Source organism: Rhodovarius crocodyli (genome assembly GCF_004005855.1).
GTDB lineage: Bacteria > Pseudomonadota > Alphaproteobacteria > Acetobacterales > Acetobacteraceae > Rhodovarius > Rhodovarius crocodyli.
Genome location: NZ_SACL01000013.1, coordinates 1 through 56,569, shown reverse-complemented (window position 1 = coordinate 56,569; position 56,569 = coordinate 1). Strand labels below are relative to the sequence as shown.

At 69.6% G+C, this 56,569-nt stretch carries 50 protein-coding genes (1 of these 50 cut by a window edge); 28 read left to right on the top strand and 22 right to left on the bottom strand.

From position 1 onward, the window contains the following. A protein-coding gene (locus tag EOD42_RS23650; RefSeq protein ID WP_127790067.1) for a transporter substrate-binding domain-containing protein crosses the window boundary here: on the bottom strand, positions 1-276 show its start. The gene continues 579 nt to the left of window position 1, outside the view; 276 of the gene's 855 nt are visible here — the first part of the coding sequence; the start codon lies at positions 274-276; its stop codon lies off the left edge, out of view. A 147-nt stretch (positions 277-423) separates the two neighbouring features. Between EOD42_RS23650 and EOD42_RS23645 the strand changes: the two genes are divergently transcribed. Next, the gene (locus EOD42_RS23645) at positions 424-627 is read left to right on the top strand and encodes a hypothetical protein (RefSeq protein WP_127790066.1); all 204 of its coding nucleotides are present in this window, start codon (positions 424-426) and stop codon (positions 625-627) included. A gap of 7 nt (positions 628-634) precedes the next feature. Here the strand turns inward: EOD42_RS23645 and EOD42_RS23640 are convergent, their stop codons facing one another. From EOD42_RS23640 to EOD42_RS23630, 3 genes are all read right to left on the bottom strand, one after another. Then, on the bottom strand, positions 635-973 hold the full coding sequence (locus EOD42_RS23640) for a hypothetical protein (RefSeq protein WP_127790065.1): 339 nt from the start codon (positions 971-973) through the stop codon (positions 635-637). A gap of 52 nt (positions 974-1,025) precedes the next feature. Continuing rightward, complete coding sequence (locus EOD42_RS23635; RefSeq protein WP_127790064.1) at positions 1,026-1,976, bottom strand: LysR substrate-binding domain-containing protein; 951 nt, start codon at positions 1,974-1,976, stop codon at positions 1,026-1,028. A gap of 81 nt (positions 1,977-2,057) precedes the next feature. After that, complete coding sequence (locus EOD42_RS23630) at positions 2,058-3,041, bottom strand: lysine-2,3-aminomutase-like protein (protein ID WP_127790063.1); 984 nt, start codon at positions 3,039-3,041, stop codon at positions 2,058-2,060. A 37-nt stretch (positions 3,042-3,078) separates the two neighbouring features. On the opposite strand from EOD42_RS23630, the gene epmA reads away from it, so the two are divergent. The 5 genes from epmA to EOD42_RS23605 all read left to right on the top strand — a co-directional run bounded on the left by epmA (position 3,079) and on the right by EOD42_RS23605 (position 8,723). Beyond that, entirely contained in the window at positions 3,079-4,110 is a 1,032-nt protein-coding gene (gene epmA / locus EOD42_RS23625; RefSeq protein WP_127790062.1) for an EF-P lysine aminoacylase EpmA, read from the top strand. Between the two features lie 46 nt (positions 4,111-4,156). Then, positions 4,157-5,623 (top strand): ATP-binding protein, encoded by a 1,467-nt coding sequence (locus EOD42_RS23620; protein WP_127790061.1) that lies wholly within the window; start codon positions 4,157-4,159, stop codon positions 5,621-5,623. Between the two features lie 292 nt (positions 5,624-5,915). After that, positions 5,916-7,196 (top strand): aldehyde dehydrogenase family protein, encoded by a 1,281-nt coding sequence (locus tag EOD42_RS23615; RefSeq protein WP_127790060.1) that lies wholly within the window; start codon positions 5,916-5,918, stop codon positions 7,194-7,196. Between the two features lie 34 nt (positions 7,197-7,230). Further along, complete coding sequence (locus EOD42_RS23610) at positions 7,231-7,821, top strand: NUDIX hydrolase (protein ID WP_127790059.1); 591 nt, start codon at positions 7,231-7,233, stop codon at positions 7,819-7,821. After that, a complete protein-coding gene (locus tag EOD42_RS23605) occupies positions 7,818-8,723 on the top strand; it encodes a DMT family transporter (RefSeq protein ID WP_240655268.1) in 906 nt (301 codons plus the stop codon). The genes EOD42_RS23610 and EOD42_RS23605 overlap by 4 nt, the downstream gene beginning before the upstream one ends. On the opposite strand, the gene EOD42_RS23600 is transcribed toward EOD42_RS23605, so the two are convergent. The 5 genes from EOD42_RS23600 to EOD42_RS23580 are packed head-to-tail and all read right to left on the bottom strand — an operon-like array spanning position 8,683 to position 14,476. Further along, positions 8,683-9,930, bottom strand: a complete 1,248-nt coding sequence (locus tag EOD42_RS23600; protein WP_127790058.1) for a DUF6212 domain-containing protein — start codon at positions 9,928-9,930, stop codon at positions 8,683-8,685. The two genes, EOD42_RS23605 and EOD42_RS23600, sit on opposite strands and share 41 nt — an antisense overlap. Then, positions 9,927-12,395 (bottom strand): glycosyltransferase, encoded by a 2,469-nt coding sequence (locus EOD42_RS23595; RefSeq protein ID WP_164868097.1) that lies wholly within the window; start codon positions 12,393-12,395, stop codon positions 9,927-9,929. The genes EOD42_RS23600 and EOD42_RS23595 overlap by 4 nt, the downstream gene beginning before the upstream one ends. Next, positions 12,392-12,955, bottom strand: a complete 564-nt coding sequence (locus tag EOD42_RS23590; protein WP_127790056.1) for an RsmD family RNA methyltransferase — start codon at positions 12,953-12,955, stop codon at positions 12,392-12,394. The genes EOD42_RS23595 and EOD42_RS23590 overlap by 4 nt, the downstream gene beginning before the upstream one ends. Further along, complete coding sequence (locus EOD42_RS23585; protein ID WP_127790055.1) at positions 12,955-13,767, bottom strand: pseudouridine synthase; 813 nt, start codon at positions 13,765-13,767, stop codon at positions 12,955-12,957. Before EOD42_RS23585 ends, EOD42_RS23590 begins: the two co-directional genes overlap by 1 nt. Beyond that, on the bottom strand, positions 13,760-14,476 hold the full coding sequence (locus tag EOD42_RS23580) for a gamma-glutamyl-gamma-aminobutyrate hydrolase family protein (protein WP_127790054.1): 717 nt from the start codon (positions 14,474-14,476) through the stop codon (positions 13,760-13,762). Before EOD42_RS23580 ends, EOD42_RS23585 begins: the two co-directional genes overlap by 8 nt. 44 nt (positions 14,477-14,520) lie before the next feature. Between EOD42_RS23580 and EOD42_RS23575 the strand changes: the two genes are divergently transcribed. Next, on the top strand, positions 14,521-14,964 hold the full coding sequence (locus EOD42_RS23575; protein WP_240655267.1) for a nucleoside deaminase: 444 nt from the start codon (positions 14,521-14,523) through the stop codon (positions 14,962-14,964). On the opposite strand, the gene EOD42_RS23570 is transcribed toward EOD42_RS23575, so the two are convergent. The 5 genes from EOD42_RS23570 to EOD42_RS23550 all read right to left on the bottom strand — a co-directional run bounded on the left by EOD42_RS23570 (position 14,965) and on the right by EOD42_RS23550 (position 19,510). Then, complete coding sequence (locus EOD42_RS23570) at positions 14,965-15,699, bottom strand: glycosyltransferase family protein (protein WP_127790053.1); 735 nt, start codon at positions 15,697-15,699, stop codon at positions 14,965-14,967. Beyond that, positions 15,696-17,288 (bottom strand): capsular biosynthesis protein, encoded by a 1,593-nt coding sequence (locus tag EOD42_RS23565; RefSeq protein ID WP_127790052.1) that lies wholly within the window; start codon positions 17,286-17,288, stop codon positions 15,696-15,698. The genes EOD42_RS23570 and EOD42_RS23565 overlap by 4 nt, the downstream gene beginning before the upstream one ends. Continuing rightward, positions 17,285-17,668, bottom strand: coding sequence for an HAD family hydrolase (locus EOD42_RS23560; protein WP_127790051.1), 384 nt, complete (start codon positions 17,666-17,668; stop codon positions 17,285-17,287). Before EOD42_RS23560 ends, EOD42_RS23565 begins: the two co-directional genes overlap by 4 nt. Before the next feature lie 114 nt (positions 17,669-17,782). Further along, positions 17,783-18,772, bottom strand: a complete 990-nt coding sequence (gene rfaD, locus EOD42_RS23555) for an ADP-glyceromanno-heptose 6-epimerase (RefSeq protein WP_127790050.1) — start codon at positions 18,770-18,772, stop codon at positions 17,783-17,785. Positions 18,773-18,799: 27 nt separating this feature from the next. Continuing rightward, the gene (locus EOD42_RS23550; RefSeq protein WP_127790049.1) at positions 18,800-19,510 is read right to left on the bottom strand and encodes an IclR family transcriptional regulator; all 711 of its coding nucleotides are present in this window, start codon (positions 19,508-19,510) and stop codon (positions 18,800-18,802) included. An 83-nt stretch (positions 19,511-19,593) separates the two neighbouring features. On the opposite strand from EOD42_RS23550, the gene EOD42_RS23545 reads away from it, so the two are divergent. The 7 genes from EOD42_RS23545 to EOD42_RS23515 all read left to right on the top strand — a co-directional run bounded on the left by EOD42_RS23545 (position 19,594) and on the right by EOD42_RS23515 (position 26,860). Beyond that, positions 19,594-20,559 carry a Bug family tripartite tricarboxylate transporter substrate binding protein gene (locus EOD42_RS23545; protein ID WP_127790048.1) on the top strand — a complete coding sequence of 322 codons (966 nt, stop codon included), beginning with the start codon at positions 19,594-19,596 and terminating at the stop codon, positions 20,557-20,559. Between the two features lie 11 nt (positions 20,560-20,570). Next, positions 20,571-21,527, top strand: coding sequence for a hydroxymethylglutaryl-CoA lyase (locus EOD42_RS23540; RefSeq protein WP_127790047.1), 957 nt, complete (start codon positions 20,571-20,573; stop codon positions 21,525-21,527). Beyond that, positions 21,527-22,666 carry a CaiB/BaiF CoA transferase family protein gene (locus tag EOD42_RS23535; RefSeq protein WP_127790046.1) on the top strand — a complete coding sequence of 380 codons (1,140 nt, stop codon included), beginning with the start codon at positions 21,527-21,529 and terminating at the stop codon, positions 22,664-22,666. Before EOD42_RS23540 ends, EOD42_RS23535 begins: the two co-directional genes overlap by 1 nt. After that, complete coding sequence (locus EOD42_RS23530; RefSeq protein WP_127790045.1) at positions 22,663-23,625, top strand: Bug family tripartite tricarboxylate transporter substrate binding protein; 963 nt, start codon at positions 22,663-22,665, stop codon at positions 23,623-23,625. The genes EOD42_RS23535 and EOD42_RS23530 overlap by 4 nt, the downstream gene beginning before the upstream one ends. Continuing rightward, the gene (locus tag EOD42_RS23525; protein WP_127790044.1) at positions 23,625-24,149 is read left to right on the top strand and encodes a gamma carbonic anhydrase family protein; all 525 of its coding nucleotides are present in this window, start codon (positions 23,625-23,627) and stop codon (positions 24,147-24,149) included. Before EOD42_RS23530 ends, EOD42_RS23525 begins: the two co-directional genes overlap by 1 nt. Positions 24,150-24,441: 292 nt before the next feature. Continuing rightward, positions 24,442-26,166, top strand: a complete 1,725-nt coding sequence (locus EOD42_RS23520; RefSeq protein WP_240655266.1) for an ATP-binding protein — start codon at positions 24,442-24,444, stop codon at positions 26,164-26,166. Between the two features lie 130 nt (positions 26,167-26,296). Then, complete coding sequence (locus EOD42_RS23515) at positions 26,297-26,860, top strand: SIS domain-containing protein (protein ID WP_127790043.1); 564 nt, start codon at positions 26,297-26,299, stop codon at positions 26,858-26,860. 55 nt (positions 26,861-26,915) lie between these two features. On the opposite strand, the gene EOD42_RS23510 is transcribed toward EOD42_RS23515, so the two are convergent. The 4 genes from EOD42_RS23510 to EOD42_RS26100 form a co-directional block, all read right to left on the bottom strand. Further along, entirely contained in the window at positions 26,916-27,800 is an 885-nt protein-coding gene (locus EOD42_RS23510; protein WP_127790042.1) for an SMP-30/gluconolactonase/LRE family protein, read from the bottom strand. Further along, on the bottom strand, positions 27,797-29,272 hold the full coding sequence (locus EOD42_RS23505; protein WP_127790041.1) for a hypothetical protein: 1,476 nt from the start codon (positions 29,270-29,272) through the stop codon (positions 27,797-27,799). Before EOD42_RS23505 ends, EOD42_RS23510 begins: the two co-directional genes overlap by 4 nt. Before the next feature lie 65 nt (positions 29,273-29,337). Then, on the bottom strand, positions 29,338-30,381 hold the full coding sequence (locus EOD42_RS23500; RefSeq protein ID WP_127790040.1) for a Gfo/Idh/MocA family protein: 1,044 nt from the start codon (positions 30,379-30,381) through the stop codon (positions 29,338-29,340). A gap of 79 nt (positions 30,382-30,460) precedes the next feature. Continuing rightward, entirely contained in the window at positions 30,461-31,201 is a 741-nt protein-coding gene (locus tag EOD42_RS26100; RefSeq protein ID WP_164868096.1) for an inositol monophosphatase family protein, read from the bottom strand. Between the two features lie 93 nt (positions 31,202-31,294). On the opposite strand from EOD42_RS26100, the gene EOD42_RS26095 reads away from it, so the two are divergent. From EOD42_RS26095 to EOD42_RS23430, 13 genes are all read left to right on the top strand, one after another. Then, positions 31,295-32,077 (top strand): 2-keto-4-pentenoate hydratase, encoded by a 783-nt coding sequence (locus EOD42_RS26095; RefSeq protein WP_164868095.1) that lies wholly within the window; start codon positions 31,295-31,297, stop codon positions 32,075-32,077. Then, the gene (locus EOD42_RS23485; RefSeq protein WP_127790037.1) at positions 32,077-33,042 is read left to right on the top strand and encodes a phosphoglycerate dehydrogenase; all 966 of its coding nucleotides are present in this window, start codon (positions 32,077-32,079) and stop codon (positions 33,040-33,042) included. The genes EOD42_RS26095 and EOD42_RS23485 overlap by 1 nt, the downstream gene beginning before the upstream one ends. Positions 33,043-33,065: 23 nt before the next feature. Continuing rightward, the gene (locus EOD42_RS23480; protein ID WP_127790036.1) at positions 33,066-33,758 is read left to right on the top strand and encodes an acylneuraminate cytidylyltransferase family protein; all 693 of its coding nucleotides are present in this window, start codon (positions 33,066-33,068) and stop codon (positions 33,756-33,758) included. Between the two features lie 18 nt (positions 33,759-33,776). Further along, complete coding sequence (locus tag EOD42_RS23475; RefSeq protein ID WP_127790035.1) at positions 33,777-34,985, top strand: hypothetical protein; 1,209 nt, start codon at positions 33,777-33,779, stop codon at positions 34,983-34,985. Further along, positions 34,978-35,721 carry a hypothetical protein gene (locus EOD42_RS23470; RefSeq protein WP_127790034.1) on the top strand — a complete coding sequence of 248 codons (744 nt, stop codon included), beginning with the start codon at positions 34,978-34,980 and terminating at the stop codon, positions 35,719-35,721. Before EOD42_RS23475 ends, EOD42_RS23470 begins: the two co-directional genes overlap by 8 nt. 173 nt (positions 35,722-35,894) lie before the next feature. Further along, a complete protein-coding gene (locus EOD42_RS23465; protein WP_127790033.1) occupies positions 35,895-36,725 on the top strand; it encodes an FkbM family methyltransferase in 831 nt (276 codons plus the stop codon). Positions 36,726-36,774: 49 nt separating this feature from the next. Further along, on the top strand, positions 36,775-39,006 hold the full coding sequence (locus EOD42_RS23460) for a hypothetical protein (RefSeq protein WP_127790032.1): 2,232 nt from the start codon (positions 36,775-36,777) through the stop codon (positions 39,004-39,006). Continuing rightward, positions 39,006-42,293 (top strand): glycosyltransferase, encoded by a 3,288-nt coding sequence (locus EOD42_RS23455; protein ID WP_127790031.1) that lies wholly within the window; start codon positions 39,006-39,008, stop codon positions 42,291-42,293. The genes EOD42_RS23460 and EOD42_RS23455 overlap by 1 nt, the downstream gene beginning before the upstream one ends. 5 nt (positions 42,294-42,298) lie before the next feature. Continuing rightward, the gene (locus tag EOD42_RS23450; protein WP_127790030.1) at positions 42,299-42,820 is read left to right on the top strand and encodes a hypothetical protein; all 522 of its coding nucleotides are present in this window, start codon (positions 42,299-42,301) and stop codon (positions 42,818-42,820) included. A 4-nt stretch (positions 42,821-42,824) separates the two neighbouring features. Further along, on the top strand, positions 42,825-44,018 hold the full coding sequence (locus EOD42_RS23445; protein ID WP_127790029.1) for a motility associated factor glycosyltransferase family protein: 1,194 nt from the start codon (positions 42,825-42,827) through the stop codon (positions 44,016-44,018). Between the two features lie 15 nt (positions 44,019-44,033). Beyond that, positions 44,034-44,882: an acyltransferase gene (locus EOD42_RS23440; protein ID WP_127790028.1), complete on the top strand. Its 849-nt coding sequence runs from the start codon at positions 44,034-44,036 to the stop codon at positions 44,880-44,882. 4 nt (positions 44,883-44,886) lie between these two features. Further along, complete coding sequence (locus EOD42_RS23435) at positions 44,887-46,581, top strand: alpha-amylase family protein (protein WP_127790027.1); 1,695 nt, start codon at positions 44,887-44,889, stop codon at positions 46,579-46,581. Positions 46,582-46,678: 97 nt separating this feature from the next. Next, positions 46,679-47,809 (top strand): tetratricopeptide repeat protein, encoded by a 1,131-nt coding sequence (locus EOD42_RS23430; protein WP_127790026.1) that lies wholly within the window; start codon positions 46,679-46,681, stop codon positions 47,807-47,809. Between the two features lie 6 nt (positions 47,810-47,815). Here EOD42_RS23430 and EOD42_RS23425 read toward each other — a convergent pair whose 3' ends face one another. The 3 genes from EOD42_RS23425 to EOD42_RS23415 are packed head-to-tail and all read right to left on the bottom strand — an operon-like array spanning position 47,816 to position 54,144. After that, positions 47,816-50,545, bottom strand: a complete 2,730-nt coding sequence (locus EOD42_RS23425) for a glycosyltransferase (protein ID WP_127790025.1) — start codon at positions 50,543-50,545, stop codon at positions 47,816-47,818. Next, positions 50,542-52,173 (bottom strand): hypothetical protein, encoded by a 1,632-nt coding sequence (locus EOD42_RS23420; RefSeq protein ID WP_127790024.1) that lies wholly within the window; start codon positions 52,171-52,173, stop codon positions 50,542-50,544. Before EOD42_RS23420 ends, EOD42_RS23425 begins: the two co-directional genes overlap by 4 nt. 21 nt (positions 52,174-52,194) lie before the next feature. After that, positions 52,195-54,144: a hypothetical protein gene (locus tag EOD42_RS23415; RefSeq protein WP_127790023.1), complete on the bottom strand. Its 1,950-nt coding sequence runs from the start codon at positions 54,142-54,144 to the stop codon at positions 52,195-52,197. 340 nt (positions 54,145-54,484) lie between these two features. Between EOD42_RS23415 and EOD42_RS26215 the strand changes: the two genes are divergently transcribed. Next, a complete protein-coding gene (locus EOD42_RS26215; RefSeq protein ID WP_206020447.1) occupies positions 54,485-55,807 on the top strand; it encodes a glycosyltransferase family 29 protein in 1,323 nt (440 codons plus the stop codon). A 13-nt stretch (positions 55,808-55,820) separates the two neighbouring features. On the opposite strand, the gene EOD42_RS23405 is transcribed toward EOD42_RS26215, so the two are convergent. Next, positions 55,821-56,569: mannose-1-phosphate guanylyltransferase/mannose-6-phosphate isomerase (locus tag EOD42_RS23405; protein ID WP_127790022.1), on the bottom strand; the 749-nt coding region annotated here is incomplete at its 5' end.

Genomic DNA, 56,569 nt, shown 5'->3' with positions numbered 1-56,569 from the left:
GAGGAAATCATAGCGGCCGGCGTTCATGGCCGGGATCAGCCCGGCGAAGCTGGCGCTGTCGATCTGCAGCTCGCGACCCATGCGGCGGGCCACTTCGCGGAACAGGTCGATCTGGAAGCCCTGCACGCCGCCCGACAGGGCGGGGAAGGCATGGGGGGCGAAGGTGCCGTCGACCGCGCAGCGCAGCGGCGGCTGGGCCGGGGCGGACTGCGCCCGGGCATCGGGCGAGAGGAAAGGCAGGGCGGCAAAGGCCGCCGCCAGCAGCAGGCGCTTCATGTGTGGCATCCCCCGGTAACGAATTCCGTGAACTGAGTGTCATGATCGTGGAGGCGCTTGCAAGGCGCAATGCCATGAAATCGCCTTTTCCCGGGCGGCTTCCTGCCGCCTCGCCCCATCAAGGTGCAGGTCGAAAGGATGATTGCCATGTTGCAGCGCATCGGCCTGGCCCTGGTGGGCACCGGGCTTTCACTGATCCTGATGGTGGTGGCCGTGATGATGACGGACGGGCTGACGCCCGGGCGCATCTCACCGACCTATGCCGCCCTGACGGCGGCAGGCGCTGGTCTGGCTTTGGTGCTGGGCCTGCGGCTGCTTGAGCGCGGCCGCGACCAGCACGGGCTGTCCTAGGCCGCCGTTACTGCCGGGCCGCGCGATCGGGAACGGTCGGCGCGCCCTGGCGCATGCACTCGGTCATCAGCTGGTCGCGGCGATACTGGCGCCCCAGCTGGTCGAGGTTGCTGCGGATGCCGAAATTGCCCGCATCCGTGCCGCCGCGCAGCGTGCGCTCGTCCTCGCGCATCAGCTGCCCGCGGTCCTGGCGCTCCAGCACCCGATTCGCCTGGTCGCGGCAGCTGGCCTGATAGGCGGCGCGGTCGCGGTTGGTGCTGCCGACGTCCCCGGAGCCGCCTGAAGCGGCGAAATTCGGGCTGGCGCAGGCGGCGAGGAGCAGAAGCAGGGGCAGGGCGCGGATCATGCAACGATCATAGGTGCAGGCGCGGCCGCTGTCGAATGGGCGCGGGCGCCTGTTACACGCCGGTACGTGCCGGCAGCCGAACGAGCCCCGTGGGTTCTAGCGCGCTGCGGATCGCCTCCCGCAGCAGCCGCACGTCGCGGATCCGGCCGAAGCTCTGCCGGTGGAACAGCGACAGCGTGCGGCCCGGTTCCACATCGGCCTGCAGCCGCCGATACGCCACCATGTCGTCCAGCAGCGCCCCCACCGCGACAGAGAGGCGCGGCAGCAGGGAACAGCCGATTCCCGCCCCCACCATCTGGCGCAGCGTCTCAAGCCCCGAGGCCTGCAGCGGGTCTCCCGGCCTCACGCCGCGCTCGCGCGCCGGGCACACATGCAGCATCTGGTCGCGCAGGCAGTGGCCCTCGTTCAGCAGGATCAGCTCCTCCGCCTTGATATCGGCGGCCGAGACGCTCTCGACCGTCGCCAGCGCATGGTCGCGCGGTACGGCCAGGACGAATTCCTCGAAGAAGACGGGCAGTTCCGTCAGGTCCGATTCCTTGACCGCGCCCGAGGCCAGCACGGCATCCAGCTGCCCCTGTTCCAGCTGGGTCAGCAGCGGCCAGGTCAGCCCCTCCGTCAGCAGCAGCCGCAGCTTCGGATAGGCCTCGCGCAGCGGCTTCAGCAGCAGCGGCAGCAGATAGGGGCCGAGGGTGGAGATGACGCCGAGGCGGAAGGTGCCCGAGAGCGGTTCCCCGCCGGCCTGGGCCAGCTCCAGCAGGCGCCGGCTCTCCCCCAGGATGATCCGGGCCTGCGCCACCACATGCTGGCCGCGCTCCGTCACCAGCACCTGTCGGGGCGCGCGCTCGAAGATGTCGAAGCCCAGCCAATCCTCCAGCTTGCGGATCTGGGCCGAGAGGGTGGGCTGGCTGACCGAGCAGGACAGCGCGGCGCGGCCGAAATGCAGATTCTCGGCGACAGCCACGACGTATTCGAGGTCGCGAAGCGACAGGCCGGACACGTTCACGCTGACATCTCCCTCACATGATCGAGAGTGTACGCCAAGGCATGCAGTCGCGGTAGTGCACCGGTTGTGTGCGAAACGATTCTACCGGAAATCCTCGGAGCCGGGCTCCCAGCTGGGCCCCAGCGGCTTCTTGCCGGCGCCGCCCGTGCTCTCGCGCACGAAGTTGGGCCAAGCGAGGCCGGTGATGCGGCCGCGCAGTGCCCGCAGCATGGCCAGGGCCCGATCATCGGGCACCGCGAAATGGCTGGTCCCCTGGGCGGGGTCCAGCGCGTGCAGGTAATAGGGCTTGATCCGGTGGCGCAGCATTTCGCGGAACAGGGCTTCCAGCGCCTCCACGCTGTCATTCACCCCGGCCAGCAGTACCGACTGGCCGAGCAGGGTCACGCCGGCCTCCGTCAACCCGCGCAGCGCGCCATTCGCCTCCGGTCCGAATTCCTGGGCGTGGTTGGCATGGACGCAGAGGTAAAGCGGCTTTTCCCGCCGCAGCACCGCCAGCATGGCGGGGTTGATCCGCGCGGGGTCGGCCACCGGCACCCGGCTGTGGATGCGCAGCAGCTCGATATGGGGCAGGGCCTCCAGCCTATCGAGCATATGGCCCAGCCGGCGCGGCGAGAGCATCAGCGGGTCGCCGCCGGTCAGGATCGCCTCGCGGATGTCGGTATTGGCGGCGAACCAGCCCAGCGCCGCCTCCAGCTCCGCCTCGCTCAGCAACCCGCCATCGGGGCCCACATGTTCGCGCCGGAAGCAGAAGCGGCAGTAGACCGGGCAGGCCAGCAGCGGCTTCAGCAGCGCCCGATCGGGATAGCGCCGCACCACGCCCTTGATGGGCGTGAAGGGGGCGTCGGCGGTCGGGTCGTCCAGCTCATGCGGGGCGGTCAGCAATTCCGCGCCGTCGGGGATGTACTGGCGGGCGACCGGGTCCTGCGGCGCCTGGATGCGGGCCTGCACCGCGGGTGTCACCGAAATGGCATAGCGGCCGGACAAGGCGCGCAGATCCGCCATGGCATCGGGCGGGACGAGCCGCTCGGCCAGCAGGTCTTCCGGCGTGCGCAGGGTGCGGGACATGGTGCGGGGGCGTTACTCGCGCTAAGCCGTGCGCGCAATGGCGAACCCGCAAATCTCCCCTGTGTGGCACCCCGAGCGCCTGGCCGCGCGCATGCCCTTCCTGCGCGCCCGGGCAGCCCTGGCGGCCGCCACCCGTGCCTTCTTCACCGGCCATGGATATCTTGAGGTCGAGACCCCCGCCCTGGTGCCGAGCCCGGGGGCGGAGGTGCACCTGATGGCCTTCGAGAGCCGCTTCATGCCGCATCTGGGGCAGGGGGAGGAACGCCGGCTGTTCCTGCGCACCAGCCCGGAGCTGGCCATCAAGCGCCTGCTGGTAGGTGGCGCGGGGCCCGTGTTCGAGCTGGCGCGCGTGTGGCGCAACGGCGAGGCCAGCCACCGCCACGCCCCCGAATTCACCATGCTGGAATGGTATCGCCCCGGCGCCTCCATGGTGTCGCTGATGGATGAGACCGAGGCCTTCCTGCGCGCCGTATGGCCCGCATGCCCCGCCGCGCCCTTCACCCGCCTGACCATGGCCGAGGCCTTCGACCGCTATGTGGACGGTCTCGACATCCTGGCCACCATCCGCCCGGACGGCACGGGGGACGCGGCGGCGCTGATCGGGGCCGCGGCCGCGCGCGGCCTGACCGGCCCGGCCGACGAGGATTGGGAAAGCGCCTTCTTCCGCCTGTTGCTGGAGCGGATCGACCCGGCGCTGGGCGCCCACCCCACCTTCCTGACCCATTGGCCCACGCCCCAGGCGGCGCTCGCCCGGCGTGACGGCGCGGACCCCCGCGCGGCCCTGCGATTCGAGCTGTATGTGGACGGGCTGGAACTGGCCAATGCCTTCGAGGAACTGACCGACCCCGCCGAGCAGCGCGCGCGCCTCGTCTTCGACATGGCCGAGCGCGAGCGCCAGCACGGCGCCCTGTCCGCCTGGCCGGTGGACGAGGATTTCCTGGCCGCGCTGGAGCACGGCATGCCGCCGACCTCGGGCATCGCCATGGGGTTCGACCGCTTGGCCATGCTGGTCAGCGGGGCAAAGCGCATTTCCGACGTGCAATGGCTCCCTTGGGCGGGCCAGTCATGACGCGCCGGTTGATGCGCCCGCGCGCCCCCGCAGCTATGATGCGCCCATGACGGTGCATATTGATCTGGGAACCAGTTCGGGCGGGCGGCCCGCCGCGATGGACCTGGAGGAACTGCTGGCCACCCGCCTGCTGGTGCAGGGCAACAGCGGCTGCGGCAAATCCCACCTGCTGCGCCGCCTGCTGGAGAAATCCGCCGCCTGGGTGCAGCAGGCCATCATCGACCCCGAGGGCGACTATGTCTCGCTGTCGGAGAAGTTCGGCCATCTGGTGATCGACGCCGCCGAGCATTCCGAACAGGGGCTGCAACTGGCCGGCGACCGCGTGCGCCGCCATCGCGTGCCGGTCATCCTGAACCTGGAAGGCGTGGACATCGAGAACCAGATGCGCCGCGCCGCCGCCTTCCTGGGCGGGCTGTTCGACGCGGAGCGCGAATACTGGACCCCCATGCTCGTGGTGGTGGACGAGGCGCAGCTGTTCGCGCCTTCCGCCTCCGGCGAGGTCTCGGACGATGCGCGCAAGGTCTCGCTGGCGGCCATGACCAACCTGATGTGCCGCGGGCGTAAGCGCGGCCTCGCGGGCGTCATCGCCACCCAGCGCCTGGCCAAGCTCGCCAAGAACGTGGCGGCCGAGGCCAGCAACTTCCTGATGGGCCGCACCTTCCTCGACATCGACATGCAGCGCGCGGCCGACCTGCTGGGCATGGAACGCCGCCAGGCCGAGATGTTCCGCGACCTGCAGCGCGGCCATTTCATGGCCCTCGGCCCCGCCCTGTGCCGCCGCCCGCAGGAGGTGCTGGTGGGCGAGGTGGAAACCCGCAGCCTCGGTGTCTCGCCCAAGCTGATGCCGCTGCCGGAGGCGGACGCCCGCGACCTGATCCTGACCCCGCCCGAGCCCGACGAGCTGCCCGCCCGCGCCCGCCGCCTGCCGCCCCCGCCGCCGGCCGACATCCTGGCGCAGCTGGCCGCCGCCCGCCCCGCGCCCATCCTGCAGCCGCCCCCGCCCACCCCCGAGGAAACCCGCGCCCTGCGGCAGGAATGGGAGGACATCGCCCGCGTGGTGATGGCCGAGCCCGATGCGGCCTACCGCCCCGTCACGGCGCTGTATCAGGACATGCTGCTGCGCTGCCGCATCCAGGGGCTGGGCAGCAAGATCCCTGACCCCAGCGCCTTCCGCCAGATCCTGGCCATGCTGCGCGCGGGCTTCGGCCCCGGCGAGGAAGAACGCGAGGAATGGCCCGCCGTCCAGGCCCAGGCCGCGGCCCTGCCGGAGGAAACCCGCAGCGTCTACCTCCTCCTGGCCCGCGCCGCGCTCGACGGTGCGCCTTGCCCCTCAGACGAAGCCATCGCCGAGGCCTATGGCAGCCGCTCGCTCGGCCGCGCGCGGCGCGTGCTGGGCTTCATCGAGGAACAGGGCGCCATCGTCATCCGCCAGGACCTGACCGGACGCCGCATCGTGACCCTGATGGGCACCGGCCGCGAAACCGCACCCGCCGAGACGGCCAGCCTGGTATGAGAAGGGCGGTCGGGCGGCATGGCGGGGGCTTTGCCCCCGTGCCCCCAGCCAGGGGCTCTGCCCCCGGCACCCCCGCCAGGAGCCTGGGGCCCCTGGACCCCCCTGAGTTAATTGGAAGTTTGCCGAGGGGGCACCGAGCGGCTTTCCGGCCCGGCGCGTCTTCGTTGCCCCCTCGGCAAACTTCCCACTCCCGGTTTCCAAAGGCCTCCCGGCCTTTGGCGGGTTCCAAGGGCAGCGCCCTTGGTGGGGGCCGGGGGCAAGGCCCCCGCCGTGCCACCCGGGCGCCCTGCCCATGACCGTACAGGCCCGCCTTGCCGTGCTGCGGGTGCTCGACGCCGCGTTGGTGGCGCATGAGGGGGCGCTGATGGCGGCGCTGGCGGAGGATCTCGGGAAATCCGAGTTCGATGCCTATGTCAGTGAGGTGCTGACGGTGCGGCAGGAGGTCCGGCATGCGATCCGGCATCTGCCGCGCTGGGCGGCGCCGCGCCGGGTGGCGACGGGGTGGTTCCACTGGCCGGCGCGGGCGGCGGTGGCGTTCGAGCCGCTGGGGCGGGTGTTGATCCTGAGCCCCTGGAATTATCCGGTGCAGTTGTCGCTGTCGCCGCTGGTCGCGGCGTTGGCGGCGGGGAACCGGGTGGTGCTGAAGCCCTCGGAGCATGCGCCGGCCACGGCGGGGGCGCTGGCGGCCATGCTGGCCGGCATTCCCGGCGTCGAGGTGATGCAGGGCGATGCGGCGCTGGCGGCCGAGCTGGTGGCGCGGCCCTGGGACCACATCTTCTTCACGGGCTCTACCGGGATCGGGCGGGGTGTCGCGGAAGCGGCGGCGCGCAACCTGACGCCGTGCACGCTGGAGCTGGGCGGGGCCAACCCCTGCGTGGTGGACGCGACGGCCGATATCGACGTGGTGGCGAAGCGCATCGCCTGGGCGAAGTTCCTGAATGCCGGGCAGACCTGCATCGCGCCCAACCATGTGCTGGTGGAGGAAAGCCGTTTTGAGCCGCTGGTGGCGGCGCTGAAGCGGTATATCGCTGAGTTCTACGGCGCCGATGGTCAGGGGATGCAGCGCATCGCGTTCCGGCGGCATTATGAGCGCCTGCTGCCCTGGCTTGGGTGCGGCAGGTTGCTGCATGGCGGCGGTGCGGATGCGGCTGGGCTGCATATCCAGCCCACGCTGACGGCGAACGAGGCCGCACCCGCCGAGGAGATCTTCGGCCCCATCCTGCCCATCGTGCCCTGGCGCGACCGCGCCGCGTTGCTGGAAGGGCTGCAGGCGGCCCCGGCACCGCTCGCGGTCTACGCGCACAGCCGGGACCCGGGCCTGCTGGCGGCATTGCGGGAAAGCACGCGCTCCGGCGCCTTCGTGGAGAACGACCACATCGTGCAGGCGGCGGTCGCCGAGCTGCCCTTCGGCGGTGTGGGGGCCAGCGGCTGGGGGCGCTCGCATGGGCGGGCGGGTTTCGAGGGCTTCTCGAACCCGCGCGCGCATTACCGCAAGAGCCCGCGTCTGGACCTGCCGCTGCGCTATCCGCCGCATGAGAGCAAGCTCGCCTGGGTGAAGCGGCTGCTGGGGTAGTTGCGGCCCCCGCGCTCCGGGGCGATGGTGGGCCATGCCTTCAGACGACCCGCTGCGCGACCGCGACCTGCCCCCGCCCCCCGGAGGCTGGGAAACCCTCGCCCGGCGCGAGGTGATGAAGGAGCCCTACCTCCATATCTCCGCCGAGACGGTGCGGACCGGCCAGGGCAAGGTGCTGGATACCTGGTGGATCCTGCATTTCCCGGACTGGGTGATGGTCGTGCCGGTGACCGAGGCGGGTGAGCTGGTGCTGCTTCGGCAATGGCGCCAGGGCGTGCGCGCCGTTTCGCTGGAGGTGCCGGGCGGCACGCTGGAGGAAGGCGAGACCGACCCGCTTGCCACCGGCGCCCGCGAATTGCTGGAGGAGACGGGCTACGAGGCGGCCGAGCTGCGCTCCCTGGGCTTCCTGTGGCCTGACCCGTCGCGCAACGCCAACCGCTGCCACATGGTGCTGGCGCTGGGCTGCCGGAAGGTCGCGGAACCCGTGCTGGAACCCGGCGAGAGCATCGAGAGCTTCACTGTGCCGATGGCCGAGGCAAAGGCCATGCTGCTGCGGGGCGACATGATGTCGACCGTGCAGGCCACGACGCTGATGCGGGGCCTGGCCGAACTCGGCGAGCTGTGACCCCGCCGCCGATCTCCGCGCGCGCCTGGCTGCTGATGCTGCTGCTCTCCATCCTGTGGGGCAGCAGCTTCTTCTTCATCGCGGTGGCGGTGCGGGAATGGCCGCCCTTGTCCATCGTGCTGGCGCGGGTGTCGATCGCGGCGGTGCAGCTCTGGCTCATCATCCTGGCGGTGGGGCCGCGCCCCAGGCTGGACCGTTCGGCGCTGGTCGCCTCCTTCGGCATGGGGCTGCTGAACAATGTGCTGCCCTTCGTGCTGATCGTGCTGGCGCAGCAGAGCCTTCCTTCCGGTACCGCCTCCATCTTCAACGCGACCACGCCGCTGTTCGGCGTGCTGGTGGCGGGGGCGGCGGGGGTGGAGCGCATCACCCCGCCCCGGCTGATCGGCGTGCTGGCGGGGCTCGGCGGGGTGGTGGCGATGGCGGGGGCCGACCCGCTGGCCACGCCCTGGCCCGCCGCGCTGTGCATGCTGGGCGCCACCTTCCTCTATGCGCTCGCCGGCCTGTGGGGGCGGCGCTTCAAGGCGCTCGGCATGACGCCCGTCCAGGCGGCCGCGGGGCAGACCAGCGCCAGCACATTGATGCTGCTGCCGCTGGTGCTGTTGCTGGAGGTGCCGCCGCTGCCGAGCCTGGAGGTCGCGGGCGCGCTTCTGGGCCTGGCCACCCTGTGTACCACGGGCGGCTACTTCATGTACTTCCTGCTGCTGAACATGGTGGGGCCGGTGAACATGCTGCTGGTCACGCTGATCATTCCCGTGACCAGCTTCGTGCTGGGCGCGCTGTTCCTGAACGAGAGTCTGGCGCCCCGGCACCTGCTGGGCATGGCCGGGGTGGCGCTCGGCCTTGCGCTGATCGACGGGCGCCTTATGCGGCGTTTGCCCCGCTGGAGGAACGAGCGGCCCTGATCTCCCGCCATTCCACCACCGCGCCGCCGCTGCCCAGGGCACGCAGCGCCACACGCACGGGGGCGGCGGGCCAGGCCTCGGGCGAGATCGCAAGGCTGAGCGCGATATCGCCATCGAGCTGCGCATCGACCCAGCCCGTGCCGCGCCCGCCGCAACTCAGCGCCGCCTGCACATCGCTGCCGCCAGATACCCGCAGCACCGCGCGCATCAGGTCATAACCCGCAAGCGGCAGCGACGGGATGCCGAGCGAGGTCTCTCCATGGCCGTGCAGCAGCGCCGTCCGGGTCGCGCCCTGCCAGATATCGTCGGGAAAACTGCACCACACACCGGAGGGCGGCATGGGCCGGCCGGCCTCCTGCTCCAGCCACCAGGGGGAATGCTGGAAGCGCGCGCCACCGCGCGCGCGCAGCACCTGCAACGCCGGCAGCCCCTCGGTCACGGACAGCGCCAGCGTGTCACGCGGGGCGAGGGCGATGCTGACCTCCACCGCCGCCGTCTCCCGCCAGGGGGGCGCGGGCATGGGCAGGTCCAGCGTCATCCAGCCTTCGTGCAGCGCCTCTCCGGGCACGCGCCAGGCGCCGGCCAGGCGCCCGCTTTCCTCTGCGATCAGCCTAAGGCCGAGCACGCTGCCGGGCCCCGCCGCCACGGCCTTCAGATGCACCGCGAGCGCGGTGACGCCCGCGATCTCGCTGGGCAGGCTGCGCCGCCAGGTCGAGACGCCGCTCCAGAGCACCGGGCTCGCATCGGGCGTGTCGGCGTGGATCAGGGTGGGGGCCTGGGGGGGCGCCTGGCCGGCGCTGCGCAGCCAGCTCGCCATCGCGACCCGCGCTTCCTCCTGCTCCGCACGCAGCGCGACGAGGCTCGCGGACATGTCGCCCACCCGGGCCTCGGCAGCCAGCAGCCGGGCGGCGAGCAGGCCGGCCAGGGCCGTGCCGTCCGCCAGCAGGGCCGGTGCCTCACCCGGCCATTCGGTGAGCCAGGCCGGCGTCGTCGCCGCGATCACGCCCAGCAGCCCGCCCGGGGCGGCCGGCAGCGGAAGCGCCGGGCCGGGCGAGGCGCTGCCCTGCGCCATCATCAGCCAATGGCCGTCCCGCGCGGCGACGCGCCATTGGGGAATGGGTGCGGGAAGGGCGGGCGCGTCCTCGGCCAGCAGCAGGCTCAGCGGCGCGCTCATGAAGGCGGGCAGGTTTTCCACCAGCAGGGTCACGGCGTTTCAAGCCTTTCGAGGAAGGGGCGCATCATGGCCGCCCAGCCGCGACCGCGCAGCCGCTCGATCGCGGCGGCCGAGAGGGCGGAGAGCAGCGCCGGTTCCGCCGCCAGGCGGCGCAGCGCGGACAGGGCCTCGGCGGTGCAGGTGCCGTCATTGGGCAGCAGCCAGCCATCCTGGCCATGGGTCACGATTTCGGCCACCGCGCCCACATCGGTGGCCAGCGGCACGCAGCCCAGCCGCTGTGCCTCCAGGATGGTCAGGGGCACGCCCTCGAAATGGCTCGGCAGGAACAGGATGTCGGCCCAGGAGTACAGCGCGTCCAGATCCCCGGCGCTGTCGGCGGGCGGTTCGATCTCGATGCCGAGCTCGGGCGGCGCGCCGTCCAGCACGGGCTTTCCGGCGATGCGCCATTCGATGAAGTCCTGGCTGGCGCGGATGGTCTGGGAGAGCCTTTCCAGCCCCTTCTGCGCATCCAGCCGGCCAAGGAACAGGGCGCGCGGCCGGCGCCCCGCGACCCGGCGCGCGACGGCGGAGGCCTGGCTCTCATAGCCCGGCGCATTGGGCACCAGTATCAGCTTGCTGGCCGGCCAACCCTGGCCGATGCACCAGCGGCGCAGCTGTTCCGAGATGACCAGCGCGCCCTCATAGGCATGCTCATAGGCCAGCCCCGTGAAGGCCTGGCCCACCGGCTGGTTCCAGGCGCCGCGCTCGGCCAGGTGCAGGCCCATGAAGCAGCGCACGCCGAAGCGCCTGAGCCGCGCCGCCAGGGCGTGGCCCGCCAGCGAATGGGTGATCAGCGCCGCATCCATGCCGAACAGCAGGCCGAGCCCGTCCACGCTGTTCGGGTCATGGCCATAGGCGGCGGTGGGGGCGCCGAAATACTCGCGCTCCGGGTCGGGCGCGCCTTCGGGGCCGAAGCCGGGGAAGAAGTTGATGGTCTCATAGGCCTCACGCGTGCCGGGCAGCAGCTCCGCCTCGGCGCGCTCGGTCACGACCAGATGCGGCGTCCAGCCCGCGCCGCGCAGTACCTCCGCCTGGCGCAGCAGCACGCGTTCCACGCCGCCCCGCGCGTGCAGGGGCTGGATGATCGCGATGTCCCGGCCGGAGCGGCGGCGCGGCCAGGGCGCGCATACCCCCACCGAGGCATAGAGCTGGTCCGCCACCGTGCTGCGCGCCACGCGCCAGCTGCGCCGCCAGGGCGCGGCAGGGGCCTCGGCCGGCACGGCCAGCGCGGCCCGTGCCTCGGCCTCGGCGGCGCCGGTCGCTTCCGGCGCGCCGGGCATGAACAGGTTCATGCGCCATGTGTCGCCTTCGGCCAGGTCCGCGAGCAGCCGCTGCGGCTCGGACGCCATGTCCTGTCCGCGCAGGAAGATCAGCTGGGCGTCCTCCAGGGAGCCGCCCCGGTGCCGGAAGACGATGCGGTCCTGCCCGGCCTCATCCAGCACGATGCCCGCGACCCGGCGATGGCGCAGCAGCACGGAGGCGAACCAGAAGGCGTTGTGCAGCAGCCCCTGCCGGGCCAGCGCCTCCAGCGCCGCGGGCTCGGCGATGGCCACCACGGCGGGCACATGATGCGCCGCGGGGTCCGAGCGCGCCCGCCCCAGCATGGCGCCGAACGCATCGCGGGAAATCTCGCGGTCCGTTTCCGCGGGGTCCAGGAACAGGCGCACGGGCCCGCCGCCGGCCAGCAGCAGCGCGTGGCGCGGCAGTTCGCGCGCCTCCATCTCCAGGATGCGGCGGGGGTTCCACAGGTCGCGGTTGCGCCGGCGCAGTTCCTCCTGCAGCAGGGGGCGCATGCGCTCGCTGTCGGCCAGCATGCTCTCGGCGCGGCGGCGATAGCGGAAGCCGGAATGCGGGACATAGCGGCCCCTGAAGCCGGCACGCGCCGCGCGCAGCCAGAACTCCGCATCCTCGAAGCCCTGGCGCAGGCTGGTGTCGAAGCGCAGGCCGGTTTCGAGCAATTCCCGCGCGATCAGGCTGCCCGCCTCGCAGTAGTTGTCCTGCATGAGGCAGAGCAGGGAGAATTCGCCCGAGGTATCGGAGCAATCCTCCATCCCCAGGCTGTCGATATCCGGATAGGCCCAGCCGGTGCCGGGTCCGCCTTCCTCCAGCACCGTCAGGGCGCGGCGCAGGAAATGCGGCTCGATCCGGTTGTCGGCATCCAGCATGTAGGCCGCGCGCAGGGCGGGAAAGACCGCGAGCGCATAGTCGATGCCCGTGTTGCGCGCGGCCGAGAGCCCGCCATTGGGCTGGCGCAGCACATGCACCCGGCCCGGATGCCGGGCGCAGGCGGCGCGCGCCAGGGCCTGGGTCTCGGGGAAGGGGCAGCCGTCATCGACGATGACGGCGGCGACGCCGGGCAGGCTCTGCGCCATGGCGCTCTCGATCGCCTCGGGCAGCAGGCCGGGCTGGCCATAGGCGGGGATCACGCAGGCGATGGTGACGTCGCCCGCGTTCATCATGCCGCGTCCGACGGGGCCCGCAGCACCAGCATCCGCGCGGCGCCATGCGCGCGGTCGGCCAGCACGGGCCAGTCGGTCTCGAATTCCTCGTCGCGCGCCATCTCCAGGCAGCATACCGCGCCCGGCGCGATCCAGCCAGCACGGCCGAGCCCGGCCAGGGCGCGCGGCAGCAGCGCCTGCCGGTAGGGTGGGTCGAGGAAGATCAGCGAACAGGCGGCGGGGGGCTTGGGCGGGCGGGTGGCGTCGGCCGGCAGGATGGCGGCGCGCGCTTCCTCGCGGCAGGCCACGACATTGGCGCGGATGGCCGCCAGGGCGGGCCGGGCGGTCTCCATGAAGGTCGCATGGGCCGCCCCTCGCGACAGCGCCTCCAGCCCCAGCGCGCCGGAACCGGCGAAGGCATCCAGCACGCGTGCCTCGCGCACGGCATGGGTTTCGGCCCAGGGCGCGTGCATCAGCATGTCGAACAGGGCCTGGCGGGCGCGGTCGGCGGTGGGCCGCGTCTGCTCGCCCAGGGGTGCGGTCAGGTTCCGGCCGCGATGCGCGCCCGCGACGATGCGCATCAGTCCTCGGCGACGGGCGGCGGGGTTGCGGCGGCGGCCTTGCGGGCGGCGCGGCGCTTGTCCTGGTGCTTCTCCACGTCCACGCCCAGCTGCTCGCGCATGATCTTGCCGTTCACTTCCTCGGCCGCGCCCTTGGGCAGGATGCCGAGCTGGAACGGCCCATAGGCCAGCCGGATCAGCCGCGAGACCTGGAAGCCCAGATGCGCCAGCACGCGCCGCAGCTCCCGGTTCTTGCCTTCCTGCAGGGACATGGTCAGCCAGGAATTGTCGCCCTGCTTGGTGTCCAGCTCCGCCTCGATGGGGCCATAGCGCACGCCCTCCACCGTGATGCCGCGGTTGAGCAGCGACAGCTTGTACGGGTCCGGATGGCCGTTCACCCGCACCCGGTAGCGGCGCACCCAGCCCTGGCTCGGCAGTTCCAGCCGGCGGGCCAACTCGCCGTCATTGGTCAGCAGCAGCAGGCCCTCGCTGTTGAGGTCGAGCCGGCCCACGCTGATCAGGCGCGGCAGGCCGGGGGGCAGGTTGTCGAACACGGTGGGGCGGCCATCGGGGTCGCGGTGGGTCGTCACCAGGCCGCGCGGCTTGTGATAGCGGAACAGCCGGGTGCGCTCCGGGTTGGCCACCTGCTTGCCGTTCAGCTGCACGACGTCGCCGGGCTTCACGAAGGTGGCGGGGGTGCGCACCTTCTCGCCGCCGATGGCGACGCGGCCTTCTTCGATCAGGCGCTCCGCCTCCCGGCGGCTCGCGATGCCGGCACGGGCCAGCCACTTGGCGATGCGCTCGCCGCGCTCGGGGTTCTCGTCCTCAGCCACGGGCGGCCTCCACGAAGGCGCGCAGGATGGTCAGGTCCTGGCGGTCGACCTTGTATTCGGGGTGCCATTGCACGCCGAGCGCGAAGCGGTGGCCGGGATGCTCCAGCCCCTCGATGACGCCATCGGGCGCCACGGCATTCACCACGGCCCCGGGCCCCGGGGTGGCCACAGCCTGGTGGTGGGCGCTGTTCACATGCATCGGGCCCTCGCCCACGATCGCGGCCAGCCGCGTGCCGGGCGTGATGGCCACGGCATGGCCGGGCTCGGTGCGCGGGTTGGGCTGTTCATGGGGCAGGGCGTTCGGCACCGCGTCCGGGATGTGCTGGATCAGCGTGCCGCCAAAGGCCACCGCCAGCAGCTGCTCGCCGCCGCAGATGCCCAGAACGGCCTTGTCGGCCTTGAGCGCCGCGCGGGTGATGGCCAGCTCGAACTCCGTCCGGCCGGGCTTCAGGCTCACGGTCTCATGCTGGCTGGCGTCGCCGTACAGCGCGGGGTCCACGTCGAAGGCGCCGCCGGTGACCAGCAGCCCGTCGATGAGGTGCAGGTATTCGGCGGCCCGTTCCGGGTCATGCGGCAGGGCGATGGGCAGGCCCCCGGCCTCGGCCACGGCCGAAAAATAGTTCTGGCGCAGCGCGTACCAGGGCAGCTTGGAGTAGCCGCCTGGCTCCTCAGCATCCAGGGTCAGGCCAATGACGGGGCGAGTTCTCATGGCGCTTGCTAGACCTGACAGGCCCCGCACGGCAAGTTGCGTGCATGGTTTCCCCGATGGAAATGGCGCTGGAGGAGGCCCGCGAGGCCGCCGCGCGCGGCGAGGTGCCGGTCGGCGCCGTCGTGACCGACGCGCGCGGCGCCCTGCTGGCGCGGGCCGGGAATCGCGTGGAGGAGCTGGGCGACCCCTCCGCCCATGCCGAGATGCTGGCCATGCGCGCGGCTGCCCGCGCCCTGGGCGGGAAGCACCTGGCCGGCTGCACCCTGACCGTGACGCTGGAGCCCTGCGCCATGTGCGCCCAGGGCGCCAGCCTGTTCCGGCTGCGCAAGGTCGTCTTCGGCGCCTATGACCCCAAGGGAGGCGGCACCGAGCATGGCGCGCGCGTGTTCAGCCACCCGCAATGCAACCATGCCCCCGAGGTGGTGGGCGGCATCAACGAGACCGAGGCGGCCGGGCTGCTGCGCGACTTCTTCGCGGCCCGCCGCTGATCAGGCGAAGGCCGCGACCAGCTCGTCCTCGCGTCGCTTCAGGTCCTCATACTCGGCGGGCGTGCCGCTGAAGAAGATCTGTTCAGTCGGCACGACGCCGTAGCGGATGTCCTGCCCGGCCGCGATCATGTGCTGGTACATGGGCGCCACATACAGCTCGTTCTTGCTGGGCGCGGCCAGTTCCCGGGCATAGGCCTCGCGGAACAGCGCGCTGCTGCGGAAATGATACAGGCCGCTGCAGCACAGGGAGGAGATGCGCAGCTTCTCCGTCACCTGCACCGCCGAGAAATCCGGCCCGGGGCGCACGAAGGACCAGTGGTCGCCCTCGCCCTCGAAGCATTCCAGCCAGCCGTCGCAGCTGTCGAACAGGGCAGGGCGGGTCACGCCCGGGCGGATGGTGTCGATGTTGAAGATCGTCACTTCCTCGGCCGGGCCGGCGCCCGCGGCATCCAGGCCCAGCAGCACCGTTTCCGCCTGGCCGCGCGTGGGCTCGGCCAGCGGCACCAGCAGCGGGCGGCGGATGCCGATGGCGGCCGCGCGTTCCCGCACGAAATCGGCCACCCCCGGCTGGTCCAGATGGATGAGCAGGAAGGTCTCGCTCTCGAACATCGAGCGGAAGCCCAGGAGCGACCAGTCGAGCAGGGGGCGGCCGGCCAGCGGCAACTGCCATTTCGGCCGGTCATAGCCCGCGCGGGTGAAGCGGCTGCTGAGGCCGGCCATGGGGAAGATGATCAAGGGCTTGCCTCCATCCCGGCATAGAGCCTGAGCGCATTGGCCAGAAAGGCGCGCTGGCGGTCCGGCCGGTCCGCATGCAGCGGCAGCATGGACAGGAACAGCTGCACCGTCAGCGCCCGGGTGCCGGCATCCGATGTACGGCGCCCGCGCAGATCGAACTCCGCCGCGACCTCCGGCAGGAAGGCCGCCGCTCCCTCACGCGAGAGATGCAGCGTCAGGTCGTGCCCGCCCGTATCCTCCAGCCGGTAGCGCCCGGCGAGGATCAGGTCATAGCCTTCCAGCGAGTGGTTCAGCTTGGCCAGGTCATAGCGCAGGTCGCCATGCACGCTGTGCCGGCCGTCCTGCATGCTGCCGCGCGGGTCGATCACCTTGATCTGCTGCTCGCGGAAATCGAAGAAGGTGTTGGGGAAGCAGAGATCGCCGTGCATCACGCCGGGGATGGGCGCGGTGGCCGCCGCGATGCGCGCCGTCTCGGCCGCGATGCGCCGCAGAGAGGGCAGGCGCCGGCCGGCGCTGGTCCATTCCGCGTCAAGGTCCTGCCCCGTCTCGCGGGCCCATTGGGCCAGGCGCGCCTCGGTCTTGCCCAGGGCCAGGATGTCCAGCGCATCGGGCGGCACCTCGCGGGCGGCCGCCTCGCGGCCCAGCTGCTCGGCGGCCCGCAGGAAATCGAAGCAGCCCTCCATCACCCGCCGCCAGGCGGGCGCCTCCAGCCGGCCGAACACGAACAGCTCATGCAGGGTGGGGCTGAACAGGTAGCCGATGCGATAGCCGCCGGCCTCGCGGCCCAGGAAGGCCGGGGTGTATTGGCGCAGCGGCGGGGGGATGGTGTCGAACCAGTCGGCCTCCGCGGCCAGCTTGTCAGCCTTCTCGCCGGTCTTGAGGACGGAGTGCCGCCCCACCGCGAGCGAGTTGAAGGCGCGTGCGGTGCTGGCGCGGGCGCGGGCGCGGTAGAAGGTCTGCAGGTGGCCGAAATCCAGCCAGTTGCTCACCTGGCGGAAGGCCAGCGGGCGCTCGGCCGCATAGAGGTCGAGCGCCGCCAGGAAACGGCCGCGCGCGCGCGTCAGGGCCCGCAGCAGCGCCGGCGCCGAGGAGAAGGAGAACCAGCCCGCCAGCACCTGCTGTTCCCGCGCCGTGACATCGGGCCGGCGGCTGACGAAGCCCTGGCCCTCGGTGCCCACCGCCCCCCACAGATAGGCGTCGGAGGTGGTGGCGACCGCCACCTCGTCCTCGCCTTCGGGAAGGGGGTCGAGGAACAGCGTATCCCCGTGCAGGATGCTGACGGGCCCGCGTGCATCGGCCAGCGTCAGCGCATGGGTGATGCTCTCGCCCAGGCTCAGGTCATCGGGAATCGAGAGCGTCTCGACACCCTCCTGCTCCAGGGCCGCGCGGTCCCATTCGTCCGGGCTGAAGCTCTGGGGCAGCGTGACGATGAGGCGCCGGCCGGGGCGCTGCAGGCTCGCGATCTGCGGTGCCAGCAGGCGCTTGTGGCCGAAGGGCAGGAAGCTCGGCGGAAGCTGGCCGAATTCGGCGCTCAGCTCCGCGTTCACATAGGCGGCGGAGGTGATGAGGCTGACCGGCTGCGGGGTCATACCGCGTTGCGCCCCAGCTTCAGCAGGCGGCCGATCTCGGGGTAGGGAAGCGCCGCGAACTCATCCGGGCGCAGTGCCTTGTCGTCCACATAGAAGCCGTCATGGCCGGACCAGGGCTTGCCGACATGGATCTCGTCATAGGGGATGTCGTGCCGGCGCAGCCAGTCGATGATGACCGGCAGGGTATGGGCGTTGATGAGGCCCACATTGTTCTTGTGGGTGCGCATGTTGCGCGCGGTGTGGATGACGATCTCGAAGCCCTGGGCCTTGTATTCGCGCAGCCGGGCAACAACGGGGATGTTGGGCAGCTTGTCGCTGTAGGAAACCGCCGGGTCGTCGATGGTGAGGGTTCCATCCAGGTCGATCACCAGCCGCGTCATCGGTATCTCCTCAACACCCCTGACTTAGCACCGGCGGTGCGGCACCGCATCATTCAAGCTGTGGAGGGCAACCTGCGGAGGGCAACCTGTGGAGGCCGACCCGCGGCGAAACCCTCAGCGATAGCTGTCCGCCTGACTCAGGAAGTGGCGCACATAGTCGGTGACGCCCGCCTCCAGCGACTGCATGGGCGCGTTGTAGCCGAAGCCGCGCAGCCGGGTGATGTCGGCCTTGGTATAGTACTGGTACTTGGCGCGCAGTTCCTGCGGCATGTCGATGAAATCGATCGAGGCCTCGCGTTCCATCGCGGCGAAGACGGCGCGCGCCAGGTCAAGCCAGGTCCGTGCCTCGCCCGAGCCCACGTTGAACAGGCCGAAGCCCTCGCGCCGCGCCAGCAGATGCGTGATGACCCGGCAGATATCGCGCACATAGACGAAGTCGCGCATCTGCTCGCCATCGGCGTATTCCGGGCGGTGGCTGCGGAACAGGCGCACCTGTTCGCCCTCGGTGATGCTGCGGAAGATCTTGCTGACCACCGACTGCATCGCGCCCTTGTGCTGCTCGTTCGGGCCATAGACGTTGAAGAACTTGAGCCCGACGCAGAGCGGGGGCATGGCCTCCCCGCGCTTGCGGCGCTCCACCACCGCCTGGTCGAAGATGTGCTTGCTCCAGCCATAGAGGTTGAGCGGGCGCAGGCGCTTCAGATGCTCGAAATCGGCATTGTCGTCATAGCCTTCCTCGCCCTCGCCATAGGTCGCGGCGGAGGAGGCGTAGATGAACGGGATGGCGCGTTCCGCCGTCCAGTCCAGCAGCATGTTCGAGAAGCGGAAGTTCCGCTGCATGATCTCGTCGCCGTCGGTGGCCATGGTCGAGGAATTGGCGCCCATGTGCACCACGGCCGTGATCTTCTGCGCGGCGGGGCCACGCAGCCAGGCCGCCAGCTCGGGCGGGGGCACGATGTCCACGAAGGCGCGCTTGCGCAGGTTGTGCCACTTGCTGCCCTGGCGCAGCAGGTCGCACAGCACGAGGTCGGTGCGGCCCTGCTCGTTCAGCTCGGCCACGATGTTGGAGCCGATGAAGCCGGCAGCGCCCGTGATGAGGATCATGCCCGGCTTTTCCCACGCGCCCCTTGCTTAGGCAACGCGATGCCGGGCCGCACCCAGCGCGCGGGACAGCTCGGCCGCGGATTGTTCGAGCAGGGGCGTGATCCGCGCGCGCTCCGCCTCGCTGAAGCGGCCCATGGGGCCCGCCACCCCCAGCGCGCCCAGGAAGCGCCCGGCCGCCGCGAAGACCGGGCAGGCGAGGGAGGCGGTCTCCGCATCGCGCTCACCCATCGAGAGCACGACGCCCCCGCCCTCGGCCCGCAGCACATGGCCGCTGGCGCCCCGGTCGAGCGGCAGCACCGCGCCCTCGGGCACGCTGTGGCGGATGGTGCGCAGCGCCTCGTGCCGGAACAGGCAGATGCGGTCCCCGCCCTCCCGCACATAGAAGGCCGCCGTCTCGCCGGTCGCGGCGGAGAGGCGGGCGAGGGCAGGGCGCATGTGTTCCGCCAGGTCGAAGCCCGCCTGGTACTGCATGCCCAGCCGCAGCGTGGCGGGCCCCAGGCGGAACAGCCCGTCCGCTCCGCGCAGCAGATAGCCGAAGCGTTCCAGCGAGGCCGCGAGGCGCAGGATGGTGCTGGGGTAGAAGCCGGTGCGGCGCGCGAGGTCGGCCAGCGTCAGCCGGGGGGCTTCCAGGGAGAAGGCGTCGAGCAGCGACAGGGCGCGCTCCACGGCCTCCACCCGCTGTTCGGGGGCGATCTCGGCGGGTGGGCGGCCGCGCTTGCGGGCGGGAGTGTCGGACATTGACCTCTTGGACAGTCTTCTATTAGACTTCTGTCTAGCAGAATAATTTTCTGAACAACAGAAAAATTAGCCGAGGAAACGCCATGCCCCAGATCGCCCGCCGGGCCTTGCTCGCCACCCCGTTCCTGCTGCCGGCGGCAGCCCGCGCGCAGGCCTGGCCGAACCAGCCCATCAAGCTCGTGGTTCCCTATGCGGCGGGCGGCGCCACGGACGTGATCGCGCGGCTCGTCGCCGAGGGCATGTCCCAGAACCTGCCCCAGCGCGTGGTGGTGGAGAACCGCACGGGGGCCGGCGGCAATATCGGCGCGGGTGCCGTGGCGCGCGCGACCGATGGCCACACGCTGCTGTTCAGCAACACGGGCCATGCGGTGAACCGCGCGCTGTATGCCCGGCTGGACTACGACCCCGCGACCGACCTGCTGCCCATCACCATCGTGGCCGAGAGCCCGATGGTGCTGCTGGTGCCCAACAGCGCGCCCTATCGCGACGTGGCCGGGCTGGTTGCCGCCGCCAAGGCCGACCCCGAGAAGCTGAGCTATGCCACCACCGGCACCGGCGGCGTGCTGCAGCTGGTCACGCTGCTGCTGCTGCGCGCGGCGGGCATCCAGATGCAGGACGTGCCCTATCGCGGCTCGGGCCCCGCGGCGCAGGACGTGATCTCCGGCCGGTTGGACGTGCTGTACGACGCGGGCTTCAGCGCCTTTCCGCTGGCCCAGGGCGGGCAGGCGCGGGCGCTGGCCGTCTCCTCCGCGCAGCGCAGCGCCGTGATGCCCGATGTGCCGACGATCGGGGAGGCAGGCTACCCCGCCGCCACCTTCAGCGTCTGGCAATGCCTGTTCGCGCCCAAGGGCACGCCCGAGGCCGTGCTGGGCCGCGTGCAGCAGGCCGTCCAGGCCGCCATCCGCGAACCCGCCCTGGCACGCCGGCTGACCGAGCTCGGCGCCGAGCGGCTGATCGCCAATCCCGTCCCGGAGGCCGCGCGCTATGTCTCGGCCGAGATGACCCGCTGGGAAACCGTTCTGCGTGAGGCCGGCATCCGGCCGCAATGAGGAGTAGACCGATGACCGACCTGCCCAACCGCGTCGAGATCACGGAGGAGGGGCCCCGTGAGGGCTTCCAGATCGAAAAGGGGCCGATCCCGACCAGCGACAAGATCGCGCTGATCGACGCGCTCTCGGCCACTGGCGCCCCGCGCATCCAGGTGGCGAGCTTCGTGAACCCCAAGATCGTGCCCGGCTGGGCCGATGCCGAGGACGTGGTGGCCGGCTTCACCCCGCGCCCGGGCTGCGAGTACTTCGCCCTGTGGTTCAACGCGAAGGGGATGGAGCGCGCGAAGACCTATGCCGATCGGCTGACGCTCTACAGTTCCATCACCGTCACGGCCTCCGAGGCCTTCACGAAGAAGAACCTGAACAAGGACCACGCCGCGCAGCTGGTGTTCCAGCGTGAGCACGTGGCGGCCCACCAGGCGGCCGGCGTGCCGATCACCCGCATCTCGGTGCAGGCGGCCTTCGGCTGCAACTACCAGGGCGAGGTGACGGTGGCGGACGCGATGCGCGTGATCGCCGATGCCTTCGAGGTGGCCAAGGACACCGGCTGCGCGATCAGCAAGATCTCGCTGGCCGACAGCATGGGCTGGGCCGACCCCGCCCATATCGAGCGGCTGGTGGGCGCGGTGCAGGACAAGTACCCCGAGCTCGGCATCGCGCTGCACCTGCACGACACGCGGGGCCTGGGCATCGCCAATGCCTATGCGGGCCTCAAGATGGGCGTGCGGATGTTCGACGCAGCGGTGGCGGGCCTCGGCGGCTGCCCCTTCGCGGGCCACCCCGGCGCGCCGGGCAATATCGCGACCGAGGAGCTGGTCTTCCTCTGCCAGGAAATGGGCATCGAGACCGGCTATGACCTGGAGGCGCTGCTGGAAGCCGCGGCCCTCGCCCAGCGCATCGTGGGCCGCCAGTTGCCGTCCAACCTGCTCAAGGGTGGCAGCCTGTCCAAGTTCCGGAGGGCTGCCTGATGCTTCCCCTCGAAGGCATTCGCGTCATCGAATTCTCCCACATGGTGATGGGGCCGACCTGCGGCGTGATCCTCGCGGATCTCGGCGCGGAGGTGATCAAGGTGGAGCCCCCCGGGGGCGACCGCACCCGCGCGCTGACGGCCTCGGGCGCGGGCTTCTTCCCCGCGCTGAACCGCAACAAGAAGTCGGTGGTGCTGGACACGGCGCTGGAGCGGGACCGCGAGGCGCTGCTGGAACTGACCGACAACGCCGATGTGGTGATCGAGAACTTCCGCCCCGGCGCGCTGGATGAGCGCGGCATCGGCTTCGACACGCTGCGCGCGCGCAACCCGCGGCTGGTGTGTCTCTCCCTGAAGGGCTTCCTGCCCGGCCCCTATGAGAAGCGCACGGCGCTCGACGAGGTGGTGCAGATGATGGCGGGCCTGGCCTACATGACCGGCCCGCCGGGCCGGCCGCTGCGCGCGGGCGCGCCGGTGAACGACATGATGGGCGGCATGTTCGGCGCCATCGCCGTGATGGGCGCGCTGATGGAGCGCAACACCACCGGCGTGGGCCAGGTGGTGCAGTCCGCCCTGTTCGAGACCTGCACCTTTCTGGTCTCCACCGCCATGATGCAGAAGGCGATCACCGGGGTGGAGCCGCCGCCGATGCCGGGCGGCCGACGGTCCTGGGGTGTGTACGACATCTTCACCGCCAGCGACGGCGTGCAGATCTTCGTGGGCGTGGTGACCGACCGGCAGTGGCAGATCTTCGCCGACATCCTGAAGCGGCCGGACCTGATCGTGCCGGAGTTCGGCAACAACGCCGCGCGCAGCCTGGCGCGCGAGAAGCTGATCCCGATGGTCCAGGAAATCCTCGGCGCCTACACCGTCAGTGAGATCGAGAGCATGTGCGAGAAGGCGGGCCTGCCCTTCGCCCGCATCAACAAGCCCTGGGACCTGCTGGACGACCCGCATCTGAACGCGAGCGGCGGGTTCCATGACGTGCATCTGACCAACGGCACGCCCACCCGCGCGCCGGCCCTGCCCATTCTGCTGGGCGACAGGCGGCCGGGGCTCAGGCTCGACCTGCCCCAGGTGGGCGAACACAACTTTGAGATCCTGGGGCGCGAGGCCCCGGGCAAGGAAGCAGCGGAATGAAGCGTCGTCTGTTCATCGGGGCCGGCCTGGCCCTGCCCATGGTCGCGCGCGCGCAGGGCAGCTATCCGGAGCGTGCCATCCGCCTCGTCGTGCCCTTCCCGCCGGGCGGCGGCACCGACACGATCAGCCGCGAGGTGGCGGGCCAGATGCAGGCCATCGCGAACTGGACGGTGGTGCCGGAAAACCGGCCCGGCGCCGGCGGCAACATCGGGCTGGACGCGGTGGCGAAGGCGGCGCCCGATGGCTACACCATCGGCATGGGCCAGACCTCCAACCTGGCGATCAACCCGACGCTGTACCCCAACATGCCGTTCCACCCCACGCGCGACCTGGCCTTCGTCTCGCTGATCGCGGCGCAGCCGCTGGTGCTGGTGGTGGGCAAGCAGGCGCCCTGGCGCGACATGCCGGCGCTGCTCGCCGCCATCCGCGCGGCGCGGGAGCCGCTGACGGCCGGCCACCCCGGCAACGGCACCGTCGGCCATCTGTGCGGTGAGCTGCTGAGCCGCCGCCTGGGTGCCGAGATCACCCAGGTGCCCTATCGCGGGGCCAGCGCCATCGTGACCGACCTGCTGGCCGGCCGGGTGGACATGTATATCGGCACGCCCTCCACCGTCCGTGGCCTGGTGGCCGGCGGAGAGTTGCGTGCCCTGGCCGTGACCAGCGGCGAGCGCAGCCCCTTCCTGCCGGAGGTGCCCACCATCAGGGAAGCCGGCGTCGAGGGCGTGGTGGCGGAAAACTGGACCGGCATCGTCGCCCCCGCCCGGACCCCCGCAGAGGTGGTGCGCCGCTGGAACGCGGAATTGAACCGCGCCCTGGCCGGTGAGGAGATGCGCGCCAAGCTCGCCCAGGACGTGAGCGTGCCGAGGGGCTCGACAAGTGACGAATTCCGGGCCTTCGTAGAGCAGGAAACCGAGAAATGGGGGAGGATCGTGCGTGAAGCACGCATCCAATTGACCTGATGAGCCTGTACGCGTTGAACGGCGTGGCGCCGAAGCTGCCGCGCGAATACTGGATCGCCCCGGGTGCCCAGGTGATGGGCAACGTCATCCTGGAGGAGGAGGCCAGCATCTGGTTCAACGCGGTGCTGCGCGGCGACAACGCGCCGATCACCATCGGCGCGCGCAGCAATGTCCAGGACGGGTCGGTGCTGCATGCCGATACCGGCGTGCCGCTGACCCTGGGTGAAGGCGTGACGGTGGGCCACAAGGCCATCCTGCACGGCTGCACCGTGGGCAACCATTCGCTGATCGGGATGGGGGCCACCATCCTGAACAACGCGAAGATCGGGAACTTCTGCATCGTCGGCGCCAATGCGCTGGTGACGGAAGGGAAGGAGTTCCCGGACTACTCGCTGATTGTCGGGTCGCCCGCGCGGGTGGCCAGGACGCTGGACGAGAAGGCCGCCGAGAACCTGCGCCGGTCGGCCGATGGCTATGTCGCCAACTGGCGGCGATTCGCGGCAGGGCTGGTGAAGCTGGGCTAGAGCTCTGGGATAAGGCTTGGGGCAAGGCTGGGCGCTGAGCGGCGCCCGGCCTTTGCCTGTAGATAAAATGGCAAGATTGTACCGGGTACAACCAAGTCCCGGTCCGGGCACATTTGCCGTCTACAACTATGTGTGAGGATGAGGCTGCCGCTTTGACCGGGGCGCAGGGAAGGTCTCGCCTCCTGTCCTGCCGGGTGCTTCTCTCTTTGTCTAACGCCGCTGCGAGATGTCTGCTAGGCTGCTTCCAACCCCCTTCGGCCGCTTGGCCGCTTTCTCGGAAGAGGATCTGAATTTGAGCGCCAACGTCGCCAAGCTTCGCGTGCGGGATGAGGATTTCCTCGTCGCCTCGATGATCGAGCGTTGCCCCAAGACCATGATGATCCGCGAGCTTCTGAAGAACGCGATGGAGGCAGCCGCTGCCGAGACCGGCGTGGCGGGGCGGGTGGAGTTCTCCCCGCTGAATCTGGGCGAGGTGACGAAGCTGGCCATCTGGAACACCGGCCGGGGCCTGACGGCGGCCGAGCTTGATCAGATGTGCGACATCGCTTCCTCCATCCGCAAGGAAACCGGGCTGGACCGCAATTTCGGCATGGGCGCCAAGGTTGCGGCGCTTCCCTCCAACCAGCTCGGCATGCGCTACCGCTCCGCCCATGAGGGCACGGTCCATGAGGTCGTGATCGGCAAGTATGACGGCGTCTATGGCCGCCTGCTGCGCGCCGATGCTGAAGGTGCCATGGCAGGGGTGCTGCCCGCGACCGAGGCCGCCGCCGCCGAGGGGCGCGATGCCGCCGGCGAGTGGACCGAGGTCGTGCTCATGGGCAATGACGAGCAGCAGAACACCGTCACGGACCCGTACAACGGCAACCCCCGCAGCCCGGCTGCCTGGCTGTATGAGGCCGTGCGCGGACGCTTCTTCCGCTTCCCCGCCAATCTCGACATCGTCTTCTGCCGCGGCATCGCGGGGCTGAGGGATGACCGCAGCCTGGTCAGCACGGCCGACAGCCTGGCCGCGCTTGAGCAGTACGAGGCGGTGCGCACGCCTGAGGGCATCGTGATCCACTATGCCTTCGACCCCCGCCTGGTCGACCAGACCGTGCGTCATCCGAGCATGCCCTGGGCCAGCAACGAAGGCCGTCTGGCGCTGGTGCACCGCGACGAGTGCTACGGCGTCCTGCGCGGGGCGCTCTGGCTCAAGGAATCGCCGAGCTTCGGCATTCCTTTCCTGGCCCGCGGCATTTCCATCCTGATCGAGCTGCCGGACGACTACCCCGTGCTGACCGACGCGTATCGGGAGTTCCTGCGCTATCGCAACGACCGGCAGGACCAGGTCAAGCCGAATGATTTCGCGGCGCTCGTCGTGAAGCACCAGCCGGCTTGGCTGATCGAGCTGCTGGCCAGCGCCATGCCGGATGCCGACTATCTGGACGACGTTCTGGCCGAGATGAGCCTTCTGCTGGAGGAGATGGGCGTGGCGCTGCGCCGGCCGGGGCAGGCGCCGCGCTTCGCGCCCCCGCGCGCGCCGGACCCTGAGCGTGAGCGCGAGCGTGAGGGAGAGCCCGAGCCGCCGCCGTTCAAGGCCGAGAAGCCGCCGGCCATCCTGCTGCTGCGCAATTCCGCCGATGTCAGCGAGCGCGGCCTGACCTACCGCGCGGCCGCCTATTACCCGGAAACCCACCAGCTGCACGTCAATCTGCTGTATCCGGCCGTGACCGACGTTGCGCAGTCCCTGGCCTCATGGGAGAGGCCGGAACTCGACCTCGAAGGGGTGCGGCTGGCGGCCCAGCTGGCCGCGGAGCGCAGCATGGTCGCCCGCGTCGCGCGCTCGCTCGCCTATGGGTTGGCCAAGCGCGGCCGGCCGCGCGAATGGGCGGACGGCCACCTGCGCGTCGTCTTCTCCAGCGAGGCCCTGACGCTGGCGGCTGACGACATCAGGACCGGCCAGGCCGAGATCGAAGCCATTTTCAACGAGGCGCTGAAGGCGGTGGGCCCTGCCGCCGCCCCGGATGAGGCCGCTTGATGCCACAACGGAAATGTCGGCTGCGCTACGCTCCATAAGTTGATCGTTGCGCGGTGCTTCAGCAAAATTCGCTATAGTGCCTTTGGCCTTCCGGCTGTAGGTATGGTGCATCGCACACTTGGAGGTTGAAATGGCGTGGGATACCTGGCTTGAGGACTATTATAAACTGTATCAAAAGTTTCTTTATTCTCCGGAAACAAAAGATAATTTGATTGCATTTTATAATTTGTGCCAGGAAGTCAGGGCGAGCAAGAACAAGCTGATGTTCGCGGGTAATGGGGCCAGCGCCTCCATCGCCTCCCACGCCGCCGTCGATTTCACCAAGCAGGGCAAGACGCGGGCCGTCGACTTCAACGAGCCGAACCTGATCACCTGCCTGTCCAATGATTTCGGCTTCGAGAACTTCATGGCCAAGGCGGTCGAGTTCTACGCCGAGGACGGCGACGTCCTGGTGCTGATCTCGGTGTCCGGCAACTCCAAGAATGCCGTCAACGCCGCCAAATACGCCAAGTCGCGCGGGATGAAGGTCGTGACCTTCACCGGCAGCGCGCCCGACAACCAGCTGCGCGCGCTGGGCGACATCAATTTCTGGCTCGGCTCGCGCGCCTACAATGTCGTCGAGGGCCTGCACATGGTGTGGCTGACCACCGTCGTCGACATGCTGGTCGGTCAGGCCGAATACGCGGTGGCCTGAGCGGGCCTCAATGGTCCTCGGGGGGCGGGGCCGCACGCGGCACCGCCTTCAACCTTCAGGCGTCGAACAACGCCACAGGGCTGCCAGCGGGCACGCCGTCCAGCCTGAACAACCCGCCCATGGCCGGATAGGCCTGCAGCATCTCCGCGGGTTTTCCCTCGCGCAGGCTGGTCACGAACAAGGTGTCGAGCCCTGGTCCGGCAAAGCAGGGCATGGTCGGCGCGGGCACCGGGAAGGCCAGCTTGCGTGCCAGCGCACCCGTTGGCGTGAAGACATTGATGCAGCCCGCCGATGCGCCCGCCGACCAGTAATTGCCCTGCGCATCGCAGGCCCCGCCGTCGGGCCGGCCTTCCTCATTGGGCACCGTGGCCAGGCGGCGACGGTTCGTGATCTCGCCGCGCGTCGCATCGAAATCCCATGTATCGATCCAGGGGCCGCGGGTGTCCGCGTGGTACAGCCGCGTGCCGTCCGGCGACCAAGCCAGGCCGTTGGAGATGGTGAACCCCTCCAGCTTGCGCTCCACCTTGCCCGAGGGGGAGATCCGGTAGAGCGCGCCGCTCGGCGTCTTGTCCGGCAGGTTGTTCATGCTGCCGACCCAGAAATGGCCGTCCGGCCCCACCTTGCCGTCGTTCAGCCGGTTGCAGTCCGGCTCGTCGTCCAGCTCCGCCAGCGGCTCGCTGCGGCCGGTCTCGGGGTCGAACAGCAGCACGCTGCGCTTCTGCGCCACCACCAGCCGGCCCGACCGGCACAGCCCGAGCGAGGCGACGACCTCCGGGAACCGGTGCTCAGTCACCCGGGCCGATGAGGGCGCATAGGCGAGCAACCGCCGGGCGGGAATATCGCACAGCCACAGCAGGTCGCGCGCGGCGTCCCACAGGGGGGATTCCGCCACCCCCGCCTGAAGGTCCAGAACCAGCCTGAAATCCATCGTCTCGCTCATGCTCGTGCCTCGCCTACCGGCCGGAACCAATTGCTTCTCGCCCGCTCCAGCGCCGCCAGGCGCCGGCGGCCGTCTTCCGCCAGGCCGTCGCGCTGGGCACCGTCACACAGCAGATCGCCGATGCGTTCCATGCTGTCGATGGCGGCCGCGCCCAGGCCGCGCGCATGCGGGTTCAGGGGATGCGTCAGCACCGGAATGCCGGCTTCCCAGCCCAGGGCGATCAGCGCGCGTTCATCCGCCAGCGGTTCCGGCAGCCAGAGGCCGATGCAGCGTGGGTCCTGCCCCCGGAGCAGCGAGGCGACGGGGACCCGCGCATCGGTGCTGCCGCCCCAGGGCGAGACGCGGCGGGCCAGACCGGCCTCGGCCAGTACCAGATCGAGCCCGGCGGCGGCCGTCAGCGGGCGCAGCAGCGCCTCGAGGCCGCGCGGCAGAGTGCCTTCCTGGCTGGCGACCAGCAGGAAGGGGCGTTCCACGCCGAGTGCCGCGCCGGGGTCGGGCGCTGCCTGCCCGGCAAGGCGGCGGGCAGCGGACAGCACGGCGGCCGGCGCTGTCGGCAGTTCCCACAGGTCCGGGCGCAGGCAGATGGCGGCCGCGGCATCGGCGCGCAGCTGCTGCAGGGCGGCACCCGGCACGCCCTCATGCTCCTCGCCTTCCAGCAGCAGCAAAAGAAGCCGGGGCACGCCCGTCGCCTCCAGCAGGCAGCGGGCCATGCTCTCGCTTCCGGGGCCCGCCTCGAAGGCCATCAGCACGCTGTCATAGTGCCGCAGGTTGCGGTGCAGCCAGGCGGCGAGGGTGGGAGAGGCGGGCGGCATGCCGCGCGGCGGCGGACGGAGGGCACGGATGGAGGCCTGCCAGTTCCCGGCGCGGAACAGCCGCAGCCACGCGGCGCCCGAGAGCGCCATGCTCATGCGCTGCACCGCGCGGCCATCGCCGCAATCCAGCCCGAGCAGGCGCAAGCCGCCTTCCAGCCGGCATTCCAACAGGGTGAAGGCGGCTGTCGCCTCGGGGATCTCGACTTCCAGCGCGCGCCTGCCCGGGGCCAGATCGGCTGTGGCGATCCGGCTGGGCGCGGCGGGGCCGTCGGCCGCCCACACGCTGATCTGCCGCGCTCCGTCCAGCCGCAGTTCCAGCCGCGCCCATCTCGTCCCCGGCGGAAGCAGCACGGAGAAGCCGCCATCCTCTCCCGGGCGGCGCCAGAGCATCGGTTCGGTGATCGTGAGGCCCGCGAGCGCGGCAAGCGGCGGGGCAGGGGGGACGCGGGGCGGGCAGGGTTCTTCCGGCAGGCGGAAGATCGCCCCGACCTGACGGGCGAGGCCGTCATCCAGCGCCGCGGTCGCGGCAAGCACCAGATCGGCATGCAGACCCGCCGCACGCATGTCACTAAGCGTCTCGGCCAGCGCCGCGTGGTGCCGCGCGTTCATGCTCGCCGACAGGACGAGAAGGCGCGCGGGCGTCTCTGCCGCTGATGGCATCGGTACTGCGCTGTCCAACGCTGGGCACCCGGCGGCGGGCCGCAGGGGCCCGCCTGCCTCAAGCTTCAGTTGCGCCCGACCACCTGCAGGTTCTCGTGCAGGGACTCGGAGAGGTGATGATCGTTCGAGTAGATGCGGTCGATCAGCGACATGACGTCCAGCGCCTGGTTGGAGTTGCCGTACAGCACCGGCATGCCGAGCGAGACGGCATCCATGAAATGCTCGGCTTCCCGCGCCCAGGAGGTATCGACGTTGAACACCATGCGCTCCTCGGTATCGAAGCTGGAGGCGGGGGCGGTGGCGCGGTTCTTGGCGATCGTCAGTTCCTCGACACCATAGGTGCCGGAGGAGGTCTTGAGGCCGTTGAGCACGAGGTAGCCGCGCTCCAGGAACACTTCCAGCGAGAACAGGTGGCGCCACTGGGTCATGGTGGAGTGGAAGGAGACTTCGACGCCGCTCTGCCGGTTGCGCATGATGGCGAAGACGTTGTCCTCGATGCCGGGGATCTTCCAGTAGCGGCTGGAGACGAAGGCATGGACGTCGTCGAAGGGCGCGCCGGTGATGTGCAGGAACAGGTCCAGCATATGGATGCCCTGGTCGAGCAGGATGCCGCCGCCGGCACGCTCGCGGTCGGAGCGCCAGGTCTTCAGGTAGTCGCTGTCGACGCTCTTGCCGTAGCGGCCGCGCATCCACAGCACCCGGCCATAGGCGCCGCTGTCGATCACCTGCTTCATCTTCAGCACGCCGCCGTGGTGGCGGTGGTTGAAGCCGTACATCAGCACGCGGTTGGACTCGCGCTCGACCTCCATGATCTCCTTCACGTCCTCGGCGGTGAAGGCGGGCGGCTTCTCGCAGAAGACGTGCTTGCCGGCCTTCAGGGCTGCGATGGTGAAGGGCTTGTTCACTTCGTTGGTCGCGCAGACGAAGACGATCGTGATCTTGGGATCATCGATGATCTCCTGCGCGGAGGCGGCCACGGCAAAGCGCGGCTTCTCGGGCAGGTAGTTGTCGAAGACCTTCAGGATCTTCGCGCGGCCGTCCTCCTCCAGGGCGGCGGCGCGGATCTGTCCCATCTTGCCGAAGCCGATGATGCCGACGGTATGAGCCATGTTTCTCGGTCCAATCGATCCAGACGCATGAATTAACGAGGGCGGGGTGCCCGAAAGGCGTGGCGGACAGGCGTGCCGCCTATCGCTCCACCAGGACGTTCACCCCGTATTCCGACACAGGCTGACAGAGGATGGTCGTGGCGCCGGCACCCTGGGCGAGGGCCAGCCCGGCCGCCACGTCCCACCACATGATTCCATTCTCCGTGTAGCCATCAAGCCTGCCCGCGGCCACCCAGGCGAGGGACAGCGCGGCGGCGCCGAGCATCCTCATCTTGGTCCAGCGGGCGGTGAGCTCACCCATCCGCTCCAGCGTGACATTCACATCCGCGCGGGAGGGGAAGCCCGTGGCCAGCATCTGCCGGGTTGGGGCCGGTTGAGTAATAAACTCTTCGTTAAGTTGCAGGCCGAGGCCTGGGCCACCACTGAAAAGTTCGTCACGTTCCGGGTCGTAGATGGCGCCGAACACGGCGGTGCGACCACGGCAGAGGGCCAGAGAGATGCCATAGAGGGGCACGCCCCTGAAATAGTTGAAGGAACCGTCGAGGGGGTCGAGGACCCAGTGCAGATCGTCCGGTTGCGGTTCGCGGCCTTCCCAGCCGCCTTCCTCGCCCAGCACCGGCAGATCGCTATGTTGGGCCAGGAATTCGCGGATCATTGCCTCGGACGCGGCGTCCTCGGACAGCTTGATGTCGCGTCCTAATTGAGACACGGGCGATCGATCCGTACCCCGTTTCATTTTTATGAAGTCTTTGGTGATTTTTACCGCTTTTTTGGCGGTGTCAAAAAGATATTCATTTTCAGGAATTGTATCTATCTTCACCGAAAATGACCCTGGATTGTTAAGCGTGGTCGAGACTTTACACGTTCTGTGAATATGTGGCAATGAATATACAGTGGCGAACGGAGCCGGAATTTGAGCGAGCATGAAGCGTTGGCGGCGCGTATCGCTGCTGCTTTCGACACCACCGAGGTTGTGGAGCCCCGCCCCGGAGAACTCCCGACCGACCAGGATGCGTCCGAGAGGCTGGTCGATGCCATCGTCGCGCGGCTCGGCGGGGTCGAGGCCTATAAGCTGGGCGCCACCATCGCCGCCGTGCGGGCCAATCTGGGCGTCTCCCGTCAGTTCTTCGGCCCCATCCCCGGCAATCGCGTCTTCGCTGACGGGGAGGAGGTGCCGGCCCATCTCGCCCGCCAGCGCGGCGTGGAATGCGAATACGCCTTCAAGTTGTCCCGTGACCTGACGCCCGCCGATGCGGGCATCGACCGCGCCGGCCTGCTGGCCGCGATCGGCAGCGTCCATGCCTCCATCGAGATCCCGGGTTCGCGCTTTAGCGGCCTCGGCGCGCATGGCGGCTTCGCGCTGATCGGCGACACGGGCGCGGTGGGCTCGCTCGTGGTCGGCAGCGGAGAGGCGGTGGGCGACCCCGCGCGCCTCGATGAGGCCCCGGTTATCCTGGAGGTCGAGGGTGCCGAGCCCTTCACCGGCAATGCCTCGGTGATCGATGGCGGTGCCTTCGGCCCGCTGCTGGCCTTCGTGCAGACGGCGCTGGCGCGCGGCTATTCGCTGAAGGCCGGCCAGGTGATCGCCTCGGGCAGCTGCACCGGCTACATCGAGGTGCCGGCCGGCAAGCTCGTGACCGCGCGCTTCCCCGCCATCAACGGCGTCGTGACCATGCGCTTCGCGGAGCCCGCCTGATGGCGCTCTCCAACGCGCCGAAGGTGGCGGTTCTGTCGCGGTCCTTCTCGCGCCATCCCATCCTGCGCGGCGAGATGGCCGCGCAGTATGAGAATGTGACCTTCAACGACACCGGCCGCACCCTGGCCGGAGACGAACTGATCGGCTTCCTCAAGGGGCATGACAGCGCGATCGTGGCGCTGGAGAAGATCACGGCTTCCGTCTTCGAGGCGCTGCCCGAGCTGCGCGTCATCGGCAAGTACGGCGTGGGCCTGGACAATGTCGACCTGCGCGCGGCAGCGGCGCATGGCGTGAAGGTGGGCTGGACGGGCGGTGTGAACCGCCGCTCCGTGGCCGAGCTCGCGCTGTGCTTCATCATCGCGGCCTTTCGGGGCGTCAGCATTTCCCAATCTGAGATCCGTGGCGGCATCTGGCGCCAGTATCTCGGCCGGCAGATCTCCGACGCGACGGTCGGCCTGCTCGGCTGCGGCCATGTCGGCAAGGAGCTGGGCCGGATGCTGCGCGCGCTGGGTGTGCGCGTCCTGGCGCACGATATCCGCGACATCAGCGACTACTGCGCCGAGACGGGGGTGGAGAGCGTGGGCCTCGACGCGCTGCTCGCGCAGTCGGACGCGATCTCGCTGCATGTGCCCTCCACGCCCGACACGGCCAATGTCATCAACACCGCCCGCCTGGCCGCGATGCGCCGCGGTGCGGTGCTGGTGAACACGGCGCGCGGCGGGCTGGTGGATGAGCTGGCGCTGAAGGCGGCGCTGCAGGAGGGGCAGCTTTCGGCGGCCTGCTTCGACGTCTTCGCCTCGGAGCCGCCGCAGGATGTGGAATTGCTGAACCTGCCCAACTTCCTGGCGACCGCGCATATCGGCGGCAGCGCCAATGAGGCGGTGGTCGCCATGGGCCGCGCCGCCATCGCGGGGCTCTCGCAGGCGACGGACCCGCTGACCTTCCTCAGCCCCTGGGCTCCCTGACGAGGCGACGATACGAGGCGACGATGACCAATATCGCGATGATTCCTGCCCGCATGGGCAGCCAGAGGCTGAAGCAGAAGAACCTGCTGCCGCTGCGCGGCGTGCCGCTGCTGGCGCATGTCGTGCGCAAATGCCTGAACGCCGGCGTATTCGACGAGGTGTGGGTCAATTCCGAAAGCGATGTCTTCGGTGAGATCGCGGTGAAGGAAGGCGCGCGCTTTCACAAGCGCCCTGACGAGCTGGCCAACAACGTCGCGACCAGCGAGCAGTTCGTGGCCGAGTTCCTGGACAAGCACCCCTGCACCCGCCTGTTCCAGGTGCATTCCATCGCGCCGCTCATGACCATGGATGAAGTGAAGCGCTTCACCCAGGAGATGATCGAGGGCGACTACGACGTGATGCTGAGCGTCGTGGACGAGCCGCTGGAGGCATTCTGCCGCGGTGAGCCCGTGAACTTCACCCTGGCCGAGAAGACCAACTCCCAGGACCTGCCGCCGGTGCGCCGTGTCACCTGGTCCATCACCGGCTGGCGCGCCGCGACCTATCTGGAGGCGACGCGCGCCGGGCAGTGCGCCACCTATGCCGGCAAGGTCGGCCTGTCCCCGGTGAACCGGCTGGCGGGCCACGTCATCAAGACGGCGGAGGACCTTGCCCTGGCCGAGGCGCTGTACCCGCTGGTGCATGGCGAAGCCGAGCCTGCCGCTGCCGCGGTCTGACCGCGGCGCCGCGGGGCGATGACGAGGATATTGTTCGTCGTCGGGCCTGCCAGGTCTGGCGTTACCGCGATGTCGGGCGCGCTGTCGCACGCGCTGCGCTGGCCGCAGCGCGACGTGTCGGCCGAGTTGGCGCGCGTCAGCCTCGTCGCGGATGCGGCCAGGCGGCAGGCCGCGCGCCTGGCGGAGATCGGGGAGCCGCCGCCGCCCGGCGGATTGCTGAGCGAGCGCATGGCGCAGGCGCTGCTGGCCGACATCCTGCAGGGCTGCGACGGGCCGGGTATCGTGCTGCGCGCGGCGGAGATCCTGCCCGAGCCCGCGGTGCTGACCGGCCTGCGCCGGCTGCTGCCTTTCCTGCCTTCGGCCCGGGCCGTCATCATGCGGCGCGGAGCGGTGGAGAATGTGGCCGGCCGCCTGCGGGCGCGCCCCCGCATGGGCTTCGCCGCGCATTGCATGAGCTGGGCCGCGGCGACGCTGGCCGGGGAGGCGCTGGTCCAGGCGGCACCCGCCGCCTGCCTGCCGGTGGAGTTCGCGGCGGTGCTCACCGACCCTGGCATGGCCTTGGCGGGGATTGCGCGTTTTTGCGGCCTGGCGCCCGCCACGGCCACGCTGGCCGCCGGTTGGCTCAGGGATTTCCGGCCGGCCGGCACGGGGCTCGACCCCGTGACGCGCGCGCCCGGCCTGGCGGGGATGGGATGGAGCACGCCTGAGAAGATGATGTTCCTCGACCTGTGCGGTCCCGCCATGGCGGCGACCGGGCAATCGCCCGAGAAGCCAGCCGCCGCCCTGCTCGGCACGCCCCTGCACCTCGGGGAGATGGCGCGGGACGGGCGGCTGCGTGTGGTGGGGATGGAGGCGATGCTGCCGCCGGAGCGGGCCGAGGGGACCGTACGGCTGCGCGCGACCGGTGCCGCCGGTGCCGTGGCGCATTTCCCCTTGATGGCGCCCGCCGGGCGGGACCGATTCGAGGCTGTGTTCACGGGGCTTGCGGCCAATGGCGCGGATTTCGGCCTGCGGCTCGAGATCGTGTCGAGCCTGTCGCGCCAGGTGCTGCTGGCGCGCGAATGGGGGCTGCCGGCCGGCGGGCACGCTGGCATCCGCCAGGATTTGATGAACCTGCCGGCCATGGTCGATGTCATTCTCAGCTTCGGGCCGAGGCAGGAGTATGAGGGCTGCGGGCTGGATATGGTGGCTTCCTTCGCGTCTGGAGACTGGGCAAGGCATGGCTGACGACACATTGGCCGATGCGGCCCGGGCGCTGGCCGCCGCTTTCGCCGGCAGGATGGATCTGCGCGACATGGACAGTGTCGGCGATGCGGTGGACCGCGTGCTGCGGCAGCGCCTGCTGAGCGGCTACGCGCAGGAGCTTGAGGGGCAGCCCCCCGAGGCGTCGCTGCGCTGGATGCTGGAGCGGCTGGCGACGCTGGAGGCGCGGCTGCTGACGCTGCAGGCGGCACAATGGCAAGGGGTGCCCCCGCCCTTCGTCGAGCAGGCGGGCCATGCGGCCCCGGCGCGGTCCTTCGAGGAGATCCTGATCCCGGCCGAGGTCAGGGTCCTCTGCGACGAGGTGGTCTCCTGCGAAGGGTTCTACTCGGCGGAACGCAGCGGCACCGGGGCCCCCTATCGCTGGCTCGGCCCTTCCACGCGGGCTGCGATCGCCGTGCCTCGGCTGAAGGGGCCGCTTGAGGTCAGGCTGCACCTGTTCTCGGCGATGGTGCCGCACGCGCTGGAACGCGTGCGCCTGTCGGTGGGCGGCGGGGAATGGGGGGCGGTGACGGTTGCCGAGGAGGGGGGCTTCACCGTGCTGACCTCTCTGGTCGAGCCGGGTGACGCGCAATGGGCGGCCTCGATGCAACTGGAGATCGACGCCGCGCAGACGGATTCGCCCGCCCGCCATGGCAGCGCGGACCAGCGCGAGATGGCATTCGCGCTGTCCTGGGTCGCATTGAAAACGATGTCGGATTGAATTTTTACGAAATAATTCGCCGAAGTGAAATAATGAGACGGAGTTGGGAGGGCTTATTCACCAAAATATGAATGCGAAAGAGACATAATTTTTTGCATTGCAAAATGAGAAGAACCATCGTCCCATGCGGTTGAAAGCTGTTCGGGGCTTCCGTGAAATCGGGAACTGATCTCATGCGTGATGTGTCCATTGAAGACAAAAAGAAGTCTTACGCAGGAATTGTAGGCATAAACGATAATAAAAAAGTCTCGTCTTTTTATTCTGATATTTTGAAATCGGTCGTTTTTTCTCATATCTGTCCGGGTGACTGCGTCATTGAGGCCGGTTCTTACCTGGGTGGATTTACGACAATGATGGCGCGGCAGGTGGGGCCATGCGGGCGTGTCGTCGCTTTCGAGCCGCAGCTAGGCAGCCATGAAGCGCTTCAGAATAGACTGGAGCGTGTAGGGTTGTGCGAAGCCGTCGAATTGCACGCGATTGCGCTGTCCGACTATGTGGGTGATGGCGCCTTCTACAGCGTGTCGGGCATGCTTCAGCGGTCGGGGCTGTACCCCAGTCCGGAAGTCGCGCGTGAGGTCGCGGGCGAAGCCGAACCCGACTGCGATGTCGCCCCGGTCACGACGCTGGATGCAGGTGGCCCGCAGACCGGCCCGGTGCGCCTCCTCTGGCTCGATATCGAGGGGGGTGAGTTTCAGGCGCTTCGCGGCGGTATCAACCTGTTGAAGGGCCGGCGTCCGCTGCTGGTCATGCGCAACTGGCGGGGGCGCGCGGCCACGCAGTACGGCTACTCCGCGGATGAGTTCTTCGATTTTTTTCAAGACGTTGAGTACGATCTGTATAACCTGATCGGGTTCGATTTTCGTCGAAAGGACTGGACCATAGGCGGGCAGCCGGGCTGGTGCTTTGGCGTGCCGCGGGAAAACATGGTGCTGAAGGGCACCCTGCATGGCATGATTGATCATGTTGTTGAAAAATATGGTATTTCTGAAATGATCTGTTGCTGATGCCGAGTGCCTGTCTGGATCGGCTGATGGTGTGGAGTATGCGGTGACGATGTCCTTGGAAGCTCCTGTCGGGCCTGTCGCGTCGGGCGATGTGGCAACGCGTGATTTCGGCATCGAGGTCGCCGAGGCATCCGTCAGCGTTGACGGCTACCTCTGCGTCCGCCTGCGCTCGTCCGATGGCGCGGCCGGCCTGCCGGATCGCCTCGACATCCGCGTCGGCGATGCCGCGCTGGGTCAGGCGCGGCTGTTGCCTTCACCCGATGCCGCGGCGGGGGGCGGCTTCCTGCACTATGCGCGCCTGCCTGAGGGCTGGTGCGAGGCGCCAGCGCCCATGCTGCGGGTGCTGCTGCCGGAAGGCGGCGAGGAGCTGTTGCGCGCGCCGTTGAGCGGGCGCCTGACGCCGGCTTCCGGTGCCTGGTTCGCCGATGCGACCTGGACCGCCGATGCGGATGTGATGGCGGTGGTCGGTTCTTCCCGGCCCAGTGTCCTGATCCTGGCCGATGTGCTGCCCGGCAGTGCGATCGGCAGTTGGGCGCCCGTCGCCAACCTGGCGGCCGCCGTCAGGCTCGCGGGGTTCCGGACGGTGTTCGTGCATTTCGGCGCACGACCGGCGCTCGATGCGCAGCTCGCGTCGCTGCTGTCTCAGATGGATGTGGTGCATCACATCGAGCTGCAGTCGCCCATGCAGGAATGGTCCTCCTCGGCGCCGGGCGCGCTTCCGCCGATCGAGAAGCCGCTGACCGCGGCCATCGAGGCGATCGCGAAGGCCTCGGGATGCGCCATGATCGTCGGCGCTTCCGTCGCGTCGCTGTTCGTCCTGGGCAAGATCGCGGGCGGCCCGGCGCGCGGGGCGTTGCTCTCGCGCGCCTTCGTGCTGGGCCCCCGCATGATCTTCGCGCCGGTCCCGCGGGAGAAGGCGATCGCCGCCCTGCGCGGCGTGCTCAAGGGTGTCTCGCTCATCGTCGAGGATGAGGGGCTGCGGGTCGAGCTGGGCAAATGGATGCCGGAGGCGCCCTCCGCCGTGCTGCCCGTCGGGCCCGCCTTGGCCGCCGCGATGGAGCCCGCCGCGCGCTCGGCCGAGGTCATCCTGGGCATCGGGCAGGTGGCGCATGCCGCCATGGGCCTGGTGGCCGCGCCAGGGCTCGCGGTCTGGAACCTGCCCGGTTCCGCCGGCCTGACCGAGCTGATCGATGCGTTGACGATGGCGCGCTTCGTGGTGCTCTCGCCCGACGCGGGCCCGCTCGGCGCGCTCGCCGCCGGGCTGGCCGCGGCCCAGGGCGTCGCGGTGATCGGCCAGCCTCCGCTGCCTCTGCCGGTGCCGGCGGGCGAGGAAGCCGCCGTCCGCCTGGCCGCCCTCGTCGAGGCCCGGCTCTCCGCCGCCGACCCTGCGCTCGCGGCGCCCGCCAGCGACTGGTCGGCGCGTGCCTTCGCTTCCGAGCTGGGGCTGTTCGGCGAGGAGGAACGCTCGATGGCCGGCGGTTCCCTCGGCGTGCTCAAGAGCGTGCTGGCGACCCGGCTGAACGGCCTGCCCGACAAGGCGGGCGTGGGGCTGATGATCGAGCCCGGCCAGCCCGGCGGTGGGCTGCTGGCCGCCGCCTTCGTGGAGCTGTGCGGCCAGGGGCGGGTCTTCGCCAGCAACCCGGCCGCGGTGTCGGCGCAGGCGCAGCCCTTGTCGCGGGCCGCGCAGCAGGGCGTCCATACGGTGCTGATCGACCCTGGGCCGAGCCGGCGGGACGCGCTGTCCAGCGCGCAGCGGGCCCTGGACAGCGGCCTGATGCCCTGGCCCCTGGCGCCGCGCGCCACCTGGATCGACCGGGTGGCCTTCACCCAGCTGCGCGGCGTGCGCCGCGGCGCGACTGCCTATATCGGGCAGGGGCCGGTGCCGATCGAGGCGGCGGTGGTGCTCTGCCCCGGCTGGCAGAGCCTGCCCCTGGCCGATGTGGTGGAGCTCAGCGGGCCCGACGATCCACGTCGCGGCAGGCTGCTCACGATGTTCTGCGCCAACAGCGATGTCTTCTGGCGGCGCCCGCCGGCCCCCGCGGCCGGCTATGACCGCGTCGAGGAGGCGAGCGGGCTGGAGATCGAGCACGGCGTCGTGGGGGAGCATCCCGTGATCGCCATGCTGGCGGCCGCGCTGCTGCTGGGCTGCACGCGCGTGTTACTGGCCGAGGAGCATTTCCGCGAGCCCGGCCTCGCGAGGACATTGGCGGCCATGGGTGATGCCGGCGTGACAATTCAGCGGGTGACCTCCCTGTCGGCTCCGCTCATGGGGGGCGTGTGATGAATATCGAGGTGCGCAACCCCCTTCGCGTGGCCATCTTCGTGACGAATGTCTCCGGCACCTACGGCGGCGGTCGCCTTGCGGCGTTTCTTCTGGCGCATTGCCTGGCGCGTGTGGGTGCGGAGGTGTCGTTCGTCACCAACGCGAAGCCTGTGTTCTATGAGGAGCTGAAGGATTTCGGTCATCCCGGCCGTGTCGCGACCTACATCACCAAGGACTTCCACCTGGGCCTGCCCGAGGGCGGCTTCGATGTGGTGATGGTGATCCCGGGCCAGTCGCAGGACAGGCTGTTCTACATCGGCGCGCGCGGCTTCGCGAAGCGGCGCGGCGCGCGGCTCGCGCTGTTCAACTTCGAGACGCCCAACTGGTTCAACAGCTTCTCGCCCACCGCGCGCAGCGAGGACATGTGGCGCGAATGGCGGCGCTGCATCGAGGACGGCTGCCTGGTGCTGAGCAATTCAGAGCAGTCGATGCGCTTCGCGCAGCGCTACTACGTCTCGCACCCGGCCACGACCTTCTTCGACTACTGGCACCAGCCGATCAACGTGCAGGCGCTGGCGCGGGTGCAGCCGCAGTACCGTGAGAAGCGGATCGTGTGCTTCGTGCGGGCGCGCGACCCGCACAAGGGCGGTCAGGACCTGATCGACGTGCTGTCGGAGGATCTGCGCGGCTGGACGCTGAGCCTGATCGTGGGCAGCACGAAGCTGGACGAGGACTACCGGGCGGCGATCCAGTCGACGGCGAAGCGGCACGGCATCGGGATCGAGGTGCGCACGCTGGTCTCGGACACGGAGAAGTTCCTGGAGCTGAAGCGGGCGCGGATGCTGGTGTACCCGTCGCATTTCGAGGGTTACGGCATTCCGCCGGTGGAGGCGCTGTCGGCGGGGACGCCCTGCGTGTGCTACGACCTGCCTGTGTTCCGAGAGGTGTGCGGCGATGCGCTGATCACGGCGCCGATCGGTGACATCGAGGGGCTGCGGGCGGGTATCCGGCAGGTACTCGCGTCATCGCCCGAGGATTGGGCGCATCTGCCCGAGCGCGTCGCCTCCGTCGCCAGCGTCGAGGCATGCGGAACCGCAGCCGCAAAGGCACTACAGAAGTATCTGCGGCAGGACAGGGTGGTCGAGCAGCCGATCCTGGCGGAGCTGCGCGAAAGCCGCCCCAACCCGCAGCTGGTTCATATCGACAGCCTTCGCTACGACCCCGTGGGCCTCATCGAGATCCGCGGCTGGAGCCCGCTGGTTGACGAGCGCGCGCGCGTCGTCGCCTCGGTGAACGGCATCGCGCTGGGGGATGTGGTGCGCGGCCTGTCGCGGCCCGATGTGCTGGAGCAGCACCCCTGGGTGGGCACGGCCGAATGCGGCTTTGCCCTGTGTGTTCCGTTCCAGGCATCGGTGCCCAAGCTCGAGCTCATCGTGTCGGCGCTGGGGCTGGACGGCACGATCTTCGACAATGAGGCGCTGACGGTCGAGGTGAACGCCGCCAAGCAGCCTTTCCCGAAGCCGGACCCCGCGCGTTTCCAGCGCGGCGGACTGCGCCATCTGCGGGAGCAGGGGGCGGGCTTCATCCTGGGCTGGATCGCCACCCAGGCGCCCATCCTGGATCTGGCTGTCTATGCCGACGGCCATTCGCTGTGGCTGCAGCGCGGCCGCAAGCGCCCGGATGTGATGGTCAAGCTGGAGCAGTTCCCGGAACAGGACCCCGGCTTCGCGATCCATCTGGATGCGGAGCAGCTGGCCTGCGTGGAAGGCGCCAAGGACCTGATCTATGTCGCCACCACGACCGAGGGCGTCTTCGTCGAGCGCCTGAAGGTGAAGTGGGAGGAACTGCCGCCGGGCGAGGCCGAATATGCGCCTGAGCTTCCGGCCGGCACCGCGCCGGATGCCCTGCCGCTCGTCGCGGAGGTCCGCAAGGTAACCTATGACGAGTACGGCGTGGTGGAGTTCGAGGGCTGGGTGCTCTCCGCGCCGCGCGTCGATGTGCTGAAGTTCTGGATGGCCGAGGAGTTCCTCGGTGAGGCGATCCCCGATCGCCTGTACATGAACATCTTCGAGAAGCGCCGGGTCTATGGCGATGCCTTCTGCGGCTTCAATTTCGTGGGGCGTGCGATCGGCCAGCCCTTCGAGGAAGCGCCCTACAGGGTCGAGTTCTGCTACGGCGATCTCGTCGTGCACAGCGTCTCGGGCATTGCCACGCCGCAACGGCGTGCCGCCGCCGCCTTCGCCAGCGATGCGTCGCTGCTGCCGCCGCGGCTGGCGGCGCCCGAGGGGCGTCCGATCGTCATCCTCGTGGTCGATGACAACCAGCTATTGTCCGCCACGGCCGGCGCGCCGCTCCGTTCGCTGATCGCGCATCTGCGCCGGGGCGGGCGCGATGTCATCGCGCTGCTGCACGGCAACCCGCACCTGTATTCCGACGACCTGGAGCGCTGGCGCCTGCTGGTGGACGGCGTGATTCTGGTCAACCCGCTGACGCCCGAGCCGGGCGAGGCGAAACCCGGGCCGGCCTGGAGCACGAGCTCTCCGGCGCTGGAGCGCAGCCTGGGGCAGCTGATCGCCGGGCAGCCGCGTGTCGCGGCCGTCGTGGTGCAGAACCCGGCGCTGGCACCGGCCCTTTCGGGCGTGCCGGCCGGCGGGACGCAGCGGCTGGTGCTGCAGGGGCCGAAGCCCACCGGCTGGCTCTCGGGCATTCCGGTCGGAACGCAGCTGCTGGGCTGGGGCGAGGACGCGGACATCCGCCTCGGCATCGACATTGCCGGGACCGCGGCGCAGGTTCCGGCCGTGCCCGACCCGGCATTCGCCGAAGGGGCCGCGATGCTGGTGCTGGATGGCATCGGCGTGCCTGTGGCTGCGCTGGGCAGGGCGGTCGCCGAGGCGGAGGGCTTTGCCGCGATGTCCCGGCTGCGCCTGGCCGTGCTGGTGGACGTGCCGCCCCTGATGCCCTTGCCGCGCATCCGGCAGGAACTGGGCCTGCCGGATCATGTGGTTCCGGTCTGGTTGAACGGGCTGAGCGCGGCCCTGCCCGAACAGGTCAGCGTGGTGGTGGATCTGGGCGGCAGCACCGCAGGGCAGGTGGCCGCCGTCGCCCTGGCGAAGCGGATGCGCCTGGCGCTGTGGAAGGAGATGGCGCCGGCCGGCCTGCGCCGCCCCTGGCACGCCGCAACCCTGAGCGACATGCTGTGGTCCGCGATCGAGGCACCGCCGCTGGACCACGCGCCCTATGGGGCCCTGGATGAACTGTTGACCGGTACGGCGCCCGCCGAACCGGCGCGCGCGGCGGCGGAGTAGGCCCGATGAGCGAGACGAAGACGCTGCCCGCACAGGCACCGCTGGGCCGCCCCCTGGCGGAACGCTTCGCGGGCCCGGCACCGCTGCCGATGGCGCTTGGGGCGCGGATCGACCTGCGCGAAGGCATGCAGGTGGACGGCTTCATGCCCACCGAGTGGCGGGAGAGGCTGCCCTTTCGCTGGATAGGGCCGGAGCCTGAGGCGCTGCTGGTCCTGGGCGAGATCGATGCGGGGGTGGGCGGCTTCCTGCTGACCTTCCTGGCGCCCGCGGACCCGGCGCCGCTCGGGCCGATCTCTGTCCGGTATCAGGGGCGTGAGCTGGAGGTGGCGGCCGCGACGCTGCCTGATCGTGCCGCCCATGTCGCCGGGGCCTGGGCGCTTCGGGCGGCGCTGCCGCCCGTGGAGGAACTGGCCCGGCCGGGCTGGGGCCGGCTGGAGCTGCGTTTTGAACGGACCCTGCCCGAGAATCCCGACGCGCCCGCGCGCTGGGTCGGGCTCGCGCTGAACTCCGTCGAGTTGGTAGGATAGACTGATGCTGACGCTTGCCTATGTCGCCGCGAGCGACCTCGATGTGGCGGCCGCCTGGCTGCAGCGCGCCCTGGCGGAAGGCCGGCGGCCGGTGCTGGTCGCCGATGCGGCCGACCTGCCCATCCTGCGGTCGCTGGCGATGCGCTTCAACCTGGAAAGCCATGTGCTGCCCGGCGCGCCCGACTGGCCCGAGGCCCTGGCCCTGCGCCCGCTGATGGGCCGCGTGGCGCGGGAGGGGGCGGAGGCCGTCTTCCTGTGCGACCCCGTGCCCTTCGCCATGGTGTTCAACCATAACGAGATCGCCCCCTCCTGGACCGACCGCTTTCCGGCGGTGCGGGTGCTGCATGGGCTGGGTGTGCAGGACTTCCGCTTCATCGGGCGCGAGATCGACTTCAAGGTGCGCATCCCCTGGCTGCTCGACAGCCTGGTGGGCCGGCACAAGGGGCAGCGCGGCTTCGTGATCGGCAACGGCCCGTCCCTGCGCCAGACGGACATGTCCAAGCTGAAGGATGAGATCACCTTCGGGTCCAACCGGTGCTTCCTCGGATACGAGGATTGGGGCTATGCCTTCAAGTACTGGGGCATTTCCGACCGCCTGCAGATTGAGATGTACCGCGAGGAATACGAGCAGGGCATCGACAAGGAATCGATCAAGTTCTTCCCGTTCGAGTATCTGGATTTCTTCAAGGTCGATAACGCCTGCCCGATCCCGGTGGCGTCCGAGATCTTCTTCGGCGGCTCCAACGCGCTGCGCTTTCCCTATTTCGCCGAACGGCCGAGCATGGTCTTCATGGCCTTCACGGTGACGATCACGCTGATCCAGATCGCGGCGCTGATGGGCTGCAACCCCATCGTGCTGGTGGGCGTGGACCACAGCTATCCGATCGCGCGGGTGAAGCGGCGCGGCCACGGCGAGGAGGCGGGCGCCAACCCGACCGCCCTGGCGCCGCCGGATGAGCTGATCCGCATGAGCAAGCTGGGCTGGGATTTCTGGGAAGGCAACGCCGCGACCGGCGCCACGCACTTCACGGACAAATACACCAGCAACAAGCTGTTCGTGCCGCCGCGCACGGCGTGGTCCGAGACGGCCTATGATTATTGCCGGCTGTGGGGTGAACGGAACGGCGTGGAGATCATCAACGCCACCGTGGGCACGCATCTGGACAGCTTTCCGCGTGTTGATTTTAACTCGCTCTGAGCGCGTAATGTCGACATGAGTGAAACGTCACCGTTGATGAAGAACCTCCATCCATTGATCGGATCGAGAGGGTTTGAGACTCCCGATTTGTCGGGGCTGAAGAAAGTTGTCATCAATTCGGAAAAATCGCTCCAGGACGCTAAGGCGCTTGGTGTCGATATTATTGTTCCGGCAAACATTGATTATAAGTCCGGAAAAATATTTCTTATTCTTTATGTTGATGGCGCTTCGCGCAGGCGTTTGACCGTCAATCTCTCCTCCGCGTCGGAGATGAATGCCATTTTCCTTTGCGGCGAGCACGGCCTCAATGGGAAAATCAGCCTAAGCGGACGTCACAACAGGTTGATCGATCTCGGCAATACCCGGGGTCATAAGTCGAATATCAGCTGCAGCTTTTGGGGGACGGGAGGCGTTCTCTACTGGGGCAAGGAAGCGACCTCGAACGGCTTCTTTACCGAATTCCGGCGAGAGAAGGACACGATCATCGTGGGCGAGGACTGCATGTTTGCCTCTGAAATCGTTCTCCGTCCGACTGACATGCATGCCGCATTCTCGATGCAGACCGGCGAGATCATGAATCACGTGCCCGGCAAGTCGTACCCTATCGTGATCCATCCGCATGTCTGGGTAGGCCAGCGTGTCACTGTCCTGAAGAACGTCACCGTCGGTCCGGGTTCCATTCTCGGCGCCGGTTCCATCATTACCAGCAACGTTCCGCATTCCAGTATGGCGGGCGGCAATCCGGGCAAGGTCCTCCGCCGCGATATCAGTTGGACACGGTCGGCCGACCCCAGCGCGAAAGAAATCGGGGAGACAAAGTCGATGGTCGAGGAGCATGTCGCCCTTTTCGAGGCGCAGGGCTGAGGCGATGCCGGCTCCCATCACGCGACGCAGGCTTGTGCTGGCGGGCGTGCTGTTCGCCTCAGCGCCAGCCGCACCCGTCGCGGCGCAGCAGGCCCGGAGCACGCGTCTCTACTACTCGGACGACATCACCCATATCCTGACCAACCTCGCGCCCTGGCGCCGCAACCGCGAAACCTTCAGCAACGCCCTGATCGCTGCGTCGATGGACGAGGCGATCAACGCCGGCGTCGACCATTACGTGGTGCAGCCCGGCACCGGCTGGGTGCCCTGGTGGCGCAGCAGCATCTATCCCGCCGACCAGCATTATCGCTGGTTCGCCGAGACCTTCGGCATCAGGCCGAGCGGTTTCGGCCGTTACATGATCGAGGGCGGCGATGTGGTGGCCGCGGCCCTGGCCCATGCCCGGCAGCGCAATGTCCCGCTGACCGTCTCGGTCAGGCTGAACGACGTCCACGGGATCTTCTATTCGGGCGTCACGCCCCAGCAATGGCGCTCCAGCCAGGATAACCGCGACATCCAGCCGGCGATGGCGCGCAACCTGGAATTCATTTCCCGCGTGCACATGGAGCACCCGGAATGGCGGCTGGACCCCAGCCCGCCCGACTACCGCAACGCCCGCTCGGCTGCCGGGCGGCTGTGGAACTGGGCCGTCCCGGACGTGGTCCAGTATCGCGCCTCCCTGCTTGAGGAACTCGTCCGCACCTACGCGTTGAGTGGGCTGGAACTGGACTTCATGCGGTTCCCGGCCTTCTTCCAGCAGCAATTCCCGATGCAGGCGCGGCAGCAGGTCATGCGAGGCTTTCTCACGCGCATCCGATCCGCCCTGGGCACCGGCCGGGAAATGGCGGTGCGCGTGCCGCTCACCCTGTCCGGCTGGGGCGCGTTAGGGCTCGCCCCGGCCCTGCTGAGGGAGGCCGGGGTGGACCGCGTCACCCTGTCCGCGCACACCTTCACGAGCCAGGACCTGGATTTCGCCGCCACGCGAGAGGCGCTGCGCGGCTTCCGCGTCGCGATCGAGATGGGGCAGGGCAGGCATCTGCGCCAGTACGACATGCGCGCCCCTGCCGCGGAGCGCGGCCCGACGGAGGACTACATCGTCAATTGCCGGCCCGAGGATTTCCTCAGCACCGGCCAGCTTGCCGCCGCCGCGGGCTTCGAGGCCGTGTCGATGTTCAATTTCGTCTACTACCGCCAGCGCGCGGCCGAGACAGTGGATTTCGACCCCTCGCGTGAGCCGCCCTGGGCCACGCTTCGCGCGCTGAAACAGCCGGGGCAGGCGCAGATGCGTGCCCGCTCCAGCTTCCTTGGCACCGTCTTTCCCGATGGCCTGCCCGAGCGCAGCGTGCCGGTTGACGTTCCGCCCGGCGGCGCGCCGCTCGGCTTGCGTCTCAATGTACCCGCCCCGGCCCGCGCCTCCTCCGGCGCCGGCAGTCTGCGGCTGACCCTCGCGGACCGGCGCTCCATGCGTGCGCCCGGCGCGGATGCCGCCTGGCAGGTCATGCTGAACGGCCAGGCCCTGACGCCGGACAATTCAGGCGGTCGCACCACCCTCGCGCCCGATCCGCCGCCGGGGCTGGCGCCGCAGGGCTGGGTGGTGCCGCAGAACCTCGCCAAGCCCGGCCCGAACCGCCTGGAGATCAGGCAGACCGGTGGCGATCCCACGCGTCTGTGGCAGGCGGAGCTGTATTTGCCGGCGTGACTGACATGCGGTGTCGGCCACGCGAGAAATTCATCGGATGCGTTCGATGCTGATGTGGTATCCTTCAGTAAAGTGAAATCGTTCTCAGCATGCCCGCGTGGGCGTTGATTGGATTGTGGAAAACATGACGACTGCTGCTGCCAATGATCCGGCGAAGCTCCAGGTGAATGCCGGTGCGGAGGGGGATATTGTTCTTTCCCTACCCAATCCTGCTGGCGCCGGGCTGGTGGACATCAAGGTCACGCAGCAGGTCCCGGTTTTGATGCGTCTGGTCAGCAGCGTCTACCTCGACGGCGGGTATCCGGAGGCCGCTCTTGATTGGGGGCGCCGGATGGTCGCGTCGGCGCCCTTCGAGCCGGGCAGCTACATCCATCTCAGCAATGTCTACACCCGCCTGGGCCGTAGCGCGGATGCCGAGCAGGTCCTGGCCCAGGGCATCGACAAGCTGCCCCGCGCTGCCGGCATCCTGCGTCAGCGTTCGAGCCTGGCATTGCGCCAGGGCGATCTGCAGCAGGCCCTCACCTGGGCGCAGCGCGCCGTTGAGATGGCGCCGCAGGAGCCGGTCATGCAGTTGAGCCTGGCCAATGTGCAGATGCAGCTCGGCGATTTCGAGGCCGCGCAGGAGATCGTGAACCGTGTGCTTGGTGACCAGCCCACGCTTCCGGCGGCCCTGCGGGTGCGCAGCCTGATCTCTCTGCGGACGGCCGAACTGGAGGATGCGCTGGACGCCGCGGTGATGGCCGCCAAGGTGGCGCCGGAGGACGTCGGCATGCGGGTGAACCTCGTGAACGTCCATCTTCAGCTGGGCGACGCCGATCAGGCCAGGACCGTCGCCCTGGAGGCGCTGAACGATCACCCGACCTCCGCCTTCCTGATGCGCCTTCTGAGCATTGCCTATCAGCGCGGCGCCGATTTCGAGCCTGCCCTGGAATGGGCGGGCAAGGCGCTGGATGCCGCGCCGCATGAGCCCGTGATGTACGCCAACCTCGCGAGCATCTACCTCCAGTTCGGCGATATCGACCAGGCCAAGGCCCAACTGCAGGCGGGTATCAGCGAGCATCCGGGCTTCGTGCCGCTGATGCGCCTGCTCGCCAACGCCCATCAGCGCGAAGGCGACATCGAGGGCGCCCTCTCCTGGGCCTTGAAGGCGCAGGATGCGGCGCCCGCCGATGCGGGGATCCGCAACCTCGTGGCCGTTCTCAGCAAGAAGGCCGGCAAGGCGGCCTGATCACGGTCAGCCGTTCAGCGCCGCGAGCAACTCGTCCAGCGGCAGATAGGGATGGTCGGGCGGGCTCCAGCCCGCCCCCGCGTCGGGCCAGGCCCACACGGCCATCCCCAGCGACAACGCCAGCCCGGCCAGCGGCCCGGGCTGCCCGGCGCAGACAAGGGCAGCAATGCCGTCGGGCGTGAAGCCGTTGATTTCCAGCCCCAGCAGCAACGTCACCCCGGGCGGCAGAGTCCAGGCCGCGCGCAGCGCCTCGGCGTCCGCCAGGGGTGCCGCATCCACCGCCACAGCCATCTGCCAGCCCTGGCGCGCGGCCTCCGGCGTCAGGGAGGCCAGGAGGTGGCGCAGCGTCTCCGGGGTCAGCGCGCGCGATGTGGCATCGATGACCAGCAGCGGCTTTTCCTGTGCTGCGGCAGGCGGCAGATCGACCCGCAGGGCTTCCGCAAGCCCGGCGTGATCATGGCCGACAGGCAGGTAGCGCGCCGGGCCGTCGGCGCTGTCCGGCAGCAACCGCAGCCAGCCCTCGCCCGGCCGGGCGATCAGGCAGGCCACCCCGCTCACCGCCAGGAAGCCGAAGCGGGCCGCGACGTGATCTTCCGTCGCCATGGCCAGCACCAGCCGCTTGGTGGTGCCGATGAGTTCGCCCATCACATGGCTCAACCTGGGGCCGCGCTCCGGGGTCAGCGGGTTGACCAGCAGGACCGCGTCGCCGAGGGTGCGCCATCGCGGCAGATCATCGGCGAAGCGGTGCGCATTGCCATGCAGCACCAGCAGTATCTCGTGTCCGCGCATGCGCAGATGCGCCAGAAGTGCCCGCAACGCCGCACCCTGGATGGGTGCCAGCAGCAGCTCATCCTCCACCACCAGCACACTGAGGGGGCCGCGCGCGGCGTCCTCCAGAAAGCCCGCGGGCAGAAGCGCCGCATCGGCACCCAGCGCCGCGCGGGCACGTCGCTCCGGCCGGCAATGCCCGCTGATGACGCCGATGACCTCATCACCGGCGCAGAACTCCACACGATAGGGCAGGGGCGCCAGGCTGCGCCCGGTGCGCCGCCCGACGAAGCTGAAGCCGCCGAAGGCATCGCCGGACCATCGATGCCGCTCGAAGATCCACCACACCGGAAGGCGTGGAACCGTCTCTCCCAGCAGGCGGTCCTCGACCCAGAAGCGGATGACCTCGACGCGCGGGCTGGATTGCACCCAGCCTTCGAATTCGATCACGCCGTACTCGTCGCTGGTGCCGCGCGACAGTTCCGCCTCGAACTGCGGCCCGCCGGGCGCGTCCGGGCCCGGTATCGCGTAGTCGGGACTGCCAGCCGGCGCCGCCCGCCATTGCGGGCGCAGGGTCCATCGCTCGGCGCCGGCCTGCAGACTCAACGCCTCGCCCTGATCCAGGCGGCGCATGTCATCCGCGTTCAGATGCACGGAGAAGCCGGGTTCGGGCGGCTGGGTGGGCCAGGTGATCTCCGCCTGCGCCCAGGCGGCTCGCGTGCCGACGAAGGCCGCGATGGGTGCGTCTCCCGGCAGCCGGCCCGTCACGAGCCCCGCCTCGGCCTCTCTCCAGAAACACAGGCCGCGCGCAGGGTTGGCGTGGGTCGACAGCGGCAAGGGCTGTTCAGGCCTCTCGGCATCGCGGCCCTGCCGCAGATACTTCTGTAGTGCCTTTGCGGCTGCGGTTCCGCATGCCTCGACGCTGGCGACGGAGGCGACGCGCTCGGGCAGATGCGCCCAATCCTCGGGCGATGACGCGAGCACCCGCCGGATACCCGCCCGCAGCCCCTCGATGTCACCGATCGGGGCCGTGATCAGCGCATCGCCGCATACCTCGCGGAACACAGGCAGGTCGTAGCACACGCAGGGCGTCCCCGCCGACAGCGCCTCCACCGGCGGAATGCCGTACCCCTCGAAATGCGACGGATACACCAGCATCCGCGCCCGCTTCAGCTCCAGGAACTTCTCCGTGTCCGAAACCAGCGTGCGCACCTCGATCCCGATGCCGTGCCGCTTCGCCGTCGACTGGATCGCCGCCCGGTAGTCCTCGTCCAGCTTCGTGCTGCCCACGATCAGGCTCAGCGTCCAGCCGCGCAGATCCTCCGACAGCACGTCGATCAGGTCCTGACCGCCCTTGTGCGGGTCGCGCGCCCGCACGAAGCACACGATCCGCTTCTCACGGTACTGCGGCTGCACCCGCGCCAGCGCCTGCACGTTGATCGGCTGGTGCCAGTAGTCGAAGAAGGTCGTGGCCGGGTGCGAGACGTAGTAGCGCTGCGCGAAGCGCATCGACTGCTCGGAATTGCTCAGCACCAGGCAGCCGTCCTCAATGCAGCGCCGCCATTCGCGCCACATGTCCTCGCTGCGCGCGGTGGGAGAGAAGCTGTTGAACCAGTTGGGCGTCTCGAAGTTGAACAGCGCGAGCCGCGCGCCGCGCCGCTTCGCGAAGCCGCGCGCGCCGATGTAGAACAGCCTGTCCTGCGACTGGCCCGGGATCACCATCACCACATCGAAGCCGCCCTCGGGCAGGCCCAGGTGGAAGTCCTTGGTGATGTAGGTCGCGACACGGCCGGGATGGCCGAAATCCTTCAGCTCCTCATAGAACACAGGCTTTGCGTTGGTGACGAACGACACCTCCGCACCCACACGCGCCAGGCAATGCGCCAGAAGAAACGCCGCAAGGCGACCGCCGCCGTAGGTGCCGGCGGAGTTGGTCACGAACACGGCGATACGCAGGGGCGTGCTCATGCAGAGGCGTCCGTCGGATGCGGCGGCCAGCCTTGCAGAAGGCCGATCGCGGCGCCGGCACGGTCCAACAGCAGCATGCGCGCGGCCGCGCCTTCCAGCGGTATCCGGGCCGGCAGGCGCAGGCGGAACCCCAGCTGCGGCAGGCCGTCCGTCGTGCCGGGCGCGCTGCCCCGGCGCAGCAAGGGGGGCTGGAACCAGCGCGCGCCATCCGGCGAGAAGGCGATGCCCGCCAGCGGCAGGCCGGTCGTGACCGTGCCGTCCAGCACACGCTCCTCGCCGTCGAAGCGCGGCGCCTGCATGACGACGCGCGGCATCTGCCAATGGGGCACATGCTCCAGCGCGCGGATCGCCAGATGCAGGAAGACGTCCTCACCACGCATGAGCGAGGCCCGCGCCCCTGAGAGCAGCAGGTGGCAGATCGTCTCCCCGCCCGGAGACAGGCTCCGCCAGATCCGCGCCGGGGCGGCCTGGGGCTGATGCAGTTCCACCCCGTCCGGTAGCGCGCCGCGCAGGCTGATGAGGGCCCGCCCATCCGGCAGCCGGCATGCCCCCATGACCATCAGCGGGCTGCCCGGCACGGCCTCGCCGGCCTGCATCTCGATGAGGCCCATCGCCCCCGCGCGGCAGGCCGCAGCGGCCGGGGCCGCCCGCAGCAGCAGATCCGCCAGGCGCTGACCCGCGCCTTCGAGACCGAACATGTCCCGCGCCCGATCGCGGCTTTCCCGCGTCGCCTCGCCCTGCGCGAGCAGTTCGGCCAGCCGGTCCGGGGGCGAGGCAGAAGGGCCGTCCGACCGGTCAATCCAGGGCGTGCCCGAGGCGCCGAGGCAGGGCGTGCCGAGATAGGCGGCCTCGGCCGCCCAGGGGGCGTCCGCCTGCTCCGGTCCGGGCAGCAGCAGCACCGCGGCGCGGGCAAGCAGGCGAAGGCGCGCCGGTTCCTCCGGCATGGGCATGACTTCCAGCTGGGCATGCGCCCGCAGCGGCGCAAGCGCCTCATCCGGCAGGGGCGCGGACGTGAGCAGGCGGAGCACGCGGCCCCGCAGCGCTTCGGCGGGAAGCTGCGTGATGGCCTCCAGCGTCGCCAGGTTCGGTACGGGCGCCAGAAGGCTGCCGTCGCGCGGCTCATCGAGCGCGTGGCGGGCGAGATGGCTGTCGATGGCAGGATGCCAGATTTCGAAACGCGGCTGCGCGCCGTCCAGCAGCCCTCGCATGGCGGCCTGTGCGCCGGCGCCCGGCGATATCACCAGGGAGGCCAGCCAGCCGAGGCGGCGGATGTCCTCCGCATGGCCGGGCGGCAGCGCGGCCGGGGCGAGCAGGGCGAGGCGCGTGCCGAGCCTTCCCGCGTGCTCCAGCGCGCCGGCGACGAAGCGCGGAGACAGCGCCGCCGAGGCCGCGAGGATGGTCCAGTCCAGACCCGCGCCCGCCAGCCCTTCCAGCGGCGCATCCGGCCGATGCCGCCATAGCCGCCCGGGCAGGCCGGTCCCGCTCGCAGGGCCATCCGCCGGCGCGTCGCTCACCAGATGCACCTCGGCACCCGCGGCCGCCAGGGCGCGGCAGGCCGGCATCGCCTGGCGGGTTTGCGCCTCGCCGGCCGCGAGCACCAGCACGCGAAGGGGCAGCGGGGCCTTCACGCCGGGCAGGCCCCAGGGGCGTCAATGAAGGGCAAGGGCTGACTCGAATGACTGGCGTTCGAAGATGTCGAGATGCCCCCCGCGGCTCGCATTGCGGATGAAGCCGCCCGCTGCCTCCGTCACCCTGCGGGCGTTCAGGAAGGCCGCGCTGATGGCGCGCAGGGAAGGAGGAGCCCAGTCGCGCCCGCCGCGGTAGTTCTTGATGAAGTGGTTCCCGTCACCCGTTGCCGCCCGGTACGGGTCCTGGCTGCCGGTATCGGAGAACCTGTAGTTGAAGTCGGTGCCGTAAAGGATGAAGCGCCGTATCCCCATGAAATAGCCCAGCTGCATGGCGACATAGGGCGAGGAGCCGCCCGGCGTCACCGCGATGTCCGCCCGCAGCGAGAACAGCGGTGGAAAGACCGGCAGCTGCCGTACCCAGATGTAGTCGCCCTCCAGTGCCGGCGGTTCCTTGGCCGCGAGAAACACCGTGCCGCCCGAGGAGGAGACCATCTCCGCCCCGAAATCCTCGATCATCTGGCGGTCCGCGCTGACGGTGTAGCGCGGCCGCAGCGACGTCCGGCCGTGGGCGAGGTGGAAGCGATTGAAGCAGAAGGTGACCCGCCCCTGCAGCGCGTCCAGATCCTCCGGTCGGACGCTCGGGCCGTTGCCGATGATCCAGGCCGTCTCGCCCTGATGCCGTCCGGCCATGGCCCGCAGCCTGGCCGAGGAAGGCGGGTGGCGTCCGGTCCAGAGGGCAGGGTGGCTCAATTCCTCGCCGATGCCCTCCGGCGGGGTCAGGGTGACGGCCTCGCCCTGGTCGCGAAGCGCGAAGCGCAGGCGATGCAGGCTGCCCGAACCCGGGCGCGCCGGCAGGGGCAGGATGGCGCTCTGCTCAGGGCGCGGGTGCAGGCCGGGCTTCTCATCCAGCGACCATGCCCACAATTCCTGCCACGCGCCGAAGGGTTCCAGCGCGACCAGCCCGGCGCGCTGCTCCACCGCAGGGGCCGCCGGGCTCAATGCCGGCATGGCGCCGCGCGGCGTGCTGATGTCCAGCCGAAGCTCCTCGGCAGAGACGCCGGCAGGCAGCACCGCCATCGCCTCCACATCGATCGCGCCGGCCCGCCGGCGATGGATCGTCACAGTCGCGGCGGGCAGCGTCGCCCCATGGCTGTCGAGAAGGCTGATCCGCGCATCTTGCGCATCGCGCAGGGAAAGGCGCCACCAGGCCAGCCTGGTCAGCGGATTGAAGGAGAGCTGCTCGGCATCCGGCACCCGGCTGGGGGCCGGGGGCGGGGCCGGCCGTGCGGGCAGGGACATCGCCCGCATGGCCGACGCCATGCCTTCCGCTGAGCCCCCGACGGCATGACGTCGGGCGGCCGGCACCAGATCGGCGAAGTGTTCCTCCGCCGCATCCCCCGTCAGCCACAGCTGGTCGAGCAGGGGCGCCGCCAGTGCCTCACCCTCGGCATGCGCGGCCGCGGCGGCGCCGTGCCAGGAAGCGAGCCAGCCTTCAGGCAGGGCTTCGGCCTGCGCTGCGTGGTACAGGCTGCCGCGCCGGTCGGGCGCCCAGACCAGCGGGCAGCCCAGGCTGCGCAGCGTGGGAAACAGCGGCGCCAGAACGGCGCCGTCGACGACGATGAGCGAGGGGCGCAGCCTGTGCAGGGCGGCAAACAGCCGCTGCGCGCGCCTGGCATTCATGATGTGGCGGATCAGGGCCGCCGGTTCCGAGAGGCGCTGCCATGGCGTGCCTGCGGCCTCGCCCATCCGCAGCGCCTCGCCCAGTGAGGGGATGGCGGCGTCATGGCCCGGCAGGCCCGCGCCGAAACGGCGCGGCGGAAGGAAGCGGGTGGTGTGGAAGCTTGTCCGGCGGCGACGTTCGAACAGGAAGCCCGTCACGTCGCCGAACGCCGCCAGCGCATCGGCAAGCCAGGGGCGCGGCATCGCGTCGTCCTGACTGCCGGCGAGATAGGCGATGCGAAGACGTGTCATGATCGCGGCGAAGGTAACTCAGGAGGCAGTCTCTAGCATAGCGCGCCAGGACCGCTCGCCGACGCGCTCTCCATCACATCATGCCATGATGAAGCGGCGTTCGTTTCTTTCCGCGCACCGGACGGGCACCCGCGATCACCATATCGGGACTGCCGGGCCCTTTAACGGCTGGGGGTGGCTGGCCATGTTGTAGGTTTGGGCGGGGTGGGTCTTCCCGCGCCCCTGCCCGCACCCCTGCCCGCACCCCTGCGGCCGCCAGAAATGGGACAATCTGCATGATCATTCTGCGATTTTCCGCCCCTTGCCTCGGCGGCTCGCGTGTCGATCCCCGGCATGCCGCATGAGTGCGCCCTGTTTGGCCGAAGCCGCGCTTGCGAGCGCGGCGCAGCGCCTCCACGCCGACCCCGAGATTGATCTCGAGCGGTGCTATGACCTGTTCGCCGCGCGGGATGTGCCGTGGCACGCTGCTCCCGACAGCCCCGGCTGGTGGAAATCCCTCGTCGCGCTGGACGCGCATGCGCTCTCCGGCGGGGCCGATGTCCGGGGCGGGATCGACGCCATGCTGGTTGCGGCCGGCAGCCGGGCCGATGTGCTGGATGCCGCGCTGGGGCTGTTGATGTCCCGCTTCCTGCAGCGTTTCCAGTGGGACCTGGCCGATCTTCTCCATGAGGCGGCGCGCGGCCTGGATCGGCCGGCTGCGCTGAGACGGCGGGATTTCGTGAAGTATGTCACGACCAGGCGCCGCTTCGCACCGGGTGACGTCGCGGCGCTTCGGCAGATCCAACGGGAAGACGCGCTTCCGCTGCCGGTCCGCTGCCGCATCCGGGAACACGTCCTGATGGCGGAAGGGGCGGACTCTGCGCTGCTGGACGAAGCGCTGGCCGATGCCCGCGATGTCGGCGATGACGGGGGCGGCCTGGCGGCCGGGCAATCCGTGGCCATCGCCTTCATGCTGGACGGCATGGCGGGTGCGGCCGATGTGCTGAGGCGCGTGCCCCAGGCGATGCGGCAAGGCGGTTTCTACCTGCCTGTCGCGGCCGCCAAGCCTAAACTCTTCGCCAGGCTGGCGGGGCTGCTCCCGGCCTCGGCGGATGCGACGGCGCGGCTGAAGGACGTGCTGGCCGACACCAGGCGCAGCGTCGCGATCGTGGGCAACGGCCTTCCGGGCGGCGAACATGGCGATGCCATCGACAGGCATGACATCGTGATCCGCTTCAATGATTTCAGGCTGGACGGCAGGCAGGCCGAGCTCGGGCGCCGGACCGACCTGGTCTGCACGTCGCTGATCCGGTCACCGGGGCTGCAGCAGCCCGACCTTCATGCCGCGCGGTACGGCGCCCTGTTGCCGCAGCATCGCCCCTGGGTCCGTGCCTATTGGACGGAGGTCGCGGCCGAGGCAGGGCGGGGAACTGCGATCTCCTTCCTGCCCGACGAGACGCTCAGGCGCAGGCATGAGCATGAACTCGGCGTGTTCATGAGTTCGGGGCTGCTCGTGCTGGCGCTGCTGCATGATCTGCGCGGCCGGCTGGACCCCGACAGCATCTTCGGCATGCCTTTGCTGCAAGGCGCCGGCGACGGGCGCCGCGTCATCGGCGACCCGTCGCATAACGGCCATTACTGGGGGCGGGAGGCAGCGCTCCTCGCCAGGCTGCTGGGCGGATGAAGCGGGCGCCGCCTCAAGCGCGCCCGTATGTATCCTCGATGCGCACGATGTCGTCCTCTCCCAGATAGGATCCGACCTGTACCTCGATGAGGGTGAGGGGGATCTTGCCGGGGTTTTCGAGGCGGTGGACGCAGCCGAGGGGCAGGTACACGCTTTCGTTCTCGCGCAGCATGATGCGTTCGCCGTCGCGCTCGACGATGGCGGTGCCGTTCACCACGACCCAGTGCTCGGCGCGGTGGAAGTGCTTCTGCAGGGACAGCTTGCTGCCCGGGCGCACCGCGATCTGCTTGACCTGGAAGCGGCTGCCCTGGATCAGCCCCTCATACCAGCCCCAGGGGCGGTACATGCGGCGGTGCTCGGTGGCCTGCTTCAGGCGGGCGGCGCGCAGCTTCTCGACCAGCTTCTTCACGTCCTGCGCCTTCGAGCGGTGCATGGCCAGCACCGCGTCGTCGGTGACCACGATCACGGCATCGTCCAGGCCCACCACGCCGGTCAGCATGCCCTCGCTGCGGACGTAGCTGTTGGAGGTGCCGACCAGGTGCACCGGGCCCTTGGTCACGTTGCCGTCGGCGTCCTTTTCCCCGATGTCCCACAGGGCGGCCCAGCTGCCGACATCGGACCAGCCGATGGAGCAGGGCACGACCGCGCCGTTCTGGGTGCGCTCCATCACGGCATAGTCGATGGAGATGTTGGGGGTGGCGGCGAAGGGGGCGGGGTCGAGGCGGATGAAGTCGAGGTCGCGCTGGGCGCCGGCCATGGCGC

What these genes read in the sequence shown, in the direction of transcription:
- EOD42_RS23645 (WP_127790066.1), top strand. Translation starts at nt 424, where the DNA reads ATGTTGCAGCGCATCGGCCTGGCCCTGGTGGGCACCGGGCTTTCACTG.
- EOD42_RS23640 (WP_127790065.1), bottom strand. Translation starts at nt 973, where the DNA reads ATGATCCGCGCCCTGCCCCTGCTTCTGCTCCTCGCCGCCTGCGCCAGC.
- EOD42_RS23630 (WP_127790063.1), bottom strand. Translation starts at nt 3,041, where the DNA reads ATGTCCCGCACCCTGCGCACGCCGGAAGACCTGCTGGCCGAGCGGCTC.
- epmA (WP_127790062.1), top strand. Translation starts at nt 3,079, where the DNA reads ATGGCGAACCCGCAAATCTCCCCTGTGTGGCACCCCGAGCGCCTGGCC.
- EOD42_RS23620 (WP_127790061.1), top strand. Translation starts at nt 4,157, where the DNA reads ATGACGGTGCATATTGATCTGGGAACCAGTTCGGGCGGGCGGCCCGCC.
- EOD42_RS23615 (WP_127790060.1), top strand. Translation starts at nt 5,916, where the DNA reads ATGACCGTACAGGCCCGCCTTGCCGTGCTGCGGGTGCTCGACGCCGCG.
- EOD42_RS23610 (WP_127790059.1), top strand. Translation starts at nt 7,231, where the DNA reads ATGCCTTCAGACGACCCGCTGCGCGACCGCGACCTGCCCCCGCCCCCC.
- EOD42_RS23595 (WP_164868097.1), bottom strand. Translation starts at nt 12,395, where the DNA reads ATGATGAACGCGGGCGACGTCACCATCGCCTGCGTGATCCCCGCCTAT.
- EOD42_RS23590 (WP_127790056.1), bottom strand. Translation starts at nt 12,955, where the DNA reads ATGCGCATCGTCGCGGGCGCGCATCGCGGCCGGAACCTGACCGCACCC.
- EOD42_RS23580 (WP_127790054.1), bottom strand. Translation starts at nt 14,476, where the DNA reads ATGAGAACTCGCCCCGTCATTGGCCTGACCCTGGATGCTGAGGAGCCA.
- EOD42_RS23575 (WP_240655267.1), top strand. Translation starts at nt 14,521, where the DNA reads ATGGTTTCCCCGATGGAAATGGCGCTGGAGGAGGCCCGCGAGGCCGCC.
- EOD42_RS23565 (WP_127790052.1), bottom strand. Translation starts at nt 17,288, where the DNA reads ATGACCCCGCAGCCGGTCAGCCTCATCACCTCCGCCGCCTATGTGAAC.
- EOD42_RS23560 (WP_127790051.1), bottom strand. Translation starts at nt 17,668, where the DNA reads ATGACGCGGCTGGTGATCGACCTGGATGGAACCCTCACCATCGACGAC.
- rfaD (WP_127790050.1), bottom strand. Translation starts at nt 18,772, where the DNA reads ATGATCCTCATCACGGGCGCTGCCGGCTTCATCGGCTCCAACATCGTG.
- EOD42_RS23550 (WP_127790049.1), bottom strand. Translation starts at nt 19,510, where the DNA reads ATGTCCGACACTCCCGCCCGCAAGCGCGGCCGCCCACCCGCCGAGATC.
- EOD42_RS23545 (WP_127790048.1), top strand. Translation starts at nt 19,594, where the DNA reads ATGCCCCAGATCGCCCGCCGGGCCTTGCTCGCCACCCCGTTCCTGCTG.
- EOD42_RS23540 (WP_127790047.1), top strand. Translation starts at nt 20,571, where the DNA reads ATGACCGACCTGCCCAACCGCGTCGAGATCACGGAGGAGGGGCCCCGT.
- EOD42_RS23535 (WP_127790046.1), top strand. Translation starts at nt 21,527, where the DNA reads ATGCTTCCCCTCGAAGGCATTCGCGTCATCGAATTCTCCCACATGGTG.
- EOD42_RS23530 (WP_127790045.1), top strand. Translation starts at nt 22,663, where the DNA reads ATGAAGCGTCGTCTGTTCATCGGGGCCGGCCTGGCCCTGCCCATGGTC.
- EOD42_RS23525 (WP_127790044.1), top strand. Translation starts at nt 23,625, where the DNA reads ATGAGCCTGTACGCGTTGAACGGCGTGGCGCCGAAGCTGCCGCGCGAA.
- EOD42_RS23515 (WP_127790043.1), top strand. Translation starts at nt 26,297, where the DNA reads ATGGCGTGGGATACCTGGCTTGAGGACTATTATAAACTGTATCAAAAG.
- EOD42_RS23510 (WP_127790042.1), bottom strand. Translation starts at nt 27,800, where the DNA reads ATGAGCGAGACGATGGATTTCAGGCTGGTTCTGGACCTTCAGGCGGGG.
- EOD42_RS23505 (WP_127790041.1), bottom strand. Translation starts at nt 29,272, where the DNA reads ATGCCATCAGCGGCAGAGACGCCCGCGCGCCTTCTCGTCCTGTCGGCG.
- EOD42_RS23500 (WP_127790040.1), bottom strand. Translation starts at nt 30,381, where the DNA reads ATGGCTCATACCGTCGGCATCATCGGCTTCGGCAAGATGGGACAGATC.
- EOD42_RS23485 (WP_127790037.1), top strand. Translation starts at nt 32,077, where the DNA reads ATGGCGCTCTCCAACGCGCCGAAGGTGGCGGTTCTGTCGCGGTCCTTC.
- EOD42_RS23480 (WP_127790036.1), top strand. Translation starts at nt 33,066, where the DNA reads ATGACCAATATCGCGATGATTCCTGCCCGCATGGGCAGCCAGAGGCTG.
- EOD42_RS23475 (WP_127790035.1), top strand. Translation starts at nt 33,777, where the DNA reads ATGACGAGGATATTGTTCGTCGTCGGGCCTGCCAGGTCTGGCGTTACC.
- EOD42_RS23470 (WP_127790034.1), top strand. Translation starts at nt 34,978, where the DNA reads ATGGCTGACGACACATTGGCCGATGCGGCCCGGGCGCTGGCCGCCGCT.
- EOD42_RS23465 (WP_127790033.1), top strand. Translation starts at nt 35,895, where the DNA reads ATGCGTGATGTGTCCATTGAAGACAAAAAGAAGTCTTACGCAGGAATT.
- EOD42_RS23460 (WP_127790032.1), top strand. Translation starts at nt 36,775, where the DNA reads ATGTCCTTGGAAGCTCCTGTCGGGCCTGTCGCGTCGGGCGATGTGGCA.
- EOD42_RS23455 (WP_127790031.1), top strand. Translation starts at nt 39,006, where the DNA reads ATGAATATCGAGGTGCGCAACCCCCTTCGCGTGGCCATCTTCGTGACG.
- EOD42_RS23450 (WP_127790030.1), top strand. Translation starts at nt 42,299, where the DNA reads ATGAGCGAGACGAAGACGCTGCCCGCACAGGCACCGCTGGGCCGCCCC.
- EOD42_RS23445 (WP_127790029.1), top strand. Translation starts at nt 42,825, where the DNA reads ATGCTGACGCTTGCCTATGTCGCCGCGAGCGACCTCGATGTGGCGGCC.
- EOD42_RS23440 (WP_127790028.1), top strand. Translation starts at nt 44,034, where the DNA reads ATGAGTGAAACGTCACCGTTGATGAAGAACCTCCATCCATTGATCGGA.
- EOD42_RS23435 (WP_127790027.1), top strand. Translation starts at nt 44,887, where the DNA reads ATGCCGGCTCCCATCACGCGACGCAGGCTTGTGCTGGCGGGCGTGCTG.
- EOD42_RS23425 (WP_127790025.1), bottom strand. Translation starts at nt 50,545, where the DNA reads ATGAGCACGCCCCTGCGTATCGCCGTGTTCGTGACCAACTCCGCCGGC.
- EOD42_RS23415 (WP_127790023.1), bottom strand. Translation starts at nt 54,144, where the DNA reads ATGACACGTCTTCGCATCGCCTATCTCGCCGGCAGTCAGGACGACGCG.
- EOD42_RS26215 (WP_206020447.1), top strand. Translation starts at nt 54,485, where the DNA reads ATGAGTGCGCCCTGTTTGGCCGAAGCCGCGCTTGCGAGCGCGGCGCAG.